General features: G+C 70.8%; 60 protein-coding genes (1 of these 60 running past the window's edge). 34 read left to right on the forward strand and 26 right to left on the reverse strand.

What is annotated here, in order from left to right:
* The 4 genes from SJY14_RS00505 to SJY14_RS00520 all read left to right on the forward strand — a co-directional run.
* Positions 1-22, forward strand: the end of a protein-coding gene (locus tag SJY14_RS00505; protein WP_396599455.1) for a thiamine pyrophosphate-dependent dehydrogenase E1 component subunit alpha. It extends 1,139 nt beyond the left edge of the window; the window shows 22 of its 1,161 coding nt (coding positions 1,140-1,161); its start codon lies off the left edge, out of view; the stop codon is at positions 20-22.
* The gene (locus tag SJY14_RS00510; RefSeq protein ID WP_071255585.1) at positions 19-1,047 is read left to right on the forward strand and encodes an alpha-ketoacid dehydrogenase subunit beta; all 1,029 of its coding nucleotides are present in this window, start codon (positions 19-21) and stop codon (positions 1,045-1,047) included. Before SJY14_RS00505 ends, SJY14_RS00510 begins: the two co-directional genes overlap by 4 nt.
* A gap of 10 nt (positions 1,048-1,057) precedes the next feature.
* Positions 1,058-2,587, forward strand: a complete 1,530-nt coding sequence (locus SJY14_RS00515; RefSeq protein WP_396599456.1) for a dihydrolipoamide acetyltransferase family protein — start codon at positions 1,058-1,060, stop codon at positions 2,585-2,587.
* A 147-nt stretch (positions 2,588-2,734) separates the two neighbouring features.
* Complete coding sequence (locus SJY14_RS00520; protein WP_396599457.1) at positions 2,735-3,466, forward strand: GntR family transcriptional regulator; 732 nt, start codon at positions 2,735-2,737, stop codon at positions 3,464-3,466.
* A gap of 112 nt (positions 3,467-3,578) precedes the next feature.
* On the opposite strand, the gene SJY14_RS00525 is transcribed toward SJY14_RS00520, so the two are convergent.
* Both SJY14_RS00525 and SJY14_RS00530 read right to left on the reverse strand, forming a co-directional pair.
* Positions 3,579-4,037, reverse strand: coding sequence for a PTS glucose transporter subunit IIA (locus SJY14_RS00525; RefSeq protein ID WP_396599458.1), 459 nt, complete (start codon positions 4,035-4,037; stop codon positions 3,579-3,581).
* A complete protein-coding gene (locus SJY14_RS00530) occupies positions 4,034-4,267 on the reverse strand; it encodes a glucose PTS transporter subunit EIIB (RefSeq protein WP_054145886.1) in 234 nt (77 codons plus the stop codon). The genes SJY14_RS00525 and SJY14_RS00530 overlap by 4 nt, the downstream gene beginning before the upstream one ends.
* Before the next feature lie 216 nt (positions 4,268-4,483).
* Between SJY14_RS00530 and SJY14_RS00535 the strand changes: the two genes are divergently transcribed.
* The 10 genes from SJY14_RS00535 to SJY14_RS00580 all read left to right on the forward strand — a co-directional run bounded on the left by SJY14_RS00535 (position 4,484) and on the right by SJY14_RS00580 (position 12,555).
* A complete protein-coding gene (locus SJY14_RS00535; RefSeq protein WP_396599459.1) occupies positions 4,484-5,743 on the forward strand; it encodes a PTS transporter subunit EIIC in 1,260 nt (419 codons plus the stop codon).
* Positions 5,744-5,896: 153 nt separating this feature from the next.
* Positions 5,897-6,898 (forward strand): metal ABC transporter substrate-binding protein, encoded by a 1,002-nt coding sequence (locus SJY14_RS00540; RefSeq protein WP_396599460.1) that lies wholly within the window; start codon positions 5,897-5,899, stop codon positions 6,896-6,898.
* A complete protein-coding gene (locus SJY14_RS00545; RefSeq protein WP_396599461.1) occupies positions 6,895-7,776 on the forward strand; it encodes a metal ABC transporter ATP-binding protein in 882 nt (293 codons plus the stop codon). The genes SJY14_RS00540 and SJY14_RS00545 overlap by 4 nt, the downstream gene beginning before the upstream one ends.
* The gene (locus SJY14_RS00550) at positions 7,773-8,663 is read left to right on the forward strand and encodes a metal ABC transporter permease (protein WP_396599462.1); all 891 of its coding nucleotides are present in this window, start codon (positions 7,773-7,775) and stop codon (positions 8,661-8,663) included. The genes SJY14_RS00545 and SJY14_RS00550 overlap by 4 nt, the downstream gene beginning before the upstream one ends.
* 24 nt (positions 8,664-8,687) lie before the next feature.
* Positions 8,688-9,101, forward strand: coding sequence for a Fur family transcriptional regulator (locus SJY14_RS00555; RefSeq protein WP_071255624.1), 414 nt, complete (start codon positions 8,688-8,690; stop codon positions 9,099-9,101).
* Positions 9,102-9,323: 222 nt separating this feature from the next.
* Positions 9,324-9,560: a 50S ribosomal protein L28 gene (gene rpmB, locus SJY14_RS00560; protein ID WP_043595945.1), complete on the forward strand. Its 237-nt coding sequence runs from the start codon at positions 9,324-9,326 to the stop codon at positions 9,558-9,560.
* The gene (gene rpmG, locus SJY14_RS00565) at positions 9,560-9,727 is read left to right on the forward strand and encodes a 50S ribosomal protein L33 (RefSeq protein WP_043595944.1); all 168 of its coding nucleotides are present in this window, start codon (positions 9,560-9,562) and stop codon (positions 9,725-9,727) included. Before rpmB ends, rpmG begins: the two co-directional genes overlap by 1 nt.
* A gap of 2 nt (positions 9,728-9,729) precedes the next feature.
* Positions 9,730-10,035, forward strand: a complete 306-nt coding sequence (gene rpsN, locus SJY14_RS00570) for a 30S ribosomal protein S14 (RefSeq protein WP_043595941.1) — start codon at positions 9,730-9,732, stop codon at positions 10,033-10,035.
* A 105-nt stretch (positions 10,036-10,140) separates the two neighbouring features.
* Positions 10,141-10,428, forward strand: a complete 288-nt coding sequence (locus tag SJY14_RS00575; RefSeq protein WP_396599463.1) for an HU family DNA-binding protein — start codon at positions 10,141-10,143, stop codon at positions 10,426-10,428.
* Between the two features lie 141 nt (positions 10,429-10,569).
* On the forward strand, positions 10,570-12,555 hold the full coding sequence (locus tag SJY14_RS00580) for a cytochrome c oxidase assembly protein (RefSeq protein WP_396599464.1): 1,986 nt from the start codon (positions 10,570-10,572) through the stop codon (positions 12,553-12,555).
* 24 nt (positions 12,556-12,579) lie between these two features.
* Here SJY14_RS00580 and SJY14_RS00585 read toward each other — a convergent pair whose 3' ends face one another.
* Positions 12,580-13,614, reverse strand: a complete 1,035-nt coding sequence (locus SJY14_RS00585; RefSeq protein ID WP_396599465.1) for an LLM class flavin-dependent oxidoreductase — start codon at positions 13,612-13,614, stop codon at positions 12,580-12,582.
* A gap of 187 nt (positions 13,615-13,801) precedes the next feature.
* Positions 13,802-14,464 carry an HD domain-containing protein gene (locus SJY14_RS00590; protein WP_396599466.1) on the reverse strand — a complete coding sequence of 221 codons (663 nt, stop codon included), beginning with the start codon at positions 14,462-14,464 and terminating at the stop codon, positions 13,802-13,804.
* A 237-nt stretch (positions 14,465-14,701) separates the two neighbouring features.
* On the opposite strand from SJY14_RS00590, the gene SJY14_RS00595 reads away from it, so the two are divergent.
* The 4 genes from SJY14_RS00595 to SJY14_RS00610 all read left to right on the forward strand — a co-directional run bounded on the left by SJY14_RS00595 (position 14,702) and on the right by SJY14_RS00610 (position 17,736).
* Entirely contained in the window at positions 14,702-15,706 is a 1,005-nt protein-coding gene (locus SJY14_RS00595) for a GlxA family transcriptional regulator (RefSeq protein ID WP_396599467.1), read from the forward strand.
* A 73-nt stretch (positions 15,707-15,779) separates the two neighbouring features.
* Positions 15,780-16,139 carry a GntR family transcriptional regulator gene (locus SJY14_RS00600; protein ID WP_396599468.1) on the forward strand — a complete coding sequence of 120 codons (360 nt, stop codon included), beginning with the start codon at positions 15,780-15,782 and terminating at the stop codon, positions 16,137-16,139.
* Positions 16,136-17,029, forward strand: a complete 894-nt coding sequence (locus SJY14_RS00605; protein ID WP_396599469.1) for an ATP-binding cassette domain-containing protein — start codon at positions 16,136-16,138, stop codon at positions 17,027-17,029. The genes SJY14_RS00600 and SJY14_RS00605 overlap by 4 nt, the downstream gene beginning before the upstream one ends.
* Positions 17,026-17,736, forward strand: a complete 711-nt coding sequence (locus SJY14_RS00610; protein WP_396599470.1) for a hypothetical protein — start codon at positions 17,026-17,028, stop codon at positions 17,734-17,736. The genes SJY14_RS00605 and SJY14_RS00610 overlap by 4 nt, the downstream gene beginning before the upstream one ends.
* A gap of 13 nt (positions 17,737-17,749) precedes the next feature.
* On the opposite strand, the gene SJY14_RS00615 is transcribed toward SJY14_RS00610, so the two are convergent.
* Positions 17,750-18,763 (reverse strand): hypothetical protein, encoded by a 1,014-nt coding sequence (locus tag SJY14_RS00615; protein WP_143048614.1) that lies wholly within the window; start codon positions 18,761-18,763, stop codon positions 17,750-17,752.
* A gap of 104 nt (positions 18,764-18,867) precedes the next feature.
* Between SJY14_RS00615 and SJY14_RS00620 the strand changes: the two genes are divergently transcribed.
* A complete protein-coding gene (locus SJY14_RS00620; protein ID WP_396599471.1) occupies positions 18,868-20,208 on the forward strand; it encodes an ATP-dependent RecD-like DNA helicase in 1,341 nt (446 codons plus the stop codon).
* 75 nt (positions 20,209-20,283) lie between these two features.
* On the opposite strand, the gene SJY14_RS00625 is transcribed toward SJY14_RS00620, so the two are convergent.
* Together SJY14_RS00625 and SJY14_RS00630 are read right to left on the reverse strand one after the other, a co-directional pair.
* Entirely contained in the window at positions 20,284-20,928 is a 645-nt protein-coding gene (locus SJY14_RS00625) for a heme oxygenase (biliverdin-producing) (protein WP_396599472.1), read from the reverse strand.
* A gap of 188 nt (positions 20,929-21,116) precedes the next feature.
* Entirely contained in the window at positions 21,117-21,569 is a 453-nt protein-coding gene (locus tag SJY14_RS00630) for a DUF4383 domain-containing protein (protein WP_177174788.1), read from the reverse strand.
* Positions 21,570-21,669: 100 nt separating this feature from the next.
* Between SJY14_RS00630 and SJY14_RS00635 the strand changes: the two genes are divergently transcribed.
* Entirely contained in the window at positions 21,670-22,599 is a 930-nt protein-coding gene (locus tag SJY14_RS00635) for a diacylglycerol kinase family protein (protein ID WP_396599473.1), read from the forward strand.
* 67 nt (positions 22,600-22,666) lie between these two features.
* Here SJY14_RS00635 and SJY14_RS00640 read toward each other — a convergent pair whose 3' ends face one another.
* The gene (locus SJY14_RS00640) at positions 22,667-23,626 is read right to left on the reverse strand and encodes a helix-turn-helix transcriptional regulator (RefSeq protein ID WP_396599474.1); all 960 of its coding nucleotides are present in this window, start codon (positions 23,624-23,626) and stop codon (positions 22,667-22,669) included.
* Between the two features lie 1,037 nt (positions 23,627-24,663).
* Here SJY14_RS00640 and SJY14_RS00645 point away from each other — a divergent pair.
* Both SJY14_RS00645 and SJY14_RS00650 read left to right on the forward strand, forming a co-directional pair.
* Positions 24,664-25,317: a hypothetical protein gene (locus SJY14_RS00645; protein ID WP_071255605.1), complete on the forward strand. Its 654-nt coding sequence runs from the start codon at positions 24,664-24,666 to the stop codon at positions 25,315-25,317.
* A gap of 495 nt (positions 25,318-25,812) precedes the next feature.
* Entirely contained in the window at positions 25,813-26,295 is a 483-nt protein-coding gene (locus tag SJY14_RS00650; protein WP_071255606.1) for a glutathione peroxidase, read from the forward strand.
* 18 nt (positions 26,296-26,313) lie between these two features.
* Here SJY14_RS00650 and SJY14_RS00655 read toward each other — a convergent pair whose 3' ends face one another.
* Positions 26,314-27,792, reverse strand: a complete 1,479-nt coding sequence (locus tag SJY14_RS00655; protein WP_396599475.1) for a signal peptidase I — start codon at positions 27,790-27,792, stop codon at positions 26,314-26,316.
* Positions 27,793-27,876: 84 nt separating this feature from the next.
* Positions 27,877-28,566, reverse strand: coding sequence for a hypothetical protein (locus SJY14_RS00660; protein WP_255364210.1), 690 nt, complete (start codon positions 28,564-28,566; stop codon positions 27,877-27,879).
* A gap of 186 nt (positions 28,567-28,752) precedes the next feature.
* Between SJY14_RS00660 and SJY14_RS00665 the strand changes: the two genes are divergently transcribed.
* Entirely contained in the window at positions 28,753-29,295 is a 543-nt protein-coding gene (locus SJY14_RS00665) for a MarR family winged helix-turn-helix transcriptional regulator (protein ID WP_396599476.1), read from the forward strand.
* Positions 29,296-29,324: 29 nt separating this feature from the next.
* Here SJY14_RS00665 and SJY14_RS00670 read toward each other — a convergent pair whose 3' ends face one another.
* Genes SJY14_RS00670 through SJY14_RS00680 form a run of 3 tightly spaced genes read right to left on the reverse strand, consistent with a single transcriptional unit; the run spans position 29,325 to position 32,765 of the window.
* Positions 29,325-30,164: a hypothetical protein gene (locus SJY14_RS00670; RefSeq protein WP_231567108.1), complete on the reverse strand. Its 840-nt coding sequence runs from the start codon at positions 30,162-30,164 to the stop codon at positions 29,325-29,327.
* Positions 30,165-30,166: 2 nt separating this feature from the next.
* Positions 30,167-31,294: a DNA adenine methylase gene (locus tag SJY14_RS00675; RefSeq protein WP_396599477.1), complete on the reverse strand. Its 1,128-nt coding sequence runs from the start codon at positions 31,292-31,294 to the stop codon at positions 30,167-30,169.
* 19 nt (positions 31,295-31,313) lie between these two features.
* On the reverse strand, positions 31,314-32,765 hold the full coding sequence (locus SJY14_RS00680; RefSeq protein ID WP_396599478.1) for a protein kinase: 1,452 nt from the start codon (positions 32,763-32,765) through the stop codon (positions 31,314-31,316).
* Positions 32,766-32,918: 153 nt separating this feature from the next.
* Between SJY14_RS00680 and SJY14_RS00685 the strand changes: the two genes are divergently transcribed.
* A complete protein-coding gene (locus tag SJY14_RS00685; RefSeq protein ID WP_396599479.1) occupies positions 32,919-33,629 on the forward strand; it encodes an NADPH-dependent F420 reductase in 711 nt (236 codons plus the stop codon).
* Positions 33,630-33,714: 85 nt separating this feature from the next.
* Here the strand turns inward: SJY14_RS00685 and SJY14_RS00690 are convergent, their stop codons facing one another.
* Complete coding sequence (locus SJY14_RS00690; protein WP_396599480.1) at positions 33,715-34,140, reverse strand: DUF4307 domain-containing protein; 426 nt, start codon at positions 34,138-34,140, stop codon at positions 33,715-33,717.
* A 138-nt stretch (positions 34,141-34,278) separates the two neighbouring features.
* Positions 34,279-34,449 carry a hypothetical protein gene (locus SJY14_RS00695; RefSeq protein WP_396599481.1) on the reverse strand — a complete coding sequence of 57 codons (171 nt, stop codon included), beginning with the start codon at positions 34,447-34,449 and terminating at the stop codon, positions 34,279-34,281.
* A gap of 367 nt (positions 34,450-34,816) precedes the next feature.
* Between SJY14_RS00695 and SJY14_RS00700 the strand changes: the two genes are divergently transcribed.
* A complete protein-coding gene (locus SJY14_RS00700; RefSeq protein WP_071257759.1) occupies positions 34,817-35,617 on the forward strand; it encodes a GDSL-type esterase/lipase family protein in 801 nt (266 codons plus the stop codon).
* On the opposite strand, the gene SJY14_RS00705 is transcribed toward SJY14_RS00700, so the two are convergent.
* Positions 35,614-36,444 (reverse strand): septum formation family protein, encoded by an 831-nt coding sequence (locus SJY14_RS00705; RefSeq protein WP_396599482.1) that lies wholly within the window; start codon positions 36,442-36,444, stop codon positions 35,614-35,616. The two genes, SJY14_RS00700 and SJY14_RS00705, sit on opposite strands and share 4 nt — an antisense overlap.
* Positions 36,445-36,624: 180 nt before the next feature.
* Here SJY14_RS00705 and SJY14_RS00710 point away from each other — a divergent pair, with 180 nt between their 5' ends.
* The 4 genes from SJY14_RS00710 to SJY14_RS00725 all read left to right on the forward strand — a co-directional run bounded on the left by SJY14_RS00710 (position 36,625) and on the right by SJY14_RS00725 (position 38,645).
* Positions 36,625-36,897 carry a hypothetical protein gene (locus SJY14_RS00710; protein WP_071257780.1) on the forward strand — a complete coding sequence of 91 codons (273 nt, stop codon included), beginning with the start codon at positions 36,625-36,627 and terminating at the stop codon, positions 36,895-36,897.
* Between the two features lie 235 nt (positions 36,898-37,132).
* Positions 37,133-37,642 carry a hypothetical protein gene (locus tag SJY14_RS00715; RefSeq protein WP_396599483.1) on the forward strand — a complete coding sequence of 170 codons (510 nt, stop codon included), beginning with the start codon at positions 37,133-37,135 and terminating at the stop codon, positions 37,640-37,642.
* A complete protein-coding gene (locus tag SJY14_RS00720; protein ID WP_396599484.1) occupies positions 37,639-38,175 on the forward strand; it encodes a DUF6611 family protein in 537 nt (178 codons plus the stop codon). The genes SJY14_RS00715 and SJY14_RS00720 overlap by 4 nt, the downstream gene beginning before the upstream one ends.
* The gene (locus tag SJY14_RS00725) at positions 38,172-38,645 is read left to right on the forward strand and encodes a hypothetical protein (RefSeq protein ID WP_396599485.1); all 474 of its coding nucleotides are present in this window, start codon (positions 38,172-38,174) and stop codon (positions 38,643-38,645) included. Before SJY14_RS00720 ends, SJY14_RS00725 begins: the two co-directional genes overlap by 4 nt.
* Positions 38,646-38,699: 54 nt before the next feature.
* Here SJY14_RS00725 and SJY14_RS00730 read toward each other — a convergent pair whose 3' ends face one another.
* From SJY14_RS00730 to SJY14_RS00760, 7 genes are read right to left on the reverse strand one after another with little or no spacing between them, the layout of a single operon-like run.
* On the reverse strand, positions 38,700-39,389 hold the full coding sequence (locus tag SJY14_RS00730) for a response regulator transcription factor (RefSeq protein ID WP_396599486.1): 690 nt from the start codon (positions 39,387-39,389) through the stop codon (positions 38,700-38,702).
* Complete coding sequence (locus SJY14_RS00735) at positions 39,386-41,887, reverse strand: DUF4118 domain-containing protein (protein ID WP_396599487.1); 2,502 nt, start codon at positions 41,885-41,887, stop codon at positions 39,386-39,388. The genes SJY14_RS00730 and SJY14_RS00735 overlap by 4 nt, the downstream gene beginning before the upstream one ends.
* Positions 41,888-41,891: 4 nt before the next feature.
* Entirely contained in the window at positions 41,892-42,497 is a 606-nt protein-coding gene (gene kdpC, locus SJY14_RS00740; RefSeq protein ID WP_396599488.1) for a potassium-transporting ATPase subunit KdpC, read from the reverse strand.
* Between the two features lie 31 nt (positions 42,498-42,528).
* Positions 42,529-44,688 carry a potassium-transporting ATPase subunit KdpB gene (gene kdpB / locus SJY14_RS00745; protein WP_396599489.1) on the reverse strand — a complete coding sequence of 720 codons (2,160 nt, stop codon included), beginning with the start codon at positions 44,686-44,688 and terminating at the stop codon, positions 42,529-42,531.
* Between the two features lie 2 nt (positions 44,689-44,690).
* Positions 44,691-46,364 carry a potassium-transporting ATPase subunit KdpA gene (gene kdpA / locus SJY14_RS00750; RefSeq protein WP_396599490.1) on the reverse strand — a complete coding sequence of 558 codons (1,674 nt, stop codon included), beginning with the start codon at positions 46,362-46,364 and terminating at the stop codon, positions 44,691-44,693.
* Positions 46,364-46,453, reverse strand: coding sequence for a K(+)-transporting ATPase subunit F (gene kdpF / locus SJY14_RS00755; RefSeq protein WP_071257733.1), 90 nt, complete (start codon positions 46,451-46,453; stop codon positions 46,364-46,366). Before kdpF ends, kdpA begins: the two co-directional genes overlap by 1 nt.
* Positions 46,450-46,590: a hypothetical protein gene (locus SJY14_RS00760; RefSeq protein ID WP_177174843.1), complete on the reverse strand. Its 141-nt coding sequence runs from the start codon at positions 46,588-46,590 to the stop codon at positions 46,450-46,452. The genes kdpF and SJY14_RS00760 overlap by 4 nt, the downstream gene beginning before the upstream one ends.
* 192 nt (positions 46,591-46,782) lie before the next feature.
* Between SJY14_RS00760 and SJY14_RS00765 the strand changes: the two genes are divergently transcribed.
* Entirely contained in the window at positions 46,783-47,751 is a 969-nt protein-coding gene (locus tag SJY14_RS00765) for an arsenic resistance protein (RefSeq protein WP_396599491.1), read from the forward strand.
* Positions 47,752-47,773: 22 nt separating this feature from the next.
* Here the strand turns inward: SJY14_RS00765 and SJY14_RS00770 are convergent, their stop codons facing one another.
* From SJY14_RS00770 to SJY14_RS00780, 3 genes are all read right to left on the reverse strand, one after another.
* A complete protein-coding gene (locus tag SJY14_RS00770) occupies positions 47,774-48,595 on the reverse strand; it encodes an ornithine carbamoyltransferase (protein ID WP_396599492.1) in 822 nt (273 codons plus the stop codon).
* A gap of 423 nt (positions 48,596-49,018) precedes the next feature.
* On the reverse strand, positions 49,019-49,207 hold the full coding sequence (locus tag SJY14_RS00775; protein WP_396599493.1) for a hypothetical protein: 189 nt from the start codon (positions 49,205-49,207) through the stop codon (positions 49,019-49,021).
* Between the two features lie 3 nt (positions 49,208-49,210).
* On the reverse strand, positions 49,211-49,768 hold the full coding sequence (locus tag SJY14_RS00780) for a hypothetical protein (RefSeq protein ID WP_396599494.1): 558 nt from the start codon (positions 49,766-49,768) through the stop codon (positions 49,211-49,213).
* Between the two features lie 171 nt (positions 49,769-49,939).
* On the opposite strand from SJY14_RS00780, the gene SJY14_RS00785 reads away from it, so the two are divergent.
* The 4 genes from SJY14_RS00785 to SJY14_RS00800 all read left to right on the forward strand — a co-directional run bounded on the left by SJY14_RS00785 (position 49,940) and on the right by SJY14_RS00800 (position 53,687).
* On the forward strand, positions 49,940-50,248 hold the full coding sequence (locus SJY14_RS00785; RefSeq protein WP_396599495.1) for a hypothetical protein: 309 nt from the start codon (positions 49,940-49,942) through the stop codon (positions 50,246-50,248).
* Between the two features lie 185 nt (positions 50,249-50,433).
* Positions 50,434-51,957: an MFS transporter gene (locus SJY14_RS00790; protein WP_396599496.1), complete on the forward strand. Its 1,524-nt coding sequence runs from the start codon at positions 50,434-50,436 to the stop codon at positions 51,955-51,957.
* Entirely contained in the window at positions 51,950-52,930 is a 981-nt protein-coding gene (locus SJY14_RS00795) for an alpha/beta hydrolase (RefSeq protein WP_396599497.1), read from the forward strand. The genes SJY14_RS00790 and SJY14_RS00795 overlap by 8 nt, the downstream gene beginning before the upstream one ends.
* Positions 52,931-53,060: 130 nt before the next feature.
* Positions 53,061-53,687: a DUF6226 family protein gene (locus tag SJY14_RS00800; protein ID WP_143048756.1), complete on the forward strand. Its 627-nt coding sequence runs from the start codon at positions 53,061-53,063 to the stop codon at positions 53,685-53,687.
* The last annotated feature ends 952 nt before the right edge of the window (positions 53,688-54,639 follow it).

The following is a 54,639-nucleotide window of genomic DNA, read 5'->3' on the forward strand; positions in this document are numbered from 1 at the left end:
CACCGACGAGGGGGCAGCATGACCGACACCGTCGAGAACCCGACCGGCACGATCGAGCCGACCCGCTCCTCCGTGCAGACCATGCCGCTCGGCAAGGCGATCAACGCCGGACTCCGCAAGGCAATGGCCGACGACCCCCGCGTGCTCCTGATGGGAGAAGACATCGGTACGCTCGGTGGCGTCTTCCGCGTGACCGAGGGGCTGCAGGCCGAGTTCGGCGAGAAGCGCGTCATCGACACACCGCTCGCCGAGTCGGGCATCGTGGGCACCGCGATCGGACTCGCCATGGGCGGCTTCCGCCCGGTCTGCGAGATCCAGTTCGACGGCTTCATCTACCCCGGCTTCGACCAGATCACGTCGCAGCTCGCCAAGATGACCAACCGTCACGAGGGTGCCGTCACGATGCCGGTCGTGATCCGGGTGCCCTACGGCGGACACATCGGCGCGGTCGAGCACCACCAGGAGAGCCCCGAGGCGTACTTCGCCCACACGGCGGGCCTGCGCGTCGTCAGCCCGAGCACACCGCACGACGCCTACTGGATGATCCAGGAGGCCATCGCGTCGAACGACCCCGTCATGTTCTTCGAGCCCAAGAGCCGCTACTGGCCCAAGGGCGAGGTCGACCTGAGCGACCCGCAGGCGCCGTTGCACGCGAGCCGCGTCGTCCGGACGGGCACCGAGGTCACCCTGCTGGGGCACGGCGCCATGGTCAGCGTGCTGCTCCAGGCGGCCGAGATCGCGGCGGCCGAGGGCGTCTCGGCCGAGGTCGTCGACCTGCGGTCGCTCTCACCGGTCGACTACGGGCCCATCCTCGAGTCGGTCCGCAAGACCGGTCGCCTCGTCGTGGCACAGGAGGCCCCCGGTTTCGTCTCGGTCGGCTCCGAGATCGCCGCCACCGTCGCCGAGAAGGCCTTCTACTCGCTCGAGGCGCCCGTGCTGCGCGTCAGCGGCTTCGACGCTCCCTTCCCTCCTGCCAAGCTCGAGACGCAGTACCTGCCCGACGCCGACCGCGTGCTCGAGGCGGTCGACCGGGCCCTGGCCTACTAGGAGTCACGACATGACCAGCGAATTCACCCTGCCCGACGTCGGCGAGGGCCTGACCGAGGCCGAGATCGTCGAGTGGAAGGTCGCCCCCGGCGACAGCGTCGAGATCAACCAGGTGCTCGTCGAGATCGAGACCGCGAAGTCGCTCGTCGAGTTGCCGTCGCCCTACGCCGGCGTGGTCGAGAGCATCCTCGTCGAACCGGGCACCACGGTCGACGTCGGCACCCCGATCATCCGGGTCGGCGACTCGGCGGCCCCCGCGACCCCGTCGGGTCGTGCTGCCGAGTCCGAGTCGCTCGAATCGGGCGGACTCGCGCGCACGGCGCAGGTCGTGTCACAGAACGAAGAGGCGCTCTCGGCTCAGCGTGCCCGTCAGGCCGAACCCGCGGCAGCCACCGCCCCGGCGCCGGCACAGGGCTCGATCCCTGGTGCCCCGGTCCGCTCGGCCGACGCGGTCAGTGCCGACGGCGACACCGGTTCGGTGGCGCACGCGCCCGAGGCCGCACCCGAGGCCGCTGCCGACACCGGCTCGGGTGCTGTGCTCGTGGGCTACGGCGCCGCGGGCGGTCACGGCGCGACCCGCCGCCGTCGTCCGTCGCAGACCGAGGTCGACGCCCGGCAGCTGCGCGTCGCCGAGCAGGCCCGGCGACGCCCCACCACGTCGGTGCCCGCCGCCCAGGCCCTGCCGATCATCGCCAAGCCGCCGATCCGCAAGCTGGCCAAGGACCTCGAGGTCGACCTCGCCGTCGTCCAGCCGACCGGCCTCGCCGGCGAGGTCACGCGCGACGACGTCATCCGTCACGCCCAGCAGGCCAGCGTGTTCCGCAACATCGAGACGCCCGAGTGGGGCGAGGAGCGCGTCGAGCGCATCCCGGTCAAGGGCGTCCGCAAGGCCATCGCGGCGGCCATGACGTCGTCGGCGTTCACCGCCCCGCACGTCAGCCTGTTCGTCGACGTCGACGCCACCCGCACGATGGAGTTCGTCAAGCGGCTGAAGGCGTCGCCGCAGTTCGCCGGCGTCAAGGTCTCGCCGCTGCTGATCATGGCCAAGGCGATCATCTGGGCCGTGCGTCGCAACCCGATGGTCAACTCGGCCTGGACCGACCGCGAGATCCTCGTACGGCACTTCGTCAACCTCGGCATCGCCGCGGCCACCCCGCGTGGCCTGATCGTGCCGAACGTCAAAGAAGCCCAGTCGATGAGCCTGCTCGAGCTGGCCCAGGCCCTCGAGCAGCTGACGCTGACGGCGCGCGACGGCAAGACGACGCCGGCCGACATGAGGGACGGCACCATCACGATCACCAACATCGGCGTCTTCGGCATGGACACCGGCACGCCGATCCTCAACCCGGGCGAAGTCGCGATCGTGGCCCTCGGCACGATCAAGCCCAAGGCCTGGGTGGTCGACGGCGAGGTGCGCTCCCGCATGGTGACGACGATCGGGGCGAGCTTCGACCACCGCGTGGTGGACGGCGACGTCGCCAGCCGGTTCGTGGCCGACGTGGCGAGCGTCCTCGAAGAGCCCGCGCTCCTGCTCGACTGAGCCGCGCCTCCTCGTCCGTTCCTGTGAACAGCACCCCCAGCCGGGTCCTCGCCTGGCTGGGGACGGGCGGCGTGGACTAACGTCGAGTGCAGGACGATCGGTCATGACCAGATGGGACCACCCTCGGGCGTGACCGACGAGGGGCCCATGACCGACCACATCACCGACGGAGCCGTGCCGAAGCACGAGCAGTTGCGCTCCATCGTGCAGCGGCTCGCGGCCGGTTCGCAGCCCGGCTCGGCGATCGCGAGCGAGCGCCAGCTCATGCTCGAGTACGGCGTCAGCCGCATCACCGTGCGCGAGGCCGTGGGGCAACTCGTGAACGAGGGCTGGTTGACCCGCGTGCGGGGCAAGGGCACCTTCGTGGCGCACCGTGTCGTGCAGTCGACGCTGCACCTCGCCTCGTTCACCGACGAGATGACCAAGCTCGGTCACGTGCCGAGCACGGTCGTGCTGGTGAAGGCCGAGACGACTCCCCCGCCCGAGACGACCGCCGCGCTCGGACTCGAGGCCGGCGCCTCGGCGTTCCACGTCAAGCGCCTGCGCCTGGCCGACGGCGTGCCGGTCAGCATCGACGACGGCTGGTACCCCGCCGACCGCCTGCCCGGACTACTCGACCACGACCTGAGCCGGTCGCTGTACCGCACGCTCGACGGCGACTACGCGACGCCGATCACGCGCGCGACCCAGACGGTCAGCGCCGAGGGGGCCGACGCCGACGTCGCGACCCTGCTCGGCACGCGAGAAGGCGCCCCGGTGATGTACTTCGACCGGATCTCGTTCGCGGGCGACGTCCCACTCGAACACGCCAAGAGCTGGTACCGCTCGGACCGCTACCGCCTGAAGATGCAGGTCGAGTCGGGCACCACCCCGGTGTGACACCCGGCCACGGCCGCACGGCACCGCGTGTCGTGCACCGCACCGCAAGTAGACCGGGTGTGGTGCACGAAACACGGCGCGCTGTCGGGCCGCGAGCAGCGTGGTGCCGGCCTCAGAGGCCGAAGAGGGGCTCGCCCGATGCGACGGTCGTGCCGACGGCCTGCTGCGAGACGCTGTCGGGGGCGCTGTCGAGCACGACGACCGGGATGACGGCCGAGTAGCCCGCCTCGGCCACGACGGCCGGGTCGAAGCGGACGACGAGGTCGCCCGCCGCGACGGTCGCGCCCTCGGCGACGACGAGCTCGAAACCCGTGCCGCCAAGCTTCACCGTGTCGATGCCGACGTGCACGAGCAGGCCCGTGCCCGACTCGCCCACGACGACGAACGCGTGCGGGTGCAGCTTGACGATCTCGCCCGCGACGGGCGAGACGACGGCGACCAGGCCACCGGCAGGAGGCGCGCTCGGCTCGACCGCGACGCCCGCGCCCACGAGCTGCCCCGCGAACACGGCGTCGGGCACCTCGGCGAGCGCCGTCACCCGGCCGGCGACGGGCGAGACGACCGTGGTCACGGCAGCAGGTCGTTGATGTCTTCGGCGAGCGAGTCGGCGATCGTGCCGACGATCACCTGGACGCTGCCACCCGCGTGGACGACGGCGGTGGCGCCGGCCGCCTTCAGGGCGGCGTCGTCCACCAGCGAGATGTCCCGCACGTCGGTGCGGAGGCGCGTGATGCAGCCCTCGATCTCCTCGATGTTGTCGGCGCCGCCGAGTCCGTCGATCATGGCCTGTGCTTTCGACATGAGCTGTTCTCCTCCGTGGGTCGGTCGCTCGCGGTGACGAGGGTGTCGTCCTAGTTGACACCACCCGTCGGTCTGAGGAAACTACCACTCACTGGTCATGACCGGACAGGACCGGGCTGGCTCCATGCTCGACGCGCCCCGCGCCTCCCGAACCGCCTCCACCTGCACGACACCCACCCCCGCACCACGGCTGCTCACCGACGAGAGGACCACCTGATGACGACGACGACCGAGTCGGCCCCGACCAAGAAGAGGGGCTCGGCCGCGTTCGCGGTGCTGCAGCGCCTCGGGCGCAGCCTCATGCTGCCGATCGCCGTGCTGCCCGCCGCGGGCATCCTGCTGCGACTCGGGCAGGACGACCTCCTCGGAGCGATCCCGGGCTTCGAGACCGGTGCCTCGGTGATCGGGGCGGCCGGACAGGCGGTCTTCACCTGGCTGCCGCTGATCTTCGCGGTCGGCATCGCGATCGGCTGGGCGAAGAAGTCGGACGGCTCGACGGCCCTCGCCGCGGTCGTCGGCTACATGGTCATCGACGGCGTCTTCAAGGCCATGTCCCCGGTCGTGCTCGCCGGTCGCGAGACCCCCACGGGCGACCCCGAGGTCATCAACTACGGCGTGCTGGCCGGCATCGTGATGGGCATCCTGTCGGCGATCATCTGGCAGCGGTTCCACCGGACGAAGCTGCCCGACTTCCTCGGGTTCTTCTCGGGCCGCCGCATGGTGCCGATCCTCACGGCCGTCACCGGCCTGGTCGTCGGCGTGGTCATGTCGTTCATCTACCCGCTCTTCAACAACGCCCTCACCGGCATCGGCCAGGCCGTGGCGTCGAACGACGTGGTCGGCAGCGGCGTCTACGGCGTCGCCAACCGCCTGCTGATCCCCACGGGCCTGCACCACATCCTCAACTCGGTCGTCTGGTTCCTGGTCGGCGACTACACCAACGCGAGCGGCGAGGTCGTGCGCGGCGACCTGAACCGCTTCTTCGCCGGCGACCCGAGCGCCGGGGTGTTCATGACCGGGTTCTTCCCGATCTTCATGTTCGCCCTGCCCGCTGCGGCCCTGGCCATCTGGCGCCACGCCCGCCCCGAGAAGAAGAAGCTGATCGGCGGCATCATGCTGTCGACCGCGCTGACCGCGTTCATCACGGGCATCACCGAGCCCCTCGAGTTCTCGTTCATGTTCGTCGCCTGGCCGCTGTACGTGCTCCACGCGGTGCTGACCGGCACGTCGATGATGCTGGTCAACGCGCTCGACATCCACACCGGGTTCACCTTCTCGGCGGGGTTGATCGACTACGTGCTGAACTTCAACATCTCGCAGAACTCGATCTGGCTGATCCCGATCGGGCTCGGCTACGCGGTCGTCTACTACGTCCTGTTCAGCTTCGTGATCAAGAAGTGGAACCTCAAGACGCCCGGTCGCGAGGACGACGACGCCGCAGGCGCCGAGTCCGTCGAGGCCGCCACGAAGGCCTAGGCCCGGCGAGACCCCAGGAAGTGACCGAGACCCCCGTGCGCGCACGGGGGTCTCGGCGCATTCCTGGGGTCTCGGCGAGGCGAGGAGGCGCGCTCGGCCGGGCCGCGCCTCCTCGTTTTGACAATCATTATCAGTAGCAATAGCGTGACCGACATGAAGAAGCGCTCGCTGCCGACCCTGCTCGTCCTGCCCACCGCCGCGGCCCTCGTGCTGAGCGGTTGCGCCACGGGCGCCTCCGGCTCGAGCGAGGCCGCCGACGGAGGCGCGATCTCGGTGGTGACGTCGACCAACGTCTACGGCGACATCGCCCGGACGGTCGGCGGCGACCTGGTCGACGTCACGAGCATCATCAGCGACCCCTCGCAGGACCCGCACTCGTACGAGGCCGACGCCCGCACGCAGCTGGCCGTCTCGAAGGCCGACGTGGTCGTCGAGAACGGCGGCGGCTACGACTCGTTCGTCGACACGATGGTCGACGCGAGCGGTACCGACGCCACCGTGATCAACGCGGTCAACGTCTCGGGGCTCGACCCCGAGGCCGGGCACGACGACCACGCCGACGAGGCCACCGACGCCGCGAGCGACGACGCCACGCCCGAGGCCGACGACCACGCCGACCACGACCACGCGGCGTTCAACGAGCACGTCTTCTACAGCCTGCCGAGCATGGCGAAGCTCGCCACGGCCCTGGCCGACGAATTCGGCCGGGTCGACACGGCGAACGCCGACACCTTCACCGCCAACGCCGAGGCCTTCGGCACGAAGATCGCCGACCTGGAGGCGCAGGCCGCGTCGATCAAGACGGCCCACGACGGCGACCCGGTCGCCTACACCGAGCCCGTGCCCGGCTACCTCTTCGACGCCATGGGCCTGGTCAACGTGACGCCCGCCGAGTTCTCGGAGGCCATCGAGGAGGGCGACGACGTCTCGCCCGCCGTGCTCAACGAGACCCTGAAGCTCTTCACCGACGGGAAGGTCGACCTGCTCGCCTACAACGAGCAGACCTCGAGCCCCGAGACCGAGCAGGTCGAGAAGGCCGCGACCGACGCGGGCGTCGCCATCGTGCCGGTCACCGAGCTGCTGCCCGAGGGGGAAGACTACGTGGCATGGCAACAGAGCAACATCGACGCGATCTCGGAGGCGCTCGGCAAGTGACCGACCCGTCCGGCGCGACCTCCGTCGCCGCCGCCACCCGCGCCTCCTCGGCCGGTGGCGGCGGCGACGCCGTGCTGCGCCTCCGCGACGCCGAGGTCTCGTTCGGCGCCCGCACGCTCTGGTCGGGGCTCGACCTCGACGTGCAGCCGGGCGAGTTCATCGCGGTGCTCGGGCCGAACGGCGCGGGCAAGACGACGATGCTGCGCACGATCCTCGGCCAGCAGCAGCTGACCGAGGGCAGCATCGAGTTCCTCGGCCGACCGGTCGGTCGCGGCCACCGCCGCATCGGCTACGTGCCGCAGCAACGACTGATGGAGTCCGGCACCCCGCTGCGCGCCCGCGACATGATCGCGCTCGGCGTCACGGGTCACCGCTGGGGGCTGCGCCGCGAATCGGCCGCCGAACGTGCGCGCATCGACGCCCTCGTCGACGACGTCGGCGCGACGTCGTTCGCGACCTCGCCGGTCGCCAGCCTCAGCGGCGGCGAGCAACAGCGCACGCGGGTCGGTCAGGCCCTGGCCGCCGAACCGGCCCTGCTGCTCTGCGACGAACCCCTCATCTCGCTCGACCTGCGCCACCAGCGCGAGGTCACCCGGCTGATCGACGAGCAGCGGCGGGCCCGCAACGCCGCGGTCGTGTTCGTCACGCACGACGTCAACCCCATCCTCGACGTCGTCGACCGGGTGCTCTACCTCGCCGGCGGCCGGTTCCGCATCGGCACGCCCGACGAGGTGCTGCGCGCCGACGTGCTGAGCGACCTCTACGGCACCCCGGTCGACGTGATCCGCACCATGGGTCGCATCGTGATCGTCGGCAGCCACGACGGCCACGACCACCACGTCGACGAACACCGCGACGACGAAGGGCTCGTCCGATGACCGACCTGTGGTCGCAGCTGTTCAGCTTCCAGGACTTCGGCGAGCTGCTCGTGCTGGTCCGGAACAGCGTCGTCGCGGGCGCGGTGCTCGGCCTGGTGGGCGGCCTGATCGGCCCGTTCGTCATCACGCGCAACATGCCCTTCGCGGTGCACGGCATCAGCGAGCTCTCGTTCGCCGGCGCCGCCGCCGCCCTGCTGCTCGGCGTCAACGTCGTCAGCGGCTCGCTCGTCGGCAGCCTGCTCGCGGCCCTGCTGATCGGGCTGCTGGGCACCCGGGCGCGTGAGCGCAACTCGATCATCGCCGTGCTCATGCCGTTCGGCCTGGGCCTCGGCATCCTCTTCCTGGCGCTCTACCGGGGGCGATCGGCCAACAAGTTCGGGCTGCTGACCGGCCAGATCGTGTCGGTCGACAACCCGCAGCTGGGCTGGCTCGTCGCCATCTCGGCCGTCGTGATCGTCACGCTGATCGTGATCTGGCGTCCGCTGACCTTCGCCAGCGTCGACCCCGACGTCGCCGCGGCGGCCGGCGTGCCCGTGCGCACGCTCGGCATCGTGTTCATGCTCGTGCTCGGCCTGGCGGTCGCGGTGTCGGTGCAGATCATCGGGGCGCTGCTCGTCCTCTCGCTGCTCGTGACGCCCGCCGCGGCCGCGCTGAGGCTGACCGTGAATCCCCGACTCGTGCCCGTGCTCAGCGTGACGTTCGCCGTCGTCTCGGTCGTCGGCGGCATCCTGCTCGCCCTCGGCGGCGGCCTGCCGATCAGCCCCTACGTCACCACGATCTCGTTCACGATCTGGCTCGTCTGCCGCCTGGTCGGCTGGCGCCGGACGACCGCCGCCGGGAAGCCGCGCAGGGGCCCGCGGGTACCCTTGGCCTCGACCGGGGTCTGACACACAGAGAGGCAGGACGACGTGGTGGTCCGACGCAACACGTGGCAACGCGAGGCCGTGCGAGAAGCACTCGGCACGAGCGAGGGGTTCGTCAGTGCCCAGGCGCTGCACGCCCACCTGCGCGAGACCGGCATCGGCCTGGCCACGGTCTACCGGGCCCTCGCCGACCTCGCCGCCGACGGCTCGGCCGACTCGCTGCAGCAAGAAGGCGAGAGCCTCTACCGCGCCTGCACCCCGGGCACGCACCACCACCACCTCATCTGCCGCAACTGCGGCACCACCGTCGAGATCGAAGCCGACGAGGTCGAGACCTGGGCCCAGCACGTCGCCGCGACGCACGGGTTCACCGAGGCGCAGCACGTGGTCGACGTGTTCGGCCTGTGCCCGGCGTGCACGGCCGAGGCTCGCGTGGCCGCCGACGCCTCCGCGATCCGCTGAGCCGCGCCTCCTCGCCCCCGATCCGTCACGCCGAGGAGGCGCGGGTTGCGTGGGTCCGGGCGTGTCGCGTAGGCTCTCCCTTTGGTTGGGCGCTCTCTGCGCCCATGTGCACCGCCTCCCGGCACCATCGCCCGATCCTTCGATCGGGCAAGGGGGACCGGCGCGCCGACAAGTGACCTTGGGTGAGGGCTCCGGCCCTCACGGTATCTACGGAGGAAAACCATGGCAGCAACCTGCCAGGTGACCGGAGCCGTTCCCGGCTTCGGACACAACATCTCGCACTCGCACCGACGCACCAAGCGTCGTTTCGACCCGAACATCCAGAAGAAGACGTACTACGTGCCGTCGCTTCGTCGTAACGTGACGCTGCAGCTCAGCGCCAAGGGCATCAAGGTCATCGACGCTCGTGGCATCGAGTCGGTCGTCAAGGACCTGCTCGCTCGTGGGGAGAAGATCTAATGGCTCGTCAACAGGACGTCCGTCCCATCATCAAGCTCCGCTCGACGGCGGGCACCGGTTTCACGTACGTGACCAAGAAGAACCGTCGCAACAACCCCGACCGTCTCGTGCTGAAGAAGTACGACCCGGTGATTCGCAAGCACGTCGAATTCCGCGAGGAGCGCTAAAAATGGCCAAGAAGAGCATGATCGCCAAGAACAACCAGCGCGCCGAGATCGTGGCCCGCTACGCCGAGAAGCGTCTCGAGCTGAAGAAGGCCCTGATCGACCCGAACGGTTCCGACGAGAGCCGCGAGGCCGCTCGCCTCGGTCTGCAGAAGCTGCCGCGCAACGCGTCGCCGGTCCGCCTCCGCAACCGCGACTCGGTCGACGGCCGCCCCCGCGGTCACCTCAAGGCCTACGGCATCAGCCGCGTGCGTTTCCGCGACATGGCCCACCGTGGCGAGTTGCCGGGCATCACGAAGTCTTCCTGGTAGGTTTCAACCGGTTCCACAGGGCCCTCGGCTCTCTGGTCTCGATCGCACAGGCATGGTGAACGCCGTGTCTCGTCACACCGAATGAAGTCCGAGGAGGACATTTACATGGCTGACAAGTCACTGAACCGTACCGAGCTCGTCGCAGCTGTCGCATCCGAGTCCGGCCAGAGCCAGGCCGCCGTCAGCGGCATCGTCGACGCGTTCTTCTCCGTCGTTTCGAAGTCGGTCGCCGACGGCACGAAGGTCACCATCCCCGGGTGGATCGCCTTCGAGAAGACGCACCGCGCCGCTCGCACCGGCCGTAACCCCCAGACGGGTGAGGCCCTCGAGATCGCCGCCAGCGACAGCGTCAAGGTCAGCGCCGGCAGCAAGCTCAAGGCTGCCGTCAAGTAGTCCTCGCTCTCACGAGCACCCGAGAAGGGGCGTGACGACCATCGGTCGTCCCGCCCCTTCTCTCGTTCCGATCACTCGACGTCGAGCGACGCCCCTCACCCCCGCCTGTTCACCAGGCGATCCGACTTACCCTGGTAGACGATGCCCAGACTCGCTCGCACCACGGCGCCCGCACTGCTCGTGCTGGTGGCGTTCGCGTCCCTCCTCGCCGCGCTGAAGTTCGGCGGGGCGGCCGACGCGCCCCTCGTCGTCGACCCCGGCGAGGTCGTGCGCTACGGCCTGCCCATGGCCAAGATGCTGGGCAACATCGGCGCGGCCCTCACCATCGGCACGCTCTTCCTGACCTGCTTCGCGCTCACCCGACGCGAGGCCGAGTACGACCGCGCCATGGACGTCGCCGCGGCCGCCGCCGGCTTCTGGGCCGTCGCCTCGGCGATCACCACCTTCTTCACCTTCCTCAGCGTCGCCAACGTCCCGGTCACCTTCGACGACCAGTTCGGGCGGACGCTCGCGTTCTTCCTGACGAACACCGAGCTCGGCACCGCCTGGCTCATCACGACGCTGATCGCCGCCACCGTCACGGTGCTCTGCTTCATCGTCCGCAACATCTGGTTGATCGTCGCCGTCACGGTGCTCGCCGCCGGCGGGCTCATCCCCATCGCCGAGCAGGGCCACGCGGCCGGTACGAGCGGGCACGACGCCGCCGTCACCGACCTCGCCCTGCACCTGGTCGGGGCCTCGGTCTGGCTGGGCGGCCTGCTCGCCATCGTGCTGCTGCGGGGCCACCTCTCGAGCGGCCGGCTGGCGATCGTGCTCGCGCGCTACTCGAGCGTGGCCATCGTCTGCTTCGTGGTCGTCGCGGTGTCGGGCATCGGCAGCGCCGCGATCCGCATCGGCGACTGGTCGGCCCTGACGTCGGGCTACGGCGTGCTCGTGCTGGTCAAGACGTTCGCCCTCGTCGCGCTGGGCCTGTTCGGCGTCGTGCAGCGCCGCTGGCTCGTCGGCCGCCTCGCCACCCACCCCAAGGCGACGGCGAAGCTCTTCTGGTGGTTCGTCACCGCCGAGCTGGCGTTCATGGGGCTCGCCTCGGGTGTCGCGGCCGCCCTCGCCCGGACGGCCACCCCGGTCGAGCAGGTCGCGGCGGCCGACCTGGCCGATCCGACCCCCGCGGTCATCCTCACCGAAGAGGCCCTGCCGCCCGAGCTGACGCCCCTGCGCTACCTCACCGAGTGGAACGTCGACCTGCTCTGGGGCCTGCTCTGCGCCTTCGGCGTCTTCTTCTACCTGGCCGGCGTCGTGCGCCTGCACCGTCGCGGCGACCGCTGGCCGGTCGGCCGGACCGTCTCGTGGGTGGCGGGTCTCGTCGTGCTGTTCTACATCACCTGCGGTGCCCCGAACGTCTACGAGGAGTACCTCTTCAGCACGCACATGCTCGCGCACATGGCGCTGGGCATGCTCGTGCCCGTGCTGCTCGTGCCCGGCGCCCCGGTCACGCTCGCGCTGCGCACCATCAAGAAGCGCAGCGACGGCACGCGGGGCGGTCGTGAGTGGATCATGATCCTGGTGCACTCGCGGTTCGCGACGTTCGTCAGCAACCCGATCATCTCGGCGGTGCTGTTCGCGGGCTCGCTGTGGGCGTTCTACTACACGCCGTTGTTCAGCTGGGCGACGACCACGCACATCGGCCACTACTGGATGATCGTGCACTTCCTGATCACCGGCTACCTCTTCGTGCAGTCCATGATCGGCATCGACCCGGTCAAGGGTCGACTCCCCTACCCCGCCCGACTCGTCGTGCTGCTCGGGACCATGGCGTTCCACGCCTTCTTCGGCCTGGGCATCATGAGCGCCACGGGGCTCTTCCTGGCCGACTGGTACGGCGCCATGGGTCGCACCTGGGGGCCCACCCCGATGCAGGACCAGTACGTCGCCGGCGGTATCGCCTGGAGCGTCGGCGAGATCCCGACGATCGTCATGGCCGTCGCCGTGGCGATCATGTGGAGCCGCAGCGACGGTCGTGAAGCCGTCCGCAAGGACCGCCAGGCCGAGCGCGACGACGACGCCGAGCTCAGGGCGTACAACGAGCAGCTCGAGGCGCTGTCACACCAGCGCGAGCGCACCCGCTGACGCCCCGAGGAGGCGCGGGTCGGGTCAGGCGAGCATCTCGCGCACCAGCGGCACGACCTTCGTGCCGTACAGCTCGATGCTGCGCATCATGAGCTCGTGCGGCAGGCGGCCCATGCTGTACCGCATGTCGAAGCGTGTCGCACCGAGCAGGCGCATGTTCTGCGCGATCTTCGTGGCGACGGTCTCGGGCGAGCCCACGTAGAGCGCACCGGTCGAGCTGGCGCTGGCCTCGTACTGCGCACGGCTGTAGGGCGGCCAGCCGCGTTCGCGACCGAGCTGGTTCGTCTGCTCCTCTTGGTACGGGAACAGCGCCTCCTTGGCTTCGGCGTCGGTCTCGGCCACGAAACCGGGCGAGTGCATCGCGATCGGCTGCGAGTCGTGGCCGAACTCGCCGAGGGCGCGTCGGTAGAGGTCGGCGTAGGGCGCGAACTGGGCGGGCTGGCCGCCGATGATCGCGAGGAAGAGCGGGAAGCCGTAGTGCGCGGCGCGGATGACCGACTGCGGCGATCCGCCGACGCCGACCCAGGTCCGGATCGAGCCGCCCTCGGTCTTGGGGTACACCTCTTGAGCGTCGAGACCGGCCCGGACGGTGCCCGACCAGGTCGTGGGGCCCTCCTTCAGCAGTTCGGCGAAGAGCTGGATCTTCTCCTCGAAGAGCACCTCGTAGTCCTGCAGGTCGAGGCCGAAGAGCGGGAACGACTCGGTGAACGAGCCGCGGCCGAGGATGACCTCGGCGCGTCCGTTCGAGATCGCGTCGACCGTGGCAAAGCGCTGGAACACGCGCACGGGGTCGTCCGAGCTGAGGACGGTGACGGCCGAGCCCAGGCGGATCGTCTTCGTGCGGGCGGCGATCGCGGCGAGCACGACCTCGGGGGCCGAGACGGCGAAGTCCTTGCGGTGGTGCTCGCCGACGCCGATGAAGTCGAGGCCCACCTGATCGGCGAGCACGGCCTGCTCCACCAGGTTGCGGATGGCCTGGGCGTGCGTGACCGGGCTGCCGTCGAGGCGGTCGGTGATGTCGCCGAAGGTGTCGAGGCCGAACTCGAGGGGGTGTGCCATGCGGGTGCTCTCCAAATTCATACGTTTGCATCATTCTAACCGATGGAGGGCGATCGCGGGAGGGGGCCGGGCCGGCGGCCGGCCGGATCGACGCACAGTAGCGTCGAACCACCGATGTGGCGTCGAACCACCGACTTGCGAGGTTCGACGCCACATCGGTGGTTCGATTTGAGCGCGCCAGAGGCCGTCAGAGGCGGTCGAGCGGGTTCGCGGCGATCCGGTCGCGCATGCCGCCCCGGATCGTCCGGCCTGCCTCGGACCCGGGCTTCCGATGCGCCTGCGCCGACATCAGCCCGCCGAACTCGACGCCGAAGCCGTCGCGCGGCACCCGCTCGACGAGGGCGCCGACGAGTTCGATCGGCCAGTCGTCCCCGCCCACCCCCGACACGTCGAGGCTCGTCGCGCGCTCGAGCAGGTGCCCCTCGACGTCGAGGTCGGGCGAGACCGCGGGCCACATGTGCCGCACGATGACGTCGACCACCCGCTGCGACCGGTCGGACGACCACCCCGCCCCGGTCGCGAACACACGGGCGACCTCGCCCCCGGCCCGCTCGAAGGGCTCGGCGTGGCTGTCGAACGGGCCGGCCAGTCCGACGTCGTGCAGCGCCGCCGCCACGAACAGCAGCTCGTGGTCGAACTCCAGCCCCTCGCGTCGCCCCAGGGCCACGGCGAGCGCCGCCGAGCGCCGGCTGTGCGCGAGCAGGGCCGGACTCGACACGACGGCGGCCGCCTCGAGGGCGCGGGCGGCCACGGGCGTAGGAGGCGCGAGCAGGTCGTCGAGGACGGCGGCGGTCGGTCGGGGCTCGGCGGTCGGGCGGGGCTCGGCAGTCGGGCGGGGCTCGGCGGTCATGGCAGGAACTCTACGAGTGGACAGGTCCTGCCACGAGTGGCAGTGTTGCCACCGTCCGTCGACATCGCGCCACACTGCCAGCCCACACCCCGCCACCCCGCACCCCGCCACCCCGCCACGCCGCACCCGCACCCCGCACCCCGCACCCCGCCACGATGTGGACACGACGCCACGAGAAGAGATGGCGCTGTGTCCACTTCGTGGCGGCGTGCAGCTCGCCCCACCCCAGGAGACACCATGCCGTTCCGCACCGTCGCCACCATCGTCGCCGACGGCGTCGCGCCCTTCGAGTTCGGGGTGCTCTGCGAGGTGTTCGGCCTCGACCGGACCGACGAGGGCGCGCCTCCGTTCGAGCACCGCATCGTCACCGAGCACCCGGGGCTCGTCCGCACGAACCAGGGCTTCTCGATCACGGTCGACCTCGACCTGGGTGCCGCGGCCGACGCCAACGTCATCTGCGTGCCGGCTCTCTGGAACCGGCCCGACCAGGCCGAGCTCGTCTCGCCGGCCGTGCGCGAGCTGCTCGTCGCGGCCGAGGCCCGCGGGGCGTGGTTGCTCAGCGTGTGCAGCGGGGCGTTCGTCCTGGCCGAGGCCGGGCTGCTCGACGGACGCCGGGCGACGACCCACTGGCGCTACTCGGACGCCCTGCAGCGCGACCACCCCGCGATCGAGGTCGACGCCGACGTGCTCTTCGTCGAGGACCGCCGCGTCATCACGAGCGCGGGCACGGCCGCCGGCATCGACGCCTGCCTGCACCTCGTCCGCCGCGAGCACGGTGCCGCCGCCGCGAACGTGATCGCCCGCCGGATGGTCGTGCCGCCGCACCGCGACGGCGGTCAGAGCCAGTTCATCAAGACCCCGCTCCCGGTCGAGGTCGACGACTCGCTCGCGCCGCTCACCGACTGGATGCTCGGGCACCTCCGCGACGACCTGAGCATCGAGGGGCTGGCCGCGAGGGCGCACATGTCGCCGCGCACCTTCGCCCGGCGCTTCAAGGCCGAGCTGGGGGCGACGCCCGGGGCGTGGCTCACCCGCCAGCGCCTCCTGCGGTCACAAGAGCTGCTCGAGACGACCGGGCTCGGCATCGACGCGATCGCCGACGAGGTCGGCTTCGGTTCGGCGGCCGTGCTGCGACACCACTTCGCGCGCGTGCTCGGCACGACCCCGCGCGCCTACCGCGCGACCTTCGGCGGAGTGGACGACGTGCGCGACCTCGAGCGGGCGGGAGCCGCAAGCGCCTGAACGGGACGGTCCTTGACAGGCCGACCCGCGCCTCCTAGGTTAACTACTCAAGTAGCTAACCAAAGGAGCAGTCGTGCTCGACGACGGGACGCCGATCTTCCAGCAGCTCGCTGCGCAGATCGAGAAGGACGTGCTCGACGGCACCTACGCCGACGAGGCACCGGTGGCGTCGACCACCGAGCTCGCCGCGTTCTACCGGATCAACCCGGCCACGGCCGGCAAGGCCGTCAACCTGTTGGTCGACCGCGGCATCCTCTACAAGCGCCGGGGCGTCGGCATGTTCGTCGCGACCGGCGCCCGCGAGCGCCTGGCCGAACACCGCCGGGCCCGCTTCGCCGACGAGTACGTGCGCCCGCTGGTGGCCGAGGCACGCGCGCTGGGCCTCGACGCCGCCGCCCTCCACCACCTGATCGAACAAGAGGACCAGTCATGAGCCCTGTGATCGAGATCACCGACCTGAGCCGTCGTTACGGCTCCTCGCGCGCCCTGGACGGCGTCGACCTCAGCGTCGACGAAGGGGTCATCTGCGGTCTCCTCGGCCGCAACGGCGCCGGCAAGACGACGCTGATGGCCTGCGTCGCCGGCCAGGAACGGCCGTCCGGAGGCGCGGTGCGGGTCTTCGGCCGAGAGCCCGCGGACCACGCCGACGTCCTGTCGCAGGTGTCCTTCGTGCGCGACAGCCAGCGGTACCCGGACGGCTTCCGACTGAAGCACGTGCTCTCGGTGGCACCGGCCTTCCACCGCGGGTGGGACGCCGCGCTCGCCCGCGACCTCGCCGCCGACCTGCGGGTGCCCGAGAAGACCGACCTGAAGAAGATGTCGCGCGGGCAGCTGTCCGCCGCGTCGATCGTGATCGGCATGGCCTCGCGGGCCCCGCTGACCATCTTCGACGAGCCCTACCTCGGACTGGACGCCACGGCCCGGCAGCTGTTCTACGACCGCCTGCTCGCCGACTACTCGGCCCACCCCCGCACGATCCTGCTCTCGACCCACCTCATCGACGAGATGGAGGCCCTGCTCGAACGGGTGGTCGTGCTCGACGAGGGCCGGGTGCGGCTCGACTCCGACGTCGACCGGGCGCGGGCCTCCGCCTACCAGGTCGCCGGGACGGCATCCGCTGTCGACCGGTTCGCCGCCGGGCGCCGCCTCCTGTCGCAGCACGCGGTCGGCGGGCTGAAGACGGCGGTGGTCGACGGCGTCGCCGACCGCACCACGCGATCCGACGCCGATGCCGCGGGAGTCGAGCTCTCGGGGGTCTCACTGCAACAGGTCGTCGCGGCCCTCGGCTCGCGCGACACCGAACTCGAAGGAGTCACGTCATGAACCGCATCCTGCCCGTCGTCCGACTGCAGTTCGCCCGTCGGCGCAGCGTGCTGCTCGTGCCGTTGCTCATCGTCGCCATCACGTTCGCCGTCACCGTGGTGATCCAGGTCACGCTGCAGCGCTCGGGCGCCTACGAGGACGGCGCCTCGTACGCCACCGGTGCGCGCTTCAACCCGGGGGTCGTGTGGGCCCAGTCCGGGTACCTCGTCGCCATGGGCGTGGCCTCGGTCGCCTCGACCTTCCCCCTCGCCGCCTCGTTCGGGGCGACGCGACGGGCGTTCGCGCTGGGCACCGCCGTGACCCACACCCTCGTCGCGCTCTACCTGACCGGGGTGTTCGCCGCCCTGCTCGCGCTCGAGGTGCTGACCGACCACTGGTTCGGCGGCTTCTACGTCTTCGACGTCAACGTCCTCGGTGCCGGTGACCTGGGCGTGCTCGTCCCGATCGTGTTCCTCGGCGCCCTCGTCGCCCAGACGGCCGGCGGGGTGTTCGGAGCGGCCTGGCTGCGGTTCGGGCCGCGGGGCCCGCTGGGCATCTCGATCGGCGTCGTCCTCGTGCTGGCCGTCGCGCTCCTGGCCGCCGGCCCCTCGCTGCCCGCCGTGTTCGCGAACTACCAGAGCTGGTGGGCGGCGCTCACCGCGGCGCTGCTCGCGGCGGCGGCGATCGCGGGGACGTTCGCGTTCCTGCGCCGCGCCTCCGTCCGCTGACCCGCGGGCGTGGTCAGTCGAACGTCAGCTCGTCGGACGTGCTGATGCGCATCAGGTACGTGACGGTGAACGGGACGTCCTCGTCGATCGTGTAGCGCTTGCCGTCGAAGAGCGACTGGGCACCGACGACGAGGTGGGCCGTGCCGGCCACCCCGGGCACCTGCCACTGGCCCGACGGGCCCGGCACGATCGAGACGACGGGGTGCACCGGCACCGTCCACGTCGGGTCGTCGGTGACCCGGTCGTCGACCTGGCGGCCGAAGGGGCACCCGGCCGGCAACAGCACCTGCTGCGTGACGCACTGCTCGTCGAGCTGCTGGTCGACCATGTCCTGCACGGCCTCGACGAACGCGTCCCGGGGCTGGACGTCGATCGACACCCCCGACGTCGCCCCGACGGTGAGCACGTCGGCCTCGACCGTGGGCGCCTCGAGATAGCGCGACGAGTGGTCGAGCTCGAACCGCGACGGCGCGAGCACCGTGAACCGGGTCGCGACGTCGGGGGCGTCGGTCGTGACGTCGCGGCCGTCCACCGTGAAGCGGGAGTCGTGCTGGGGCGTCACGTCGAGCTGCGCGGTGGGCGCCTGCACGAAGCGCCACGAGTGGAACAGGCCGAACCGGGTGCCGACCCGCTGCACGACGAACTGCGACTGCGCGGGGGCCTCGGCCGTGGCCGACGTGCCCTGCATCGAGTACGAGAGCGTGATCGCGTGGGTGTCGTCACCGAGGTCGACGTCGCCCACCTCGGTCACGTCGTCGACGCCGCCGAGCGACGGCACCTCGAGCAGCGCGTCGGCCAGCTGGTCGGTCGGCGTGACGCCGGCGAGGGTCAACGCGCTCGACGTGTCGCCGCGGTCCACCGCCGCCACGTAGCCGCGGGCGAACCCGGCGGCGCTGTAGACGGTGGCGTTCAGGGCCACGACGGTGACCCAGAAACCGATCAGCACGAAGAGCAGCGCCCCGCCCCAGATCGCGACGAACGGCCAGCCGAGCGGTGGACGCGTCTCCTCCCCCACAGACGACGACATGACGACAACAATAGGAGGCGCGGGTCACGAACTCCCGAGCACCACCGCCGTCGCGGGTAGATTGGTGGCCTCCCCCACCCCCCTCCCGAAAGGTGCTCGTCGTCGTGAGCGTGGCCCTCTCCGCCGAACAGCAGGCGCTGTACGACGCGATCGAGAACACCCGCGAGCACATCTTCGTCACGGGCCGGGCCGGCACGGGCAAGTCGACGCTGCTGAACCACCTGTCGTGGAACACCTCGAAGCAGATCGTCATCTGCGCCCCCACGGGCGTCGCCGCCCTCAACGTCGGCGGCCAGACGATCCACTCGCTGTTCCGCCTCTCGGTGGGGCTCATCGCCGACCACGACATCGAGCAGAACGCCGAGCTGCGCAAGCTGCTGAACACCATCGACACGCTCGTCATCGACGAGGTCTCGATGGTCAACGCCGACCTGATGGACGCCATCGACCGCTCGCTGCGCCAGGCCCGGCAGCGTAAGCACGAGCCGTTCGGCGGCGTGCAGGTCGTTCTGTTCGGCGACCCGTACCAGCTGCCGCCGGTGCCGGGCGACGCCGAAGAGCGCGAGTACTTCCGCGACAACTACCGCTCGATGTGGTTCTTCGACGCCAAGGTGTGGGCCGAGGCGAGCCTGCGCATCTACGAGCTGGCCTTCATCCACCGTCAGACCGAGGGCGACTTCAAAGAGATGCTGAACGCCGTACGCCACGGCCGGGTCACGGCCGAGATCGCCGGGGCACTGAACGGCGCCGGGGCCCGCCCCGTGCCGACCGACGGCGGGGCCATCACCCTGGCCACGCGCAACGACACGGTCAACCGCATCAACAAGGTCGAACTCGATCGCCTCTCAGGCAAGGTGATGACCGCCAAGGCCGAGGTCAGCGGCGAGTTCGGCGGGCGGGCCTACCCGGCCGACGAGGCCCTCGAGCTCAAGGTCGGCGCCCGGGTCATGTTCCTCCGCAACGACTCCGAGCAACGGTGGGTCAACGGCACCACGGGCGTCGTCACCCGGGTGCGCGACACCGTCTTCGTCGAGGTCGACGGCGAGGTGCACGAGGTGCAGCCCGTCGTGTGGGAGAAGCACAAGTACTCGTACTCGGCGACCACGAAGCAGCTCAAGAAAGACGTCGTGGCCGAGTTCACGCAGTTCCCGCTGCGTCTCGCCTGGGCCGTCACGATCCACAAGTCCCAGGGCAAGACCTACGACCGGGCCATCGTCGACCTCGGCTCGCGGGTGTTCAGCGCGGGGCAGACCTACGTCGCCCTCAGCCGCATCACCTCGCTCGAGGGGCTGTACCTGTCGCGCCCGCTGCGGCCGGCCGACATCATCGTCGACCTCGACGTGCGCCGCTTCATGAGCGAGGCGTCGCGCGTGCCGGCCATCAAGGCCGCGGCCGACGCCGGCGTGGGCGTGGGCGACGACACGACGACTGCTGCCGCGGGTTGAGCGTCCGGTCCGACCAAGCGGCGGCCCGGGGCCCGTCCGGTCGGCCCGTCGGCCCGTCGGCCCTTCGGCGTTCGCCTAGGCGGCGGCCTTCGCGGCCGCGAGGTCGGTGAACAGTTCGGTGCTGAAGCGGTACGCGGCGCAGACCTCGTCGAGCACGTGCTCGCGCTCGTCGGCCGACCAAGCCACGGCATCGAGCTGGCGACGGTAGGTCGTCTTGAACGATTTCGGCTCGGCGATCTCGGCGAAGAAGAAGAACCCGACGCCGTTCGTGTCGAACCCGAACCGGCGCTGCAGGATGCTGCGGATCAGATGCCCGCCCGACAGGTCGCCGAGGCAGCGCGTGTAGTGGTGAGCGATGAAGCCGCCGGCCCAGCTCGACGCCTGCTCGATGCGGTCGACGTACGCGCGGGTGGTCGGCAGCGGCGAGACGCGGGCCCGCCAGTCGTCACCGAGCAGGAACGCCAGGTCGGCCTCGATGGCTGGCAGCCGGGTCAGCCCCGGGGCGAGGAACGGAGCCACCACCGGGTCGCCCGACCACCGCACGGCGGCGTCCTCGAGGGCGGCGTAGACGAAGTAGTGCTGGGCGAGCAGCTGCACGTAGTCGTCACGTGTGCCCCGGCCGATCAGCAGGTCGGTCATGAACGAGCAGCCGACGTCGGCGGGGACCCGCTCGGCCGTGCGCTCGCGCACCGCCTCGGAGAAGGGGATGACGACGGTCATGGTGCGCACCTCCTGGATGACCTGGGTTAGGTGACCCTAACCCTAGCCAGGGAGGCGCGGTGACGGTAGCCCCCGGGGCCGATCCAGGCAGACGTGCAGCCAGTGCGCAGCCCCCTGCGAGGCGCGACGAAGAGCGACGAGACGCGTCGCAGCGGGGTGCGGCGCCGTGGGGTACGGCGCTGCGCGGTTCAGCGGCGGCGGCGCTCGGCCCCCACGGCGGTCGCGAGCAGCAGCAGTCCGCCGGCGAGGTGCGTGACGTTGTCGCCGAGGTTGAACGCCAGGAAGTTGACGTCGGTGCCCTCGAGGAAGAACCCGGCGATGCCGAAGACCACGAAGATCAGGCCGATCCAGGTGTTGATGTAGCGGGCACTGGCTCGCGAGGACGCCCCCGCGATGATCAGCGCGGCACCGGCCAGCACCCAGACGACCACCAGCGCGGGGTTGAGGTTCCAGACGAACCAGAGCGACGCGCCCTGCGTGGAGAAGAACGAGCCCATGTCCTCGACGAGGAACCCGATGGCGCCGAGCAGCAAGAAGACCGTGCCGACGAACAGGCCGGCCCCGCGGTTGGGCGACTCGCGGATCGTCGGCTCGTAGGGGGCCGGGGTCGCGGTCGTCGTGGTGCCGTGGGTGCTGCTCATGGTGAGGGTGCCTCTCGTCAGGTGGTCAGCGTCCAGTATGCCCGCCCCCCGCGGCGGGCCGCCCGAGCCGTGCGGGCGCGCGGCTGGCAAGATCGACCCCATGACCCCGACGCCCCTCCGCCTGGTCGTGGCGATCAACCCCGGCGCCTCCGCCGGCGGCCGGAAGCACCTCGCCGACGGGGTGCTCGCCGGGCTCCGCGACGCCGGCCACACGGTCGTGCCGCTCACCGAGTCGAGCTACGACGACCTCGTGGCCGCGGCCCGCCGCGAACTCGACCCCGACCACGGCGAACGCCCCGACGCCCTGATCGTCGTCGGCGGCGACGGCATGGTGAACCTCGGGGCCAACCTGGTCGCGGGCACCGACGTGCCGCTGGGGCTGGTGCCGACGGGCACCGGCAACGACACGGCCCGGGCCTTCGGGCTGCCCCACGACGACGCCGAAGCGGCCACGCGCCTCCTCGTCCGACTGCTCGAGGGCGAGCCGACCACCATCGACGCCGGACGCGTGCTGCAGGCGGACGGCCGGGCCACCTGGTTCGCCTGCATGGTTTCGGCCGGCTTCGACGCCGTCGTCAACGAACGCGCCAACCGGCTGAGCTGGCCGAAGGGGCGCCGCCGGTACGACGTCGCCCTCGCCATCGAGCTGGTGCGGCTGCCGAGGATCGCGTACCGCCTCGAACTCGACGGCGTCGCCTCGACGGTCGAGGGCACCCTGATCTCGGTCGGCAACGGCCAGTCGCTCGGCGGCGGCATGAAGGTCACGCCCGACGCCGTGCTCGACGACGGACTGCTCGACGTGCTCGTGGTCGAGCGGCTCACGCGCTGGCAGTTCGTGCGGCTGTTCCCGAGCGTGTTCCGCGGCACCCACCTGAGCCACCCGAACGTGACCGTGCACCGCGTGCGTCGTGCCGTGATCGAGGCCGACGGGGTCGCCGCCTACACCGACGGCGAGCGCGTCGGGCCCCTGCCGGTCACGGTCGAGGTCGTCCCCGGCGCGCTGCGCGTCTACGCCGCGCTCGGTCGCTGACCGTCGGCACCAGCCCAGGAGGCGCGCTCGGCAGCGAGGCGACCACGTGCCCCGGGCACCCCCGACCTCAGCCGCGGTGCAGCGTCTCGCGGGGGTACTCGCCGAACCGCTGCTGGTACGCGGCCGAGAACCGGCCCAGGTGGGCGAACGCCCAGTGCCGGGCGACGTCGGCGACGGTCGTCGCGTCCGGGGTGGCTTCGCGCAGGGCCTCGTGCACGCGCTCGAGGCGGATCTCGCGCAGGTAGGCCGTGGGCGTGGTGTCGAGGTGACGACTGAACGCCTGTTGCAGCCCACGCGGGGTGAGCCCCGCCTCCCTGGCGATGTCGACGGCCGAGATGGGCAGGTGCGCGCTGGCGTGCATGTACTCGACGGCGAGGCGGAGGCTCGCGTTGCGCGGCGCGAGCAGGGCGGCGGGCATCGGGCTCGACGTGTGGGCGAAGGTGTCGAGCAGGGCGCCGGCGGCCAAGCGGGCCATCTCGGTGCGCATCAGGTCGCTGGGTTCGCCCGAGCCCAGGTAGGCGCGACCGATCAGGCGGACCGTGGCGTGCCAGGCCTGCACGGCGGCGGACGAGACGGGGGCGGCGTGGTCGAACCGGATCGTGCCGGGCATGATGCCGTGACGCTCGGCCGCGACCTCGTCGACGACCGACTTCGACAGGTGCAGCAGGCTCTGGTTGACGTCCTCGGTGGTGAACTCGAACTCGCGCCCCTCCGGGAAGAGGATCGGTCGCCCGACGGCGCCGGCCACCTCGTCGCGACCGTTGTCGACGGTCGAGCGTCCGCCGAGCAGCCAGTGCACGACGTGCTCGTCCCCCGCCGCGGCCTGCCCGTCGACGCGACCCATGAACAACGTCGAGCGCAGGGTCATGGCCCCGTCGCCGACGATGGTGTGGCGGAACGCGAAGGGCGCCTCGGTGGGGGCGACGTGGAAACCACGGCCGTTGTAGCCGGCGCTCAGGATGTCGACGGCCTCGTCCAGATCTCGTCCGCGCGCGTCGAAGCGGATCTTGTCGTCCTGGGCAGCCATCTCAGCGAATTGTTGCACGCACTCCAAAGTCCGCACCAGTCGACCGAAGGGGGTTGACAGCGACTGCCGTCCCGTCTAGTCAGCTCGCCTTCCTGACCACGCCCGCGATCGCTCTCGCACCCGCACCCGCATCCCCGCCCGCACCCGCACCCGCATCCCCGCCCGCACCCGCACCCGCACTCGAGCCCGCACCCGCACCCGCACTGGCGCCCGCCCCCGCACCCGCACCCGCACTCCCGCCCGCACCTGCACTCGCGCCCGCCCCCGCACCCGCACTCGCCCCCGCACTCCCGCCCGCACCTGCACTCGCGCCCGCACCCGCACCCGCACTCGCCGCCGCACCCGCACCCGCACTCGCACTCGCGCCCGCCCCCGCACCCGCACTCGCACCCGGCGGCAACTCCTGACCCGTGCTGCAACGCATGCACGACCATCCCTCGCTCCACTGCGATTCGCGGCGGGAGGCAGGACTTCTCGACGAGGGGTCGACCGGTGGCGTCGGTCGGCACCTTCGGCATTCGACAGAAGCCGCGGAGGTCGAAGGGCGCGTCAGGCGTTCCCGGCACCCGGAGCAAGGGTGCCGGTCACCCGGGCGACGCGTCGGGCCTTCGCCTGGGCCCGGGCCCGGGCGACGCATCCTCCCGGACGGCGTCGCCGGGCTGACTCTCAACACCCGCGGCCGCCGGCTCCACCCGAGGCCCGTGTCGTCGACACGCTCGTGGACCATGACAACGATCGCCGAACTCGTCTCAGCCGCCGGAGGGCTCCTCCACAAACACGACCTGGTCGCCTTGGGCGCCACCGATCGACACCTGACCGCCGCGGTCCGTTCACGCACTGTCAGCAGACCCCGGCGTGGGTGGTACTCCACCTGGGAGCGTGGAGACCCCCGATACGTCGCGGTCGCCGTGGGTGGTCGACTCACCGGCGCATCCGCGTTGCATCAGCTGGGAGCGTGGACGTGGACCCGTCCGCCGGTCACGGTGTCGGTACCCGTGACGGCTTCGCGGCTGCGACGGCGGCGTGGAGTCCGCGTCGTGTGGGACCCACTCGAACTCGGTGATCGGGGTTCGACCTGGGCCGTCGACCCTCGTGACGCCCTGGCTCGGGCAGTCGTCGAGACCCGATCGTTCGAGGATGCGGTCATCCTCGTCGACTGGGCCAGACGGGCCGGCATCGTCGAGGGCGACGACGACGCAGCCGAGGTGCTGTCCCGGAGGCGTGCCGACGCTGCCGGCCTCGTGGCGTGGAGCGATCCGGGCGCCGAGAGCATCCTCGAGAGTGCGGCGGGCACGAGGTTGCGGCGGGCAGGGCATCACGTCGCCCGCCAGGTGCCTGTTTCCGGCACCTCGAAGATCATCGACATGGTCGTCGACGGGATCATCGGTCTCGAGACCGATGGACGAGCGCACCACGAGACACGCTTCGACAAGGATCGGCTCAAGGACGCCGACATCGCCCGCGACGGTCTGGTCCCGTTCCGGGCGGGGACGGTCATGGTGCAAGACAGGTGGGGCGTGACGGTCGGCGCGATCAGAGCTCTCATCCGGACGGCGGGCGGTCCGCGACCCGTCGCAGGTGTCGGGAACTCCTCACTGCCGCGAGTGCTCGGACCACGAGGACGCAGGGCGTGGCGGCTCGCTCCACCCCGGCGACACACGGGTCAGGAGTTGCCGACCGCGGCAGGCTGACGAGGGAGGGCGGGGGGGGTGGGTGCGAGGCGGCGACCGGGGGGACACGTGGCCGTCGGACGGAGCTCGGGGCGGGACGGAGCAGGAAGGAACGGAGGCGCGACCGAGCAGGCTCGTGCCGGCGGGCGAGCCAGCGAGCGGGCCAGCGAACGGGCCGGCGAACGGGCCAACGGGCAGGCCGACGAACGGGCCGGCGAACGGGCTGGCGAACGCGCCAACGGGCAGGCCAGCCAACGCGCCAGCCGGCGGGCCAGCGAACGCGCCAGCGGGCGGGCCAGCGAACGCGCCAGCGAACGCGCCAGCGAACGCGCCAGCGAACGCGCCGGCGGGCGGGCCAGCGAACGGGCCAACGGGCGGGCCGGCGAGCGCGCCGGCGAGCGCGCCGGCGAGCGGGCCGGCGAGCGGGCCGGCGAGCGGGCCGGCGAGCGGGCCAGGGGGCAGGCTAGCGAACGGGGCGGCGAGCGGGCTCGCAGCAGGCGGGCATACGGTCGACCCATGAGCCTCGACGACATCACCCTGACCACGATCCGCGGCGAGTCCACCACGTTCGGCGCCTACGCCGACAAGGTCGTGATGGTCGTGAACGTGGCCTCGCGCTGCGGCCTCGCCCCCCAGTACGAGAAGCTCGAGGCGCTGCAGAAGCAGTACGGCGAGCAGGGCTTCACAGTGCTGGGCTTCCCCAGCAACCAGTTCTTCCAGGAGCTCTCGAGCGGCGAGGCCATCGAGGAGTACTGCTCGGCCACCTGGGGCGTGACCTTCCCGATGATGGAGAAGGTCAAGGTCAACGGTCGGGGCGAGCACCCGCTCTACACCGAGCTGAAGAAGGCCACCGACGCCGAGGGCAAGGCCGGCCGCGTCAAGTGGAACTTCGAGAAGTTCGTGATCACCCCCGGCGGCGCCGTGCACCGCTTCCGTCCGACGACCGAGCCCGACGCCCCCGAGGTCGTCGCGGTCATCGAGGAGGCGCTGGCCGGCTGACCGGGCGACTGCGGTCGGTCAGCGGCCGGCCGCGTACCGGGCCTGCACGGCCGAGGCGGTCTGGGCCGAGTTGTTGTAGATCGTCGTGCCGTCGACCGAGCCGACGAAATAGCCGTTCGTGGGAGCCGAGGGCAGGCCGCTGAGCGGCGCGTAGCCCACGCGCCAGTAACCGGCGGCCGTCTGCACGGTCTTGTTCGTCGTGTCGTTCACGACCGCGACACCGTCGACGTAGATGATCGTGCTCGTGCCCGAGAGGGTGGCGACCACGTGGTGCCAGGCACCGTCGTTGTACGAGGCCGACGTGGTCGTAGCCTTGGTCGTGCTCGAGGTGGGGCGCACGCCGAGGGCGATCTTGCCCGCCGTGGTCAGGTAGAGCGCACGGTCGGCGGTCGTGTTCGTGCCGGTCTGCGCGGCGGTGAACGCGGCCAGGGTGCCTCCGGCGGCGCTGGTCGTGCGGAACCAGGTCTCGATCGTGAAGGCGGCCTGACCGGTGAGGTTGACCGCGGTCGTGACCTGGCCGGTGCCGTCGAGCTGCAGGTAGGGGCTCTGGTTGGTGGCGCACGAGCCGGCGACGAACGTCGCCCCGCCGCTCAGGGTGCCCACGCGGGCGAACGAGCTGCCGTCGGCGGTGGTCGTGCCCGACGTCTCGTTGTACGGGAAGCCGTACGAGGTCTGCGAGTTGTAGGTGTCCTGCAGGCAGTCGTAGTTTCCGGCACCGAAGCTCGACGTCGGGTTCGCGGTGGGCGCGGCGAACGCCGCGTGCGCACCGCCCGAGACGACGAGGGTGAGTGCGAGACCGCCACCGATCGCTGCCAGGCCGATCGCGCCTCCTGCGGTCTTCAGGCGACGGAGGCGCCGCTCGCGTCGTCGCTGCACGCGGCGGCCGGCGGGGGCGGTCACCCGAGGCGACGCGGGGCGCTCGTCACGCAGCAGGTACCGGTCGTTGCGGCTCAGCAGGACGACGAGGATCAGCAGTCCGCCGGTGACCAGCAGGTGGCCGTACTGGTGGCCCGCGGCCCAGACGAAGGGGGTGCCGACGTAGGGCACGCGCAGGAAGCCGACGCCGATGACGGCGCTGCGGTCGATCGGCGTCGAGTCGACGCTCGGGTTGGCGTCGCCCTTGGTGACGATCTGCCCGGCCTGGCCGTTGTCGTGGTAGCGGTGCAGGCGCAGGTGCCCGGCCTGGTCGGGGTCGTCGAAGAGCAGCACCTGACCGCGGTGCACGTCGGCCGCCGCGACGGGCTTCGCGACGACGACGTCGCCGGGCTGGATGCGGGGCTCCATCGAGCCGGTCATCACGGTGGTGGGGCTCCAGCCGAGGGCGGCGGGGGCGGCCGCGTAGACCATCAGGCCGAGCAGCGAGTAGAGCACGACCCGTGACGCGGTGCCGAGGGCCAGGCGCGTCCAGTCGAGCCACGAACGAGAGGCACCCAGGGGCACGGTGATCGAGGCCGCGGCTGCGGCGCCGGGCCGCAGCTTCAGGTCGATCGTGCTCATGGGTGCCTCTGCTCTGGATGGTGCGGTTGATGCGGTGTCGGGCCGCCTGGTGCGGTGGTGCGGTGTTCAGCCGGGGGCCGGGCCTCAGCTGTTCTGGGCCTCCCAGGTGAGGCCGAGGCTCGCGGTGCCGCCCTGGGTCGTGTTGGGGGCGGTGTTCGAGACGGTGTAGGTCACCTGGTAGGTGCGGGTCTCGGACGCGGTGCCGGTGGGGGCCCAGGTGCCCACGCCGTTCGAGTAGTTGGTGTAGCTGGTGCCGAAGGCGGCCAGCGTGCCGCTGTAGAGGCTCGAGCCCGACGAGAGCGGGGTGAAGCCGGTGCACGAGCCGAAGCCGCCGCCGGTGCCCTGCACGACGCTCAGCGTGATGTTCGAGGCCAGGTTGTTGGTCGTGGCGGCACCCGTGCCGTAGAGCTTGACGGCCGAGGCGAGCGAGCCGGTGCTGGTGACGGCGATGCAGTTGCTGCCGGTCTGGCCGGGCTTCAGGTTCGTGGCGGTGAAGAGCGCGCTGTTGCTGTCGTCGTCGGTCAGGGCGACGGTGCCGGCGGTCCAGTTGCTGGTGGGGTTGACCGTGGTCGACGAGAAGGCCGAGTACGACGCGGTCGAGACGACGATGCCCGAGGCGACGAGGGCGGCGGGGATGGCGATCCAGGCGGCGATGCGGGCGATGCGGGGCGTGGGACGGGACATGGTGGACTCCAGGGGCGAGAGGGGGAACAGGGGGATGTCGGGGGCCACCCCGACGAAGCGGCTCAGGGGCTTCGCCGGTGAGAAGCTCACCTCCCGAACCGTTCTGGTTTCGAGTGGTCGTTGTTCTCAAGTGGTACGACAATCAAATTACTCAGGACCCGAGAGGCACGCAAGGCGAAGCATGTCCCCAGTGGTGGGGGTGTCACGATCGTCGAGATTCTTGTTGACTGAGCCGGTGCCACGGACGGCACGCTCTACGCGTCACGGAGGACCCCCATGCTCGTCACGACCCCTGCCGATCCCGGCCCCGCCGCCCTCGGCCCCGGCGCCCCCGGCCCCGCCGGCCTCGCCCCCGGCGACCTCGCCCGCCTGCTCGACTCGTTCCGGCTGTTGATGCTGAACCACTCTCGCGTGCTCGACCACCAGGGCGACCTCTTCGGCCTGGGCGACACCGACATCCGGTTCCTCTTCTACGTGTGGGCCACCGGCGACCTGGTCACCCCCAAGCGCGCGGCCGACCACCTCGACCTGTCGTCGGGCGCGATGACCAACCTCGTCGATCGCCTCGTCGAGGCCGGCCACCTCGACCGCCGTCGCAACCCCGCCGACCGCCGCAGCGTCATCGTCAGCCGCACCCCGCGCGGTGTGGAGGTCACGACCGCCATCGCGAGCGCCTACGCCGCCGCGTTCGCCGACGTCGTTCCGGCGTCGCAACACGGCACTCTCGCCGACACGCTGCTCGACCTCGGCCGGGCGTTCGACCGGCACGGGGTCGGCGCCGCCCCGGCCACTCCCGTCGCCCCCGCCGCCGCCGCCTGACCGGTCTCGGCCTCGACCTCGACCTCGACCTACGGGATGAGGCGGCGCAGCCGTGCGGCGTCGGCCAGGTCGGCCCGGAACCGGTCGAGCGTCGACAGCGTGTAGAGCCCGTCGATCTGCTGGTCGACCCAGAGCTGGTGGATGCGCTTGAGGTCGGCCTGGCGGCTCTTCCAGCCGATCCCGTCGATCACGGCCATGACGGTCTGTCGCGGCAGCCGGACGTCGGCCATCTCCTCGATCTCGCGCACGGCGTCGGTCAGCTTGGAGCCGGTCGAGTCGAACCCCTTCGCCGCGACCACGATCGCGGGCTCCTCCGCCGAGGGGATCACCAGGTCGCACGGCGCCGTGCGGTTCGCCCGACCGGTGAACCGCGTCCGCGTGCCGCAGGCGAGCCCGAGGTCGCGGGCGATGGCCTCGATCTCGTCCTCGAGCCGCCGCCCCGACACCCCGGCGCGGATCGCCGACGCCCGGGTGCCGGCCCGCGCCGAGAGCAGGTCGCCGAAGTCGTAGGTGCGGTGCCGCTGGGACGCGACGAGGCGCACGAGTTCGAACTCGTCGTCGAGGTGCGCGACCAGCTCGTCGGCCCGTCCCCGCGCGAGCGTCAGCCAGCTCGGGGTGTCGAAGGCGTGCCGCAGCGAGTTGCGCAGCTTCTCTTGCGACAGCCCCACGGCCAGGCCGAGGGCGGGCACCCACGCCGGGTGCTGCCGGGTCCATTCGGCCAGGTGGTCGCGGTCGACGACGGGCAGTTCGCCGAGGCTCGCCGCGGCCCGGCCGAGGTCGGTCGCCGCCGCAGAGGGAGCGGTCGGGTCGACGTGCGGGGTCATGCGCCCGAGCGACGCCACGTACTCGTCGAAGGTGGGGATCGTCACGGTCAGTCCCTCCCGACGAACACGTACTCGGTGGCCGCCGTGCGGGTCGCCGTGCGGTGCGTCCCGAAGCTGTAGGTGTGGTCGACCACGCGCACCTCGACGTGCGGCTTGACCGTGCGCATCAAGTGCTCGATGCGCTCGCGGCTCGGCACGGCGTTGGACGAGTACGACAGCACGAGCGCCCCGGCGTCGGCGAACTGCTCGAAGGTGCGCACGAGGGCGTCGTCGACCGTGCGCGGGTAGGCGAACGGCGTGAACAGCTTGGCGATCTTCTTGGTCTTGGTCTCGGTCATGATCGTCTGCCCCCGCCAGTACACGGCCAGCCCCTGCAGGAAGTGGTACCGCTTCATGTAGTCCGCGTCGTCCCGAGGAGGCGCGTAGGGCGGATCGAGGTACACCAGCTCGGCGGGCGGTCGCCTCAGGTCGGCCACGTCGCCCTCGACGGCCTCGTGCGCGAGGCCGTCGTCGAACACGGTGGCGCCGTAGGCCCGGACCGCCGCCCGGAACTGCTCGGCCATGGTCATCCGCAGGTCGCGGCGCCCGTCGTCGTACCGCGCGCCCGTGAAGGTGAAGACGCCCCGGGGCTGCTTGCGCGCAGCGGCCAGCACGAGGCCGGCGATCGCCAGGTCGCGCTCTGCGCCGACGAGCCGGTCGACGTGCGACCAGGCCGAGTCGAGGAACGCCCGGTCGTCGGCCGAGAAGAACACGCCGTCGAAGGTGCGGCGCACGACGTCGCGGTCGTCAGCGGGCGGGCCGCAGATCTCGTCGACGAGGTCGTCCGACAGCGTCGTCGATCCGTTGACGACGGAGGCGCGGGCGATGACCGCGGGGAAGGCCAGGAAGTCGTTGCTCACGACCTGGCGACCCTCCGCCTTCATCAGGTACGAGACGACGCCCGACCCGCTGAAGGCGTCGATCGCGGTCGAGGGCCGAACCGCGCCTCCTTCGTCGTCGGGGTCGCGGGCCGGCACGGGCGCGACGCTCGAGAAGACGTCGTGCAGCACGGGCAGCAGCGCGTACTTCGAGCCCATGTAGCGCAGGCGGGGGAAGGCCGTGACACGGGCGGGCACGGCGGCAGCCACGGGGGCGGTGGTCTCGCTCGCGACGGAGGGCACGAGCTCGACGGTCACCGGGCAAGTCTGCCGCACGTCAGCGGTCGGACGGACTCCAGGCCTGGGTGTCGAGGTCGACGCGCGAGGCGTGCGGCACGCTGCCGGTGGTCGTGCCGGCGATCCTCAGGCTCTCTTGTCGCAGCTCGAGCTGGGCGACCACGAGCGCCGCGAGGTCGGTGAGGTTGGCGACCTGCTCGTCGCTGGCCGTGCTCGGCTCACGCCCGATCACCGAGAGCGTGCCGATCGTGTGGCCGTCGCGTCGGGTGAGCGGGACGCTGACGTAGAACCGCATGCCGAGCGGCCCGGTGACCAACGGGCTGGTCGCCACGCGTCGGTCGGTCGCGGCGTCCTCGATGACGAGGGGCTCGGACGAGTGCACGGCCCCGAGCGAGAGGTCGATGTGCCGAGCGATGTCGCCCACGGCCGGGTCGTAGTGGGTCGTGAACCACGTGCGGTCGTCGTCGATCACGGTCGCCAGGGCGATGGGTGCCGAGAACAGGCGGGCCGCCATGGCCGTGACGCGGTCGAGCGCCTCGTTGGGCAGGGTGTCGAGGACCTCGCTGTGGTCGAACGGCTCGGTGTCGCCCCCGCGCATCGAACCGTCGCCGGTCGACAGGTCGCCCACGCCGTCGCGGTGGTCCGTCGTCTCGGTGATGACCACGTCGCGCATCAACGCGACGAGCTCGGCGCGGGTCGGCCGCTGCGCGGGGTCGCGGCTGGTCATGGCGCGCAGGGCGTGACGCCAGTGCTCGGGCAGCGGCTCGGGCAGCACCGGGTCGCGGGACAGTCGCGCGACGGCCGACTCGACGAGGGACCCCGGGAACTCGCGGCGGCGCGTGAAGCACTGCAGCAGCACGAGGCCGAGGCTGTAGACGTCGCTCGGGGGGCCGACCTCGCCGCCCACGGCCTGCTCGGGGCTGAGGTACGCGGCGGTGCCGGTGGTGACCCCCTCGGCGGTGAGTCGTTCGACGTCCTCGGTGAGGGCGATGCCGAAGTCGGCGAGCTTGGCCCGGGCACGGGCCGCCTCGTGGTCGCCGTAGTCGACGAGCAGGATGTTCGACGGCTTGATGTCGCGGTGCACGACCGAGTGGCCGTGGATGTAGTCGAGCGCCTCGGCCATGTCGTAGCCGATCTCGGCGATGTGCCGCGCGGCGAGCGCGCCGTGCCGCAGACGGTCTTCGAGGTTCAGCCCGGCGATCAGCGGCATCACGAGGAAGCGCTGGGGGCCGTTCGGCCCCTGCTCGACCCCGGCGTCGAAGAGACCGACGAGGCCGTGGTGCTCCAGGCTGGACAGCACGCCGAGCTCGGCCTCTTGCCGGGCCGGGTCGACCATCGCACTGTGGAAGACCTTGATCGCGACCGTGCGGTTGAGGCTCTCGTCGACGGCCTTGTAGACGGTCGCCATGCCCCCTCGGCCCACGACGGACTGCAGGCGGTAGCGCTCGGCGAGGACGCGATCGAGCGCGTCGTCCTGCTGTGGCGCGGCCATCGCCTCCCCCTCGTGACTCGTGTGGGGTCCATCCTGTCGCATGCGGGGCCATCAGGTGACGGTGGCGCGGGTGACGATCGCATCACGACGGGGTCACGGGCACCACCCAAGACCACCACCCGCGACCACGGGACAAGCCGCCCGGACCTTGCGATGCCCTGGGAGAACGGCATCGCCGGGAAGGCATCGAGCGGGCCGCCGGTTGAGTTGCCCATGACAACTTACGGAATCATCGGAGCAGGCAACATCGGCAGCCAGGTCGCCCGGGCGGTCATCGCCCACGGGCACGACGTCGTGATCAGCAACTCACGCGGGCCCGAGACCCTCGCCGACCTCGTGGCCGACCTCGGCCCGAAGGCCCGGGCCGCCACGGCGACCGAGGCCGGTGCGGCAGGTGACGTGGTCGTCGTCACCGTCCCCCTCAAGAACGTCGACCAGGTGCCGGTCGAGCCGCTCGCGGGCAAGACCGTGATCGACACGAACAACTACTACTTCGAGCGCGACGGCCACATCGCCGCCCTCGACGCCGGCATCGACACGGTGTCCGAGATGCTGCAGCGCCACCTGCCGACCAGCAAGGTCGTCAAGGGCTTCAACCACATCATGGCCAAGGACATCACGACCGACGTCGCCCCGGCCGGCACCCCCGACCGCCGCGCGCTGGCCACATCGAGCGACTCGCCCGAGGCCGTCGCCCTGATGACCGACCTCTACGACGAGCTCGGCTTCGACACCGTCGACGTCAGCCCGCTGTCCGAGAGCTGGCGCGTCGAGCGTGACCGTCCGGCCTATGTCGTGCGCCAGACGAAGGACGAGCTCGTCGCCAACCTCGCGAAGGCGAACCGGGTGCCGCAGGCCTCCTGACCCGGCCGGGTGGTGACGCCGCCCGACGAACGCGACCCGCGCCTCCTGCAGGAGGCGCGGGTCGCGTCGTTCGTGGAGGTGCCAGTCAGCTCACCCAGCAGCGGTACGCCGACCCGGTCACGGCACGCTCGCTGGTCACGAGAGAGGTCGTGTAGGTCTGGGTGAACGTGTCGACGGCGGGCAGGTCGACGACCTTCCACCCGACCACCGCGCGGTTCTCGTTCAGCGCCTGCACCGCGCAGGCGACGTCCGTGCCGCCCGCGACGTTGATCGTGTACTGCACCTCGACCGCGTCGTCACCGGCGACGGTGAAGCCGTAGTGGCTCACCTCGAGCTCGGCCGAGTCGCCGTCGAAGGCGACGAGGACGACCCAGGCCGCCACCACGACGGCCACGACGCCGCCCGCGACGAGGGCGATCAGCCGCGAGCGCCGGGCTCGGCCGGGGCGTCGGCCGTAGCGGTCGTCGAGCCGTGAGGCCGGGCTGACGCGCGCCGGGTCGAGGGTCTGCATGGCGTCAAGGGTAGGAGGCGCCGGCTCGGAACCACATGGACGTCGCGTCCCTGCGGGGTCAGGCCGCGTCGGCCTCGAAGAGCATCGACAGGTCGAGGGGCTCGGTGGGGGCGAGTTCGACGTACGTCAGGTCGTCGTTCACAGGAAGAGCCCGTTGCTGAGGAAGAGGGCGGCGACGAGGCTGGCGCTGGCGCCGACGGCCGCCGTGGCGATGACGAAGAGGGTCGCCTGGCGTTCGGTCTCGCGGACCTCGGAGAAAGAGTTGCTACCCGCGTCGGAGCGGCGACGTGACGGCGTGAGGAGTGTCATGGTGTGTCCGTTCTCGGCAGCCCTGTGCTGCCTGCCCGTGATGCTGGTGTCGAGGGGGCCGCGACTCGGTCGCGGCCCGCACCGCCCGTGAAGTCGGTACACACGAATGAAACCATGGGGTAGTTAGTCCATCTAGCTACTCGACGAGGCTGTTCGCAATGCGGACAGCGCGCTCCTCGCGCAGCCTTTTCCATGGCCCCTCTTTCGCCTCTCTTCGGCCCCTCCCGGCCCGGAATCCCGCCACTGCGCGCCGCTCCTCCCCCAACGGGGGCCTGTCCTCCTTTCGGGGGACCGGCAGACTGTCCCAGGCCTCAGGACGAGACCGACGGAGGCCGCGCCTCCCGCACTGCACGGATTGCGAACACACATGCCCCTGGTCGAGACCCCGACCCCCCGCCGACACGGCCGCCTGATCGCGGCGGTGGTGCGGGCCACCAAGCCCCTCTTCCACCTGCACCTCGCGCTCTACCGGCGAGAGGTGGCCCGCGCGCCCTTCCCCCGCGACGCCCGCCGCATGACCGTGGACGGCCCCGACCCCGACCGCCTGCTTTTCGTCGGCAGCATCGCCGTCGAGGGGTTCGGCGTGCTCGCCCACGACCTGACCTGCGCCAGCCAGACCGCACGGCTGGTCGGGTCGGCCCGGGGCCGTGGCGTCACGTGGCACGAGGTCTCGGCACCCGTGCTGACGGCTGCCGAGGCGGCCCGGGTCGAGCTGCCGGCCGGACGCGCCGACGCGGCCGTGGTGCTGCTCGGCATCTGCGACGTGCTGCTCGCCACGAGCGGCACCTCGTGGGAGGCCTCGCTCCGTCGCCTCGCCGTCCGGGTGCGCGAGACGGCCGGCCCGGACTGCCGCATCGTCTACGTCGGCATCCCGCCGATGGCGGAGTTCCGACCGATCCCTCCGGTCGCGAAGCGCCTGCTGACGCGGCAGATCGAACGACTCAACGCCCTGACGGCACGGGTCGCCCTCACCACGCCCGGCGCCTCCTGGGTGCCGTTCCCCGAATGGCGCTCGGAGGGGCTCTTCCACCAGGAGCTGCTGTCATGGGCCACCATGCACCGGCGGTGGGGGCAGGCGATCGCGCCGACCGTGGTGACGTCGCTGGTCGGCGCCGATGCCGCCGACACGCACTGCGAGAGCGACGCCGGGCCCGGCGTCCCGGCCTAGACGCCCGAGTCCGCCAGGCTGCCGACGCGGCTCGTGCCGTAGGTGTACACGTAGCAGACGACCGAGCGCTCGCCATCGTCCCAGCCCTTCTCGGTCGGAGCGAGCACGCCGTAGTCGGCGAGGGACTCGTCGTACGAGGCCCCGACGTAGTCGTCGAAGGCCGCGTCGCAGAGGGCGGCCGCCTCGTCGAGGACCTCGACGCCGCCGGGGAACGCGCCGCCGTCCAGCTCGCTCACCAGGTAGGCCTCCTCGTCGTGGGCCTCGTCGCAGGAGGTCGTCTCGACGTCGCCGGTGCCCTCACGGCCGAGGTCGCCGACGGTGAAGCAGGTGCCGACGTCGAGCCCGTCCACGCCGGTCACCCCCGAGAAGTCGAGCGGGTAGAGGTAGTCGCCGTAGACCGCGTCCGAGCCGAAGTAGGTCGTGGGATCCTCGTCGCCGGAGGAGTAGCCGTCGTCGTAGCCGGCCGAGCCGCCGGCGAGCGTCATCCCACCGAGCAGGCCGGCCCCGCCGCCGACGATCAGGGCGACGACGGCCGTCCCGACGATCGCGAGGACCCACGGCGTCTTCGAGGGCTGCACCGGCAGGGCGGGGAGGAACGCAGGAGGCGCGGCGTAGGGGTCCTGCGTCGGCCACGGCTGCCAGGGCGCCTGGGCCTGCGGCTGCGGCTGCGGCTGGGAGTGGGAGTGGGACTGCCAGCCGGACGGCTGCTGCTCGGGCTGCGGCCACCCCTGCTGTTGCGGCTGCTGCTCGGGCTGCTGCTCGGGCTGCTGCCACCCCTGCGGTTGCGGCTGCTGGTCGGGCACGCCCGGCTCGATCGGTGTGCTCACGGTCGTTCCCCTTCGTCGACCGGGCCGTCGGATGGCCGGGTCACGCCGGATCATATCCAGCGCCGGGCACCCCGTTCGACCCCCTGTCCGGGAAGACGACCGTGATCTGGTTGCCCACCCCTCAGGCCTGACCTACACTCGATCCGTTCGAACACACGTTCGAACGTGCAGGAGGACGACATGAGCACCCAGACCACCCACGAGCCCGTCGCGCTGTGGTTCGAGCGCGACCTGCCGGCGCGGCTGGTCTGGTCGTGCCGACGCTGGCGGGTGAGCGACACCCCGACCGAGCTGCGGGTCGAACCGGCGGTCACGCCCGCCTTCATCACGCACCCGCCCCGTCGCTTCGTCGGCTGGCGCTTCCAGGCCACCGACGACGACGGCACGACCCACATGTTCGAGGTCGTCCTCGGCACCGACGGCGGTTGGGTGCTCGGCCGCGTCTACGACTGACCCCGACGAAGAACGGCGTGGGCGTCCGGGCAGTCGTGGACGGGCTTTCCTCGGCCCCCACGAGAGGTGTCGAGGTCGTGGCGCACGGGTTGCGTCAGGATGTCGGGCCGAAGCGTTCAGATGTCGCAAGGGACTCCGTCTCGCGTGGCCGGGCCGCTTAGGACTGTCTCATGCACTCATCGCCGGCCACCCTTGACACGACCTGCGACCGCCGTGTCGCGCGTGAGGTCCGTTCATGACCCTCACGGACATCCTTCCCTCGATGCGACGGGTGATCGCCGACCCGTTCGTCCCCGACGCCTGGCCGGAACGGACCCGTCCGACCCTGGACGACGTCGTCATCGGCGGGGTGTCCCTCGTCCGTCTGGCGAGCATCTGCGAGACGCCGTGCGTCCACACGGGCGCTGCCCTCGTGCCCCGCTCCGGTGGCCGGGTGTCGACCGTCGACGACGCCACGGCGATCGTCGTCACCGTCAGCGACGTCTGTCGCCACAGCTCCGGCGCGATCGTCGTCCAGGTGGACGCCCGACTCGGTGCGGTGCCCGTCGCCATCCGGGAGCTCCGTCTGATCGGGCGGATCTCGACGGCCCATGACGTGGCCATGGTGATCGGCCTCCAGGACGAAGGGCCCGATCTCGCCGTGGCCGACCTCCCCGGAGACCTCCGCATCGGCGACCTCCTGGCGGTCCCGTGCCCGGGCGACATCACGGTCGGGCGTCTGCGCCGGGACCAGAGCCGACGATGACGGCCCCCGGCGTCCTCCCGACGATGCGTCACGCCGTCCACGACGTCGTGGACGGTGCTCATTCGTGGGGCACGCTGGACCAGGCTCCGGCTCGCTCGACGGTCGTGCAGCAGATCACGCTCCGGGTGTTCCGACCGGGAACGAGCCTCCGCGAGAGGAGGCTCCTCCATCTCCGGCAGATCTGGCCCGTCGCCGGGGCGATCTGCTCGGCCGCGTCGCTCCTCGTCCTGGCATCCCGGGTCCCGGCTCCGGTGGCGGCCTCGATCGCTCTGGCCGTCTACGGCCTCGGGTTCCTGTGCCTCGACGTCATGACGACACGGCTCCGGGCCACGGTGCGTGAGCTGACGGCGTCCTCGACGTGCACCCCGGGCGGTCTGGTCGTGCTCGGTGACGCCGCCTGCGTCCGCGCGACGGCTGCGCGGCTCGTCGCCCTCGAGCGGGAATTCGCGGCAGGCCACCTCTCGCTCGAGCGGTACCTCGCGCGCTGGGACGAGGTCTACACCGCGTTGCCGACGGATACGGACCGGACATGACGTCGAAGACGTCGGTCCCCGTCGTCACCCGGTTCTTCGGAACGGGGCCGCAGTTCGACGCCCTCGCCCTGGAGGTCGACGATTTCTCGGCCGCATCGCGACGCGACTCCCGGGACGCGGGCCGGTTCTTGACCGACGTGTTGGAGACGCAGCTGCGGCACCTCCGACCGGTGAGCCAGATCCTCCTCCTGGAACGCATCCGCGCCTCCGGACGCGTCTCGGGGTCTCACCTCTCGACCCTTCGCGGCGTCCTGTCGCGCACGCGGGCCGTGGCGGCGAACACCCACGGCATGGATGTCTCGACCAACGCGCTGCTCTTGCCGGCCTCTCGAGCCGACGCCCTGTCGGAACCGGACGTGCTCGACCTCGTGCGGCACCGCCCCCTCCAGGCGACGGGCGTCGTCCTCGATCACCACGGCCCCGTTCGGGTCGGACGTCTCAGGGAGTCCCTCAGCGCACCCGTCCTCTGACCGCCATCGTGCACTTCCCCGACGACGGGGGCAGGAGGCGCGTGGCATCCGAGGTCAGCTGCTCGGCTCGTCGGGCACGAAGCGGTAGCCCATGCCCTGCACCGTCTGCAGGTAGCGAGGCTGAGCCGGGACCGCTTCGAGCTTCTTCCGGAGTTGGGAGACGTACAGCCGCAGGTACCCGCCGTCGGTGGTGTGTGCCGGACCCCAGATCCGGGTGAGGATGTCCTCCCGTGTGACGAGACGCCCCGGGTTCCTGACCAGGATCTCGAGGATGCGCCATTCGGTGGGGGTCAGGCGGATCGCCTCGTCCGGTTCGCGGACGACGCTCTTGGCGACGAAGTCGATCCGGATGCCCCCGAACGTCTCGGACGGTTGATCGGGGGTCGGAGTCGTGCGTCGCGTCAGCGCCCGGAGGCGGGCCAACAGCTCGTCCATGGCGAACGGCTTGGTGATGTAGTCGTCGGCTCCGGCATCGAGTGCCTCGACCTTGTCGGCGGCGCCGGCTCGGCCCGAGACGACGAGGACCGGGACGTTGCTCCAGCCGCGGAGGCCTTCGATCACGCCGAGCCCGTCGACGCGTGGCATGCCGAGGTCGACCATGACGACGTCGGGATGTTCTTCGACGACGGCGCGGAGCGCCTCGGCGCCGTCGGCGGCGGTGGCGATGTCGTAGCCGACCGCACCGAGGGTCAAGGTGAGGGCCCGGACGAGCTGCGGATCGTCGTCGGCGATGAGGATCTTCATGTGTGGTCCGTCCCGGTCGTCTGACGAGCCACAGGAAGGGAGACGACCATGCTGAGCCCGCCTCCCGGGGTCTCCTCGGCTCGAAGGGCGCCCCCCATGCCCTCGGTGAAGCCCTTGGAGATGGCGAGTCCCAGCCCGAGGCCGGCGGTGTTGTCGGTGTCTCCGAGGCGCTGGAAGGGGACGAAGACCAGGTCCAGGCGTTCGGGGCTGATCCCCGGCCCCTGATCGGTGACGCGGATCTCCACGGCGTTCCCGAAGCTGCTGCTGGAGAGACGCACCGGCGTCCCTCCGGGGGCGTACTTCAGGGCGTTGTCGAGCAGGTTCACCAGGACGCGCTGGAGGAGGACCGGGTCGGCGTCGGCCTGGGGAACGTCCTCTCCCCTCTGCAGCTCGATGCGTCCGGGCTCGACCTGGAGTTCGTCCACGGAGGCGAACAGGACGTCGTCGACGTCGACGGGCTGGCGTGACACCGCGAGGGCTCCGGCCTGGACGCGGCTGACGTCCAAGAGGTTCGTGACGAGGGCCGACAGCGCGTCGAGGCTCTCGTGGGCCGTGGCGAGGAGTTCGTCGCGGTCGCGGTCCGCCCAGACGACATCGCCTTGTCGAAGGCCCGTCACGGCCGCCGTGGCCGAGGCGAGCGGCCGCCGCAGGTCGTGTCCGACGGCCGCGAGCAGTGCCGTGCGGACCTGGTCCACCTGCGCCAGCGGCCCGGCCGAGTCGGCGGTCGCCGACAGGGCCTTGTGCTCCAGGGCCGTCTCGACCTGGGCCGCGATGACCGCGAGGAGGCGCCTCTCGGACGCCGCCATCGGCGGTCCCGTCATCTCGAGGCGCGCTCGGGTGCCGACGGGGACGACGGTCGTCTCGTCGCCGGCCCGGGGTGCGCCGAGGGAGTCGACGACGTCACCGTCGACGTCGATGACGGAGACCGTCCGCAGGCGGAAGGCGTCCTGGGTGCGGGACAGGAGCGCGTGGAGCGCGTCCTGGCCGCGGATGACGCCGCCGGCGACGGCCGCGAGCAGTTCGGACTCGGCGACGGCACGCGCCGCCGCCCGGGATCGGCGGGCCGCCTGGTCGACCACGTAGCTGACGAGCAGGGCGATGACCACGTAGAGGACGAGGGTCAGGAGGTGCAGCGGCCGGCCGACGGTGATGCTGTCGTAGGGCTCGACGAAGAAGAAGTCCAGCGTCACTCCCGAGAGCACCGCCGCGAAGAGGGCCGGCCAGATCCCGCCGACGAGCGCGACGACCACGACGAGCAGCTGGTAGACGAGCACGTCGCTCGTGAGCGATTCGTCGCTGCGGAACATCACGAGCAGCCAGGTCACGATCGGGCCGAGCACCACGGCGAGGCCGCCCCCCAGCAGCCGACGACGCAACGTCAGGGCGCCTCCGGCCCGGGGGAGGGTGAACCGGCCGCCGGCGGCGGAGTGGGTCACGATGTGCACGTCGATGTCACCCGATTCGCGGATGACGGTGGCCCCGATCCCCGGGCCCGTCAGGGCGGCGGCGACCCGGCTCCGGCGGCTGACGCCGATGACGAGTTGGGAGGCGTTCATCGCCTTCGCGAACTGGACGAGGGCGACGGGGACGTCACCGCCGACGACCTGGTGGTGGGTGCCGCCGAGTTTCTCCGTCAGGGCGCGCTGCGCGGAGAGAGCACCCGGGTGCGCATCGCGGAGGCCGTCCTGGGCGATGACGTGCACGGTGACGAGCTCTCCCCCGGACGACCGGGCGGCGATGCGGGCACCACGACGGATGAGGGTCTCGCCCTCCGGCCCGCCGGTGAGGGCGACCACGACCCGCTCTCGCGCCTCCCACTTGCTGTCGATGCCGTTCTCGACCCGGTAGGCCTTGAGGGCGCTGTCGACCTCGTCGGCCAGCCACAGCAGCGCCAGCTCCCGCAACGCCGTCAGGTTGCCGAGGCGGAAGTAGTTCGACAGCGCGGCGTCGATGCGGGCCGCCGGGTAGACGTTCCCCTCGGCGAGACGGTCGCGGAGCGTCTGGGGGGCGAGGTCGACGACCTCGATCTGGTCCGCGCTCCGGAGCATGCTGTCGGGGACGGTCTCGCGCTGGGCGGCCCCGGTGATCTTCTCCACCACGTCGTTGAGGGACTCGATGTGTTGCACGTTGACGGTCGAGACGACGTCGATGCCCGCGTCGAGGAGGACCTGGACGTCCTGCCACCGTTTCTGCCGGACGGAGCCCGGAGCGTTGGTGTGGGCGAGCTCGTCGACGAGGGCGAGGTCGGGCCTCCGGGTGAGGACCGCGTCGACGTCCATCTCCGTCAGCTCGACGCCGCGGTGCAGGGTCGTCGTCCGCGGGACGACCTCGAGATCGCCGAGCATGGACGCCGTGGCCTCGCGGCCGTGGGTCTCGACGACGGCGACGACGACGTCCTTGCCCTCGCGGGCGAGCCGTGCTCCTTCTTCGAGCATGGTGTAGGTCTTGCCGACGCCGGGGGCGGCGCCGAGCAGCACCCGGAGCCGCCCCCGCTTCACGGTCTCAGCGTCCCGTCTCGGCCAGGGCCGCGTTGAGCTCGAGCACGTTCACGGTGGGCTCGCCCAGGTAGCCGAGGTCGCGGCCCTGGGTGTGCTCCTCCACGAGCGCCTCGACGTCCGCGACCGGCAGGTCGCGTGCCGCGGCGACCCGCTCGACCTGGATGCGCGCGTACTCGGGGCTGATGTGCGGGTCGAGCCCGGACGCGGAGGCGGTGAGCGCGTCGACGGGGACGTCCTCCGGGGCGACTCCGTCGCTCTCGGCGATCGCCGCCCGCCGCTCCTCGACGGCCGCGATGAGGTCCGCGTTCTCGGGCCCGTAGTTGCTGCCGCTCGAGGCGGAGGCGTCGTAGCCGTCACCGGCAGCCGAGGGCCGCGACTGGAACCACTCGGGCAGGGCGACACCGTCGGCGTCGGTGAACGACTGCCCGATCAGTGACGAGCCGACGGTCTCACCGTCGACGCGGACGGCGGAACCGTCCGCCTTGCCGCCCAGGACGAGCTGGCCGACCCCGGTGACGACGGCCGTGTAGGCCACGCCGAGGACGACGGTGAAGACGAGCATCGCGCGGAGGGCGACACCGTACTGGCGGAGCAGGGTGCGGGTGTTCATGGTCTCTCTCTCGTTCGTCGTCCGCGTCGGCTCAGAAGCCGGGGAGCAGGCTGACGATCAGGTCGATGATCTTGATGCCGACGAACGGGGCGACGACGCCGCCGAGTCCGTAGACGAGGAGGTTGCGCGACAGGATCGACGACGCCGACGCGGCGCGGTACTTCACACCCCGCAGAGCGAGCGGGATGAGCACGACGATCACCAGGGCGTTGAAGACGATCGCCGAGAGGATCGCCGACGCCGGCGAGGACAGCTGCATGACGTTCAGCAGCCCGAGCCCCGGGAACACCCCGGCGAACATGGCCGGGATGATCGCGAAGTACTTCGCGATGTCGTTGGCGATCGAGAACGTCGTGAGCGCGCCACGGGTGATGAGCAGCTGCTTGCCGATGCGGACGATGTCGATCAGCTTCGTCGGGTCGCTGTCGAGGTCGACCATGTTGCCGGCCTCCTTCGCGGCCGAGGTGCCCGTGTTCATCGCGACGCCGACGTCTGCCTGTGCCAGCGCGGGGGCGTCGTTGGTGCCGTCGCCGGTCATCGCGACGAGCGCGCCTCCTTCTTGCTCTCGGCGGATGAGGGCGAGCTTGTCCTCCGGGGTGGCCTCGGCGAGGTAGTCGTCGACGCCGGCCTCGGCCGCGATCGCCTTGGCGGTGAGGGGGTTGTCGCCGGTGATCATGACCGTGCGGATGCCCATGCTGCGCAGTTCGGCGAAGCGTTCGCGCAGGCCGGTCTTGACGACGTCCTTGAGGTACACGACGCCGAGGACGCGAGCTTCGGCGGACGTCGTCTTGATCGCGACGACCAAGGGGGTCCCTCCGGCGTTCGAGATCTCGTCGATGCGGGTCTGCAGTTCGTCGTGCTCGGTGCTGGCGAGACGACGGTCCTCCTCGACCCAGGCGATGACGGAGTTGCCGGCACCCTTGCGGATCTGCGTGCCGTCGGGCAGGTCGAGGCCCGACATGCGGGTCTGGGCGGTGAAGGGCACGATCTCACCCGGCTGACCGTCGGCGTCGTGCCACCCCGTCGTCAGGGCGAGGTCGACGATGGACTTGCCCTCGGGGGTCGGGTCGCTGAGCGACGACCGGGCGGCGGCGTCGACGAGTTCGGCCCGGGCGATGCCGTCGAGCGGCGTGAACTCGGCCGCCTGCCGGTTGCCGTAGGTGATGGTGCCGGTCTTGTCGAGCAGCAGCGTGGTGACGTCACCGGCGGCCTCGACCGCGCGGCCCGACATGGCGAGCACGTTGCGCTGCACCAGGCGGTCCATGCCGGCGATGCCGATGGCGCTGAGCAGCGCCCCGATCGTCGTGGGGATGAGGCAGACCAGCAGCGCGATGAGCACGGGGATGCTCACCGACGCGTCGCTGTAGGCCGCGATGGGGTTCAGCGTCAGGGTCACGACGACGAACACGATCGACAGGCTCGCGAGCAGGATGTTCAGCGCGATCTCGTTCGGGGTCTTCTGGCGGGAGGCGCCCTCGACGAGGCGGATCATGCGGTCGACGAAGGTCTCGCCGGGCTTGCTCGTGATGCGCACGACGACGCGGTCGGACAGCACGCGGGTGCCGCCGGTGACGGCGCTGCGGTCACCGCCCGACTCGCGGATCACCGGGGCGGACTCGCCCGTGATGGCCGACTCGTCGACGCTGGCGATGCCCCAGACGATGTCGCCGTCGCCGGGGATCAGCTCGCCGGCGGTCACGACGACCGTGTCGCCGAGCGTGAGGTCGGCCGAGGACACCGACTCCGAGGAGGCGCGCTCGGCACCGGCGTCGGAGGTCGCGTCGTACGAGACCACGCGCTGGGCGGTGGTGCTGGTGCGGGTCGCCTTGAGGGTCTCGGCCTGTGCCTTGCCGCGGCCCTCGGCGACGGACTCGGCGAGGTTGGCGAAGACGACGGTGAGCCAGAGCCAGATGGCGATGGCCCAGGTGAACGAGCCGGGGACGGGCGAGCCGCCCGAGGTCTCGGGACCGGTGAAGAGACCGGCGATCGCGAGGATCGTCGTGTAGGCGGCGCCGACCTCGACGATGAACATGACGGGGTTGTGCCACATCTCGCGCGGGTCGAGTTTGCGGAGCGCGCCGGGCAGGGCCGCGACGAGCTGGGCGACGCCGAACGCGCCTCCTCGGTTCGTCGGGGTCTGGTCACCCTCACGCTCGTGGTCGGTGGTCGGTGTGTCGGTGGTGGTGGACATGGTCACTTCAGCCCTTCGGCGAGCGGTCCCAGTGCGAGGACGGGGAAGTAGGTCAGCGCGGTGATGATCACCGAGACGCCGGTGAGCAGGCCCACGAACTGCGGGCGGTGGGTGGGCAGGGTTCCGGCGGTGGCGGGGACCTTGTCCTGAGCGGCGAAGGAGCCGGCGAGGGCGAGCACGAGCACGATCGGGAGGAACCGGCCGAGCAGCATCGCGATGCCGAGGGTGGTGTTGAACCAGGGCGTGTTCGCCGTGATGCCGGCGAAGGCGGAGCCGTTGTTGTTCGCGGCGGAGGTGAAGGCATAGAGCACCTCGCTGAAGCCGTGGAGGCCCGGATTCCAGATCGACGTGCCCTCGACGTCGGCGCGCACCGCGGGGATCGCGAAGCTCAGCGCCGTGAAGGCGAGCACGATGGTCGGCGTGACCAGGATGTAGAGGCTGGCGAGCTTGATCTCGCGCGGCCCGATCTTCTTGCCGAGGTACTCGGGCGTGCGGCCGACGAGCAGGCCGGCGATGAACACGGTGATGACGGCCAGGACGAGCATCCCGTAGAGGCCTGATCCGACGCCGCCGGGGGCGATCTCGCCGAGCATCATGTTCAGCATCGCCATCATGCCGCCGAGGGCGGTGTACGAGTCGTGCATCGAGTTGACGGCACCCGTCGACGTCAGGGTCGAGGTGGAACCGAACAGGGTCGATCCCCAGATGCCGAACCGCGCCTCCTTGCCTTCCATCGCGCCTCCGGCGAGCTGGGTGGCGGTGCCGGCACCGCGGAGCTCGAACCAGGTCATGGCGGTGAGCGAGACGGCGAAGATCGTCGTCATGACGGCGGCGATCGCGACGCCCTGCTTCGTGGAGCCGACCATGCGGCCGAAGGTGCGCGGCAGCGAGAACGGGATGACGAGCATGAGGAGGACCTGGAAGACGTTCGTCCAGGCGGTCGGGTTCTCGAACGGGTGCGCGCTGTTGGCGTTGAAGAAGCCGCCTCCGTTCGTGCCGAGCAGCTTGATCGCCTCCTGCGAGGCGGTGGGGCCTCCGGGGATCGTCGCGGTGCCGCCGGTGAGCGTCGTGACGTCGGTGAAGCCCGCGAGGTTCTGGATGACGCCGCCAGCGATGAGGACGACGGCCGAGAGGACGGCCAGGGGCAAGAGGAGGCGCGTGATCGACCGGGTCAGGTCGACCCAGAAGTTGCCGAGCGTGCCGCTCTTCGCCCGGGCGAGCCCACGGATCAGGGCGACGGCGACGGCGATGCCGACGGCCGCGGAGACGAAGTTCTGCACGACGAGGCCGAGCACCTGCACGGCGTAGCCCATCGTCACGTCGGGCGAGTAGGACTGCCAGTTCGTGTTGGCCACGAAGGAGGCGGCGGTGTTGAAGGAGAGCCCCTCGGGGACGGCCGGGAAGCCGAGCGAGTACGGCAGGAAGGCCTGGAGGCGCTGGATCGCGTAGACGAAGAGGACGCCGATCACCGAGAACGTCAGGACGCCTCGGAGGTAGGCCGGCCACGTCTGTTCCGACGTCGAGTCGACGCCGATGAGGCGGTAGAAGCCGCGCTCGACGCGGGCGTCCTTCGCCGTCGTGAACATCCGCGCCATGTGGTCGCCGAGGGGGCGGTACACGACGACGAGGACGACGACGACCGTGAGGATCTGGAGGATGCCGAACAGCGCGTCCATCAGAAGCGCTCGGGTTTCACGAGGGCGTACACGAGGTACGCCAGGGCGGCCACGGCGAGGACGGCGGCTCCGATGCTGAAGACGATCACAGCTTCTCGACCCCCTTCGCGACGAGGGACACCACTGCGAACACAGCGATGACGGCGAGCACGTACACGATGTCGAGCACTACGACTCCAAGAGGAACGAACGACGGGCCGGACGGCCCGATGCCCGTGGTGGGCACAGCGAGTCAGTAGACACCGCGCCGCACCGCCGATCGCGGGCCCTTACGACTTCCCTACGCCGAACGCCGTCTTCCTCACGGACACCACACGCCCCCTGGGCACCACGACCCTGGAGCGATGGGATCCGCCCGACCGTCGAGCGGCGTGACGCTCTACTGTCGCTGGGTGCCTTCCTCTTCCCCGCAGGTCCGATGGTGATCGCTGCCGAGTCCTGGCTCGGACGTCGACAGGTCCCGCTCTACCTGGTGGCGATCCTGACCGCCGGTGTGGTCGGGCTGACCGTGCGGGGAGCGCACCACCTGGAGACGGCGATCGAGCCCAGTCTCGGGCTGCTGCTGTTCGCGACGTTCCTCGGCGTGCCGTTCTCGGCGATCGCCAGGTCGCTGCGGGACGGGCGGTTCCTGGCCGCGGTCGGGGTGCTGAACTTCGTCGTCGTGCCGCTCGTCGTGTTCGGGCTGTCACGGTTCGTCGCGGACGAGCCGGCCCTGCTGTTCGGGGTGCTCCTGGTGCTGCTGACCCCGTGCATCGACTACGTGATCGTGTTCGCCGGGCTCGCCGGCGGCGCGTCGGAACGACTCCTGGCCGCAGCACCGCTGCTGATGCTGGCGCAGATCCTCCTCCTACCGCTCTACCTGCTGTTGTTCGTCGGCCCCGAGGGCGTCGCCGTCGTCGAGGTCGGCCCCTTCGCCCGAGCGTTCCTGCTGCTCATCGTCGTCCCGCTCGTTGGGGCCGCACTCGTGCAGGCCCTCGGCCGGCGACACCGGGCAGGCGCCCTGGTGGAGCGCACGATGCTGGGCCTCATGGTCCCGCTGATGACGGCGACGCTGTTCACGGTCGTGGCCTCGCAGGCCGGGGCCGTCGGAGAGTCCCTGGCGCAGCTTCTCGTGCTGGTGCCGCTCTACGCCGGATTCCTCGTCGTCATGGCTGCACTCGGCATCGGCGTCGGCCGCCTCTCACGGTTGGACGTTCCGGCCACGCGGGCTCTGGTGTTCAGCGGAGCCACGCGCAACTCGCTCGTGGTCCTGCCGCTGGCACTGGCCTTGCCGTCGTCGCTCTCGCTCGCGCCGGTCGTCGTCGTGACCCAGACCCTCGTCGAACTCGTCGGCATGATCGTCTTCGTCCGGGTCATCCCACGCCTCGTCCGGGGTCAGTCGGTGTAGTAGCCGGCTTCGAGGTCCTGGGTCATCCCAGATCCAGGCAGAACGCCATGACTGCTTGCTGGACAGGCAGAAGGGATGCTTTGAAGGCGTGGCCGACGAAGGCGGGGTGCGCGATGGCGTCGGCACTCACCTCGACGCCGCGGAGGAACGGCGGACACGGGTTCAGACGTGCCCCCGTCGGCGCCGTGTCGAGCAGAGCCGAGGTGATCCGGTAGGGCGCGAGGAGTTCCTCGTGATCGCCCGGACCGTCCGTGAGAATCACATCGGCGGATCGGATCGCCGTCTCGAGGTCGTCGGTCCACCTGGCGCCGGGACTCCGGAGTCCCGCAGGGCAGCACTGGACGAGATCGAGCTGCAGCGCACGGGCCGCCTCCTGCCAGGCGCCCGCGATGTTGCCGTCGGCCCCGACGAAGAGGAACCGCAGGGACCTCAGCTCGCTCTGCTGCCGGAGGGACCAGAGGTCGGAGAGCACCTCGCACGGGTGGTTCCGGTCGGTCATCGCGTTGACGACCGGGACCGTGTCCGCTGCAGCCAGCCCCTCCAGGACGGCGAGATCCCCGTGTCGGGCGACGATGATGTCGGCCCAGGCGCCGAGGTACTCGGCCACGTCCTCGAGGGCCTCGGACTTGTCGAGCGTCGTGTCTGGCAGCACGACCGGCTGGAGGCCCATCAGCGCGGCACCGCGTTCGAACGTCACCCGGGTGCGCAGGCTGACCGGCGGGAAGAACATGACGGCACAGCCCGCTGTCACCGGGCCGCGCCCGTCGCGGTACGCGTCGGCGAGCGCGAACACCCGGTCGATGTCGGAGGGGGCCAGGTCGTCGAGTCGGATCAGGGAACGCATCCTGTCACCGTAGAAGACGAGCGGGACCGTCCGGGCAGGCCACTCACGAGTGCCACGAGCTACCGCCGATCGGACCGCTGGGGTATCCCCTACCGGGCGGACGCGGGTTGCGAGCTAACGGTGCGGTCGCTGAGTTCGGTCATGCCACGGGAAACCACGCAGGAGGCGATCGAGCGGACGGAGGCGGACCGGTTCAGGCCGGTCCTCGGCTCGGGGAGCATCACCACGATGATCCACATCGTTCACCGAGTCGGTCGGCCTGAGCGCTCTCGCGTCAGCCTCGGCGAACCACCCGCGTTCTTCGAACATGACGACCTCCGTCGGTTGCGAGAAGCATCCCAGTGGGATGGCTCGCGATCAACGATCGGCTGGTGAGACCAGCAGATCTCCCCCTGAGGTACTCAGGACCCTGCGGACGTGAAGCTATCTGCGCATTGCGCTCAAGGCCCGGAAGTTCAAGAAAAGGCCGATGCCGACCAGGACGATGCCGACGATCATCAAGAGGTGTGGCAGGTCACCGAACGCGTTGATGAGAAAAAGCGGGGCAGCCAGGGCGTAGAAGATCGAGGCCCATCCCATCAGCTTCCGCCAGACCGGCACAGCAGACTTCATCCGCTACTTCGTCTCAGGCGAGACGGGCACATCCATCCGCGGGGGTAAGGGCGGCCGGCGACGAAGCTCATCGAGCATCACGGTCACCTTCGCCAACCCTTTCCAAGAATCGACTGTCGACCAGATCATGGCGGCGACGAAGAACACCGTGAAAAGCCACCAGACGGGCCCCTCGGACAGAGCCAACCAGGCAGTCAGCGCCGCGAAGGCGATGAACGTGACGGGCCCGAACCACCGATTCAACCGGTACTCACGCTCCCACTTCTCGAAGGTCGGAACCCACCTGCCCGGCTCTACCCCAGGAGGGATGCTGCCGGCCTTGAAGGCTGCCCGCATCTCGGCCAGATCGGTGACTCCGCCAGCGAGACGCCGTGCTCGAGCGATCATGAAACCGAAGACTGCGGTCATCGCTCCCGCATAGAAGATCGTCCCGATCAGTCGCACGAGAACAGGCTGGTCACCGGGCATCACGATCACACCGATCCCGAACCACAAGGCTCCTGTGACCAGGAACAAGACCACGAGGAGAGCCGGCAAAGGCAGAGAACGAAAACGCGCCATCGTGAAACTCCCTCGGTTGTCCTGCAAGCATCCCTGGCACGCCAGCCCGAGCCAAATCAACCGGAGCGAACCCCCTCTCGTCCTCGGCGGTCGACAGCCCCTACTCCGGCAGGCCACCTGTTCCCGATCGGACCTTTCCTCCACGTGACGCCGTGCGACACAGTGCCGAGCATGACCCGGACGTATCGCTTCTCGAGCGACCCTGCTGACATCGACGTTCATGAGGTGGTGTCGTGGCTCTCCGAGGAGGCGTACTGGGCTCGCGGCCGAACGGAGGAGACCCACCGGGCCGCGATGGCCGGGTCACGGAACTACGGCGCCTACGACATCGAGAGCGGCGACCAGGGCGGCTACGCACGAGCCCTCTTCACAGAGGACGCCCATGGCCTCTACCAGCGCTTCGGCTTCGAGCCGCTCGTCGACGCCGGCTCATGGATGCTCCGATGGGGCCCGGGGTTCGGTCCTCGACCGCCACGGTGACGCTGGTGCGTTCGGCAGACCATCCCCGGTCTGGCACCTGCACGAGCGGCAGAACCGCTGGAGTTCTTCTTCAGCAGTAGCCGGTGTATCGTGCACATCACTGAGGTAAAAGGCGTCGCGCTCTGCGACGCACCTACACGCGGCATCGAACGAGTCGCCACTTCTTCCCAGAAGGAGTGCGCCCCGTGTCCCCCAGTACCTCTCTCACCCGCGGTCGGCTGCGTGCCGGCGACGCGCCTCCCCGGCTGTCCGACGCGTGGATCGCCCTGGCCGGGCTGTCCGCGGTGTTCCTGTTCGAGATGCTCGACACCTCGGTCCTCAACGTCGCCCTGCCGACGATCGGCCGCGAGCTGGGCTCCTCGACGACGGGCCTGCAGTGGGTGTCGGGCGCGTACGCGGTCGCCTTCGGCGGGCTCATGCTGCTCTTCGGCGCCGTCGCCGACCGGGTGGGGCGCCGCCGCGTCATGCTCGCGGGCCTCGCGCTGCTGGCCGTGGCGAGCCTCGCCACCGTGGCGGTCACGACCACCGATCAGCTCGTCGCCGTCCGTGTGCTGACGGGCGTCGCCGCGGCGATGACCACCCCCGGGTCGATGGCGCTGGCGTTCCGGCTGTTCGACGACGAGGGCCTCCGCGTCCGGGCCCTGACGGTGATCTCGACCGCGGGGCTCGTCGGCCTCGCCGTCGGCCCGACCGTCGGCGGGTTCGTGCTCGCCGTCGCTCCGTGGCAGGTGCTGCTGCTGGCCGACGTGCCGGTCGCCGTGCTGGCGTTCGTCGGCATCCGGTGCGGTGTCGCTCGGGACGACGCCGCGGGGCTGCGGCCGGACCCCGTCGACGTGGGCGGCGCGCTGCTGGGCGCCGCGACACTGACCGGGCTGCTCGTGACGCCGACCGTCCTCGTCGGGCCGGCCACCGCCTCCTCGTGGGGGTGGGCCGCCGTCGTGCTGACCGTCGCGTTCGGGGCCGGGTTCGTCGTTCGCCTGCGGACGGCGCGGCACCCGGTGGTCGACCTGCACCTGCTCGCCCGCCCCCTGGTGTCGAGCGGCCTCGCGTTCAAGGCCGCGTCGGGCCTCGCCGTCGCCGGGCTGTCGTACCTCGTGACCCTGCAGCTGCAGTTCGCCTGGGGTTGGCCGCCGGCCCTCGCCGCCGTCGGCACACTGCCGCAGGTCGTCGTGCTCCTGGCCGGCGGTCGCCTCGTGGGGCCGTTCGTGCAGCGGGTCGGCCTCGGCCGGGCGGCGTGGGTCAGCGCCGCCGCGGTCGTGTCCGGCCTCGCCGTCTTCGGCGCCCTGAGCCGTCACGGGTACGTCTGGGTGCTGGTCGCTCTCGTGCTCGTCGCCGCCGGCATGCGCGTCGTCGGCGTCGTGGCCGGAGCCTCCGTGCTCACGGGCCTCCCCGCCGACCGCACCTCGGTCGGCGCGGCCCTCGTCGACACCTCGAGCGAGCTCGCGGGAGGAGCCGCGGTCGCCGCTGCGGGCACGATCGTCGCGGCGTTCGTCACCGGCAGCATCACGACCACCCCGTGGACGGCCCCGCGACTCGCGGCCTTCCAGGACGCCCTCACCGTCGCCGGCCTCGGACTCGCCGCCGTCGCCGCCGTGCTCGTCGTGGTCGGGATGCTCCGGGCACGAACCGCCGACCCCGACCCCGGCACCACCGCACCTGCCCCCTCGACCACTCTCACCCCCACCACCCAGGAGCCCTCTCGTGCCTGACACCACCGCCCTGCCCCGCCCGCCGTTCGACCCCGAGTTCGTGCCCTTCCTGGAGGCGATGGACGCGCGCGGCCGCTTCCGCCTCGAGACCGCGATGCTGCCGCAGATGCGACAGCTGGACATGAAGGAGGCGCAGCTCGACGAAGGACTGCAGGCCCGCGGTCTCGAGAGGCGCAGCATCACCGTCCCCGGGCACCTCGGCGACCCGATCGCCCTCGCGGTCGTCCAGCGCATCGGCCGCACCGGGACGGCGGCCTGCGCCTTCGCGATCCACGGCGGCGGCATGATGTTCGGCCACCACCTCGGCAACCTCGACTCGTACGACGACTGGCTGCTCGTGCACGACGTCGTCCTCGTCAGCCCCGACTACCGTCTCGCCCCGGAGCACCCCGACCCGTACCCGGTCGAGGACTGCTACGCCGGCCTGGTCTGGGTCGCCGAGCACGCCGACGAGCTCGGCGTCGACCCGGATCGCATCGTCCTCGTCGGCCAGAGCGCCGGGGCCGGGCTCGCGGCGGGCACGGCGCTCCTCGCCCGGGATCGGCAGGGGCCGGCCGTCGTCGGGCAGGTGCTGGTCAGCCCCATGCTCGACGACCGCGACGCGACCGTCTCCGCCCGGCAGTTCGACGGGGTGGGCGTCGCCGACCGCGAGATGACCCGGTTCGGCTGGGACGCCTACCTCGGCGACCAATGCGGCGGTGACGACGTGTCGATCTACGCGGCACCGGGCCGAGCGACCGACCTCTCGGGCCTGCCGGCGGCGTACGTCGACTGCGGCAGCGCCGAGGTGTTCCGTGACGAGACCGTCGCCTACGCCAGCGCGCTCTGGGCGGCCGGCGTGCAGGCGGAGCTGCACGTGTGGCCGGGGGCGTTCCACGGGTCGTCGAGCATGATGCCGGGAGCGACCCTGTCGCGCCGGGCCGTCACCGCCCTGCGCGACTGGACCGGGCGCCTCCTCGACCCCACGCCCTGACGGCGTCCCGGGGCGGGCAGGTGGGATCGCCCGCTCCGGGCCTGCCCCTGGAGGACTCGCCCCAAGGCCGCCCGACTGCGATGCCGATGGCCGATCGCCTATCGGACGCGACCGCCGCTAGGTTCAGGGCGTGGAAATTCACGACGTGATGGCCGAAGTCACTCGGCGATTCGACGCGCACCCCTCGGGCGGCACGCGGTGGGACGACCCTCACGAGCACCGGGACATCGCTGACGAGGAGTACTCCCGAGTCAGCGAACCAGAGCGCTACGCCGTCGTGGGCGCCAGGGCCAGGTCGTGGATCGACGCTCTGGAGGGCCTGAAGCTTGCGACGGCCCAGAACGTCGAAGCGCCGCCATGGGCGTACGGACCCACCGACGGGCGGGCCGTTCTCGTCACTCCCGTGAAAGCGGATGCCCTGTCGATCTTGGTTGTCATGGGGTCGACGGAGGGCATCGAGGACGCCGTCGCGCTCGGCGTCGGTGATCCTGCAGTCCTGATCGGGATGGAGCCCTTCTGCGGCTGCGACGCGTGCGACAGTGGGAGCGACAACCTGCTGACGGCAATCGATGACCTGTTCATCGGGATCATTGACGGAGAGTTCCTCTACGCCGAGGGCAAGGACTGGAAGCTGACTGTCGGCGTGAATGGTTGGTCCGCGTCAGGCTCGCAGGACTTCGATTCGCTCATCGACAAGGCTCGGTCAGGAACGAGCATCGGCCGCCTCATGATCACGGGAGGCCCCTGGTTCACCTGACCCCAGGGTCCGTATTCGCAACCGAGCCCGGACACCGATCGTCTATCGGGCAGAAGCGGGTTGCCAGCTAACGACGCGGTCGCTGAACCCGGTCGTGCCAAGGAAAACCGCGCAAGAGGCGGTCGAGTGGGCGAAGGCGGACCGGTTCAGGCCGGTGCTCGGTTCGGGGAGCATCTCCACGATGATCCACATCGTTCACCGAGTCGGCGGGCCTAAGCGCTCTCGCGTCAGCCTCAGCGAACCACCCGCGTTCTTCGAACATGACGACCTCCGTCGGTTCCAGGAAGCATCTCAGCGGGATGGGTCGCGGTCAACGATCCCTGGCCGGGCAGCACGCCTCAATCGCGAACGAACCACCTGAATGGCCACCGAGCTGAGCGAGTACTCCGCCGCGCGCGTCGAACCGCGTCCTGCTGTGCCGCTGCATGAGCTCGTCGAGCTCGAGCCATGATCTCATCGCCACGAGTCAGCCGTGCTGCTGCCCGCGTCGGGTGAGTGAAAAGACCGACACCTAACCACGCGAACAGCCCACCAGTCGTGACGACGAAGAGTGGGTGACCTCGGCCCGTGGATACGAGATCACCTGAGAGCCAAGTATCCGTAAGCCAAAAGCCCACCACCAGCGTGGCGATCCCCAGAACGACGACGCAGCCACCCGACACACGCCACGTCCACATGCCCCCAACACCTCTCTCCGCACCCGTTCAACGGGCAGGTCTCAAGCATCCAAGCGGAGCTGACCCTGCGCCCATGACGCCACGCATAATCATCTACCGAAACCGAGCCGCGGAAGTGCCTCGTCGACGGGATGGTCGTGACCATCGAACTAGCCGGCCCGCTTCAGCCGTCACGACGCCCCCGAGGCGAGCCGCGCCCTGTGGCCCATCGGCTATCGGGCAGCGCAAGCAAGTCCAGAGCTGCAGCTCGTCCCGCGGGATGGGCAATGATGAGA

Origin of the sequence: Frigoribacterium sp. R86507, assembly GCF_044597695.1 — a bacterium.
Lineage (GTDB): Bacteria > Actinomycetota > Actinomycetes > Actinomycetales > Microbacteriaceae > Frigoribacterium.

What these genes read in the sequence shown, in the direction of transcription:
- SJY14_RS00510 (WP_071255585.1), top strand. Translation starts at nt 19, where the DNA reads ATGACCGACACCGTCGAGAACCCGACCGGCACGATCGAGCCGACCCGC.
- SJY14_RS00515 (WP_396599456.1), top strand. Translation starts at nt 1,058, where the DNA reads ATGACCAGCGAATTCACCCTGCCCGACGTCGGCGAGGGCCTGACCGAG.
- SJY14_RS00520 (WP_396599457.1), top strand. Translation starts at nt 2,735, where the DNA reads ATGACCGACCACATCACCGACGGAGCCGTGCCGAAGCACGAGCAGTTG.
- SJY14_RS00530 (WP_054145886.1), bottom strand. Translation starts at nt 4,267, where the DNA reads ATGTCGAAAGCACAGGCCATGATCGACGGACTCGGCGGCGCCGACAAC.
- SJY14_RS00535 (WP_396599459.1), top strand. Translation starts at nt 4,484, where the DNA reads ATGACGACGACGACCGAGTCGGCCCCGACCAAGAAGAGGGGCTCGGCC.
- SJY14_RS00540 (WP_396599460.1), top strand. Translation starts at nt 5,897, where the DNA reads ATGAAGAAGCGCTCGCTGCCGACCCTGCTCGTCCTGCCCACCGCCGCG.
- SJY14_RS00550 (WP_396599462.1), top strand. Translation starts at nt 7,773, where the DNA reads ATGACCGACCTGTGGTCGCAGCTGTTCAGCTTCCAGGACTTCGGCGAG.
- rpmB (WP_043595945.1), top strand. Translation starts at nt 9,324, where the DNA reads ATGGCAGCAACCTGCCAGGTGACCGGAGCCGTTCCCGGCTTCGGACAC.
- rpmG (WP_043595944.1), top strand. Translation starts at nt 9,560, where the DNA reads ATGGCTCGTCAACAGGACGTCCGTCCCATCATCAAGCTCCGCTCGACG.
- rpsN (WP_043595941.1), top strand. Translation starts at nt 9,730, where the DNA reads ATGGCCAAGAAGAGCATGATCGCCAAGAACAACCAGCGCGCCGAGATC.
- SJY14_RS00575 (WP_396599463.1), top strand. Translation starts at nt 10,141, where the DNA reads ATGGCTGACAAGTCACTGAACCGTACCGAGCTCGTCGCAGCTGTCGCA.
- SJY14_RS00580 (WP_396599464.1), top strand. Translation starts at nt 10,570, where the DNA reads ATGCCCAGACTCGCTCGCACCACGGCGCCCGCACTGCTCGTGCTGGTG.
- SJY14_RS00585 (WP_396599465.1), bottom strand. Translation starts at nt 13,614, where the DNA reads ATGGCACACCCCCTCGAGTTCGGCCTCGACACCTTCGGCGACATCACC.
- SJY14_RS00590 (WP_396599466.1), bottom strand. Translation starts at nt 14,464, where the DNA reads ATGACCGCCGAGCCCCGCCCGACTGCCGAGCCCCGCCCGACCGCCGAG.
- SJY14_RS00595 (WP_396599467.1), top strand. Translation starts at nt 14,702, where the DNA reads ATGCCGTTCCGCACCGTCGCCACCATCGTCGCCGACGGCGTCGCGCCC.
- SJY14_RS00605 (WP_396599469.1), top strand. Translation starts at nt 16,136, where the DNA reads ATGAGCCCTGTGATCGAGATCACCGACCTGAGCCGTCGTTACGGCTCC.
- SJY14_RS00610 (WP_396599470.1), top strand. Translation starts at nt 17,026, where the DNA reads ATGAACCGCATCCTGCCCGTCGTCCGACTGCAGTTCGCCCGTCGGCGC.
- SJY14_RS00615 (WP_143048614.1), bottom strand. Translation starts at nt 18,763, where the DNA reads ATGTCGTCGTCTGTGGGGGAGGAGACGCGTCCACCGCTCGGCTGGCCG.
- SJY14_RS00625 (WP_396599472.1), bottom strand. Translation starts at nt 20,928, where the DNA reads ATGACCGTCGTCATCCCCTTCTCCGAGGCGGTGCGCGAGCGCACGGCC.
- SJY14_RS00630 (WP_177174788.1), bottom strand. Translation starts at nt 21,569, where the DNA reads ATGAGCAGCACCCACGGCACCACGACGACCGCGACCCCGGCCCCCTAC.
- SJY14_RS00635 (WP_396599473.1), top strand. Translation starts at nt 21,670, where the DNA reads ATGACCCCGACGCCCCTCCGCCTGGTCGTGGCGATCAACCCCGGCGCC.
- SJY14_RS00640 (WP_396599474.1), bottom strand. Translation starts at nt 23,626, where the DNA reads ATGGCTGCCCAGGACGACAAGATCCGCTTCGACGCGCGCGGACGAGAT.
- SJY14_RS00650 (WP_071255606.1), top strand. Translation starts at nt 25,813, where the DNA reads ATGAGCCTCGACGACATCACCCTGACCACGATCCGCGGCGAGTCCACC.
- SJY14_RS00655 (WP_396599475.1), bottom strand. Translation starts at nt 27,792, where the DNA reads ATGAGCACGATCGACCTGAAGCTGCGGCCCGGCGCCGCAGCCGCGGCC.
- SJY14_RS00665 (WP_396599476.1), top strand. Translation starts at nt 28,753, where the DNA reads ATGCTCGTCACGACCCCTGCCGATCCCGGCCCCGCCGCCCTCGGCCCC.
- SJY14_RS00680 (WP_396599478.1), bottom strand. Translation starts at nt 32,765, where the DNA reads ATGGCCGCGCCACAGCAGGACGACGCGCTCGATCGCGTCCTCGCCGAG.
- SJY14_RS00685 (WP_396599479.1), top strand. Translation starts at nt 32,919, where the DNA reads ATGCCCTGGGAGAACGGCATCGCCGGGAAGGCATCGAGCGGGCCGCCG.
- SJY14_RS00690 (WP_396599480.1), bottom strand. Translation starts at nt 34,140, where the DNA reads ATGCAGACCCTCGACCCGGCGCGCGTCAGCCCGGCCTCACGGCTCGAC.
- SJY14_RS00695 (WP_396599481.1), bottom strand. Translation starts at nt 34,449, where the DNA reads ATGACACTCCTCACGCCGTCACGTCGCCGCTCCGACGCGGGTAGCAAC.
- SJY14_RS00700 (WP_071257759.1), top strand. Translation starts at nt 34,817, where the DNA reads ATGCCCCTGGTCGAGACCCCGACCCCCCGCCGACACGGCCGCCTGATC.
- SJY14_RS00710 (WP_071257780.1), top strand. Translation starts at nt 36,625, where the DNA reads ATGAGCACCCAGACCACCCACGAGCCCGTCGCGCTGTGGTTCGAGCGC.
- SJY14_RS00715 (WP_396599483.1), top strand. Translation starts at nt 37,133, where the DNA reads ATGACCCTCACGGACATCCTTCCCTCGATGCGACGGGTGATCGCCGAC.
- SJY14_RS00720 (WP_396599484.1), top strand. Translation starts at nt 37,639, where the DNA reads ATGACGGCCCCCGGCGTCCTCCCGACGATGCGTCACGCCGTCCACGAC.
- SJY14_RS00725 (WP_396599485.1), top strand. Translation starts at nt 38,172, where the DNA reads ATGACGTCGAAGACGTCGGTCCCCGTCGTCACCCGGTTCTTCGGAACG.
- SJY14_RS00730 (WP_396599486.1), bottom strand. Translation starts at nt 39,389, where the DNA reads ATGAAGATCCTCATCGCCGACGACGATCCGCAGCTCGTCCGGGCCCTC.
- kdpC (WP_396599488.1), bottom strand. Translation starts at nt 42,497, where the DNA reads ATGAACACCCGCACCCTGCTCCGCCAGTACGGTGTCGCCCTCCGCGCG.
- kdpB (WP_396599489.1), bottom strand. Translation starts at nt 44,688, where the DNA reads ATGTCCACCACCACCGACACACCGACCACCGACCACGAGCGTGAGGGT.
- kdpA (WP_396599490.1), bottom strand. Translation starts at nt 46,364, where the DNA reads ATGGACGCGCTGTTCGGCATCCTCCAGATCCTCACGGTCGTCGTCGTC.
- SJY14_RS00765 (WP_396599491.1), top strand. Translation starts at nt 46,783, where the DNA reads ATGGTGATCGCTGCCGAGTCCTGGCTCGGACGTCGACAGGTCCCGCTC.
- SJY14_RS00770 (WP_396599492.1), bottom strand. Translation starts at nt 48,595, where the DNA reads ATGCGTTCCCTGATCCGACTCGACGACCTGGCCCCCTCCGACATCGAC.
- SJY14_RS00775 (WP_396599493.1), bottom strand. Translation starts at nt 49,207, where the DNA reads ATGAAGTCTGCTGTGCCGGTCTGGCGGAAGCTGATGGGATGGGCCTCG.
- SJY14_RS00780 (WP_396599494.1), bottom strand. Translation starts at nt 49,768, where the DNA reads ATGGCGCGTTTTCGTTCTCTGCCTTTGCCGGCTCTCCTCGTGGTCTTG.
- SJY14_RS00785 (WP_396599495.1), top strand. Translation starts at nt 49,940, where the DNA reads ATGACCCGGACGTATCGCTTCTCGAGCGACCCTGCTGACATCGACGTT.